Annotated in this window: 54 protein-coding genes (1 of these 54 only partly in view); 26 read left to right on the forward strand and 28 right to left on the reverse strand. The window is 63.3% G+C overall.

What is annotated here, in order from left to right; genetic code table 11:
• Nucleotides 1-272 precede the first annotated feature (272 nt).
• Both AB4Y97_RS14195 and pxpB read right to left on the reverse strand, forming a co-directional pair.
• Nucleotides 273-1307: a biotin-dependent carboxyltransferase family protein gene (locus AB4Y97_RS14195; RefSeq protein ID WP_441999700.1), complete on the reverse strand. Its 1035-nt coding sequence runs from the start codon at nucleotides 1305-1307 to the stop codon at nucleotides 273-275.
• Nucleotides 1304-2023, reverse strand: coding sequence for a 5-oxoprolinase subunit PxpB (gene pxpB, locus AB4Y97_RS14200; protein WP_441999701.1), 720 nt, complete (start codon nucleotides 2021-2023; stop codon nucleotides 1304-1306). The genes AB4Y97_RS14195 and pxpB overlap by 4 nt, the downstream gene beginning before the upstream one ends.
• A gap of 235 nt (nucleotides 2024-2258) precedes the next feature.
• Between pxpB and AB4Y97_RS14205 the strand changes: the two genes are divergently transcribed.
• A complete protein-coding gene (locus AB4Y97_RS14205) occupies nucleotides 2259-3044 on the forward strand; it encodes a 3-hydroxybutyrate dehydrogenase (protein WP_441999702.1) in 786 nt (261 codons plus the stop codon).
• A 25-nt stretch (nucleotides 3045-3069) separates the two neighbouring features.
• Here the strand turns inward: AB4Y97_RS14205 and pip are convergent, their stop codons facing one another.
• On the reverse strand, nucleotides 3070-4014 hold the full coding sequence (gene pip, locus AB4Y97_RS14210; RefSeq protein WP_441999703.1) for a prolyl aminopeptidase: 945 nt from the start codon (nucleotides 4012-4014) through the stop codon (nucleotides 3070-3072).
• Nucleotides 4015-4205: 191 nt separating this feature from the next.
• On the opposite strand from pip, the gene AB4Y97_RS14215 reads away from it, so the two are divergent.
• Genes AB4Y97_RS14215 through AB4Y97_RS14230 form a run of 4 tightly spaced genes read left to right on the forward strand, consistent with a single transcriptional unit; the run spans nucleotide 4206 to nucleotide 8136 of the window.
• Nucleotides 4206-5279, forward strand: a complete 1074-nt coding sequence (locus tag AB4Y97_RS14215) for an extracellular solute-binding protein (RefSeq protein WP_441999704.1) — start codon at nucleotides 4206-4208, stop codon at nucleotides 5277-5279.
• A 53-nt stretch (nucleotides 5280-5332) separates the two neighbouring features.
• A complete protein-coding gene (locus AB4Y97_RS14220; protein WP_441999705.1) occupies nucleotides 5333-6433 on the forward strand; it encodes an ABC transporter ATP-binding protein in 1101 nt (366 codons plus the stop codon).
• A complete protein-coding gene (locus AB4Y97_RS14225) occupies nucleotides 6430-7293 on the forward strand; it encodes an ABC transporter permease (protein ID WP_441999706.1) in 864 nt (287 codons plus the stop codon). The genes AB4Y97_RS14220 and AB4Y97_RS14225 overlap by 4 nt, the downstream gene beginning before the upstream one ends.
• Before the next feature lie 3 nt (nucleotides 7294-7296).
• On the forward strand, nucleotides 7297-8136 hold the full coding sequence (locus tag AB4Y97_RS14230; RefSeq protein WP_441999707.1) for an ABC transporter permease: 840 nt from the start codon (nucleotides 7297-7299) through the stop codon (nucleotides 8134-8136).
• Between the two features lie 89 nt (nucleotides 8137-8225).
• Here the strand turns inward: AB4Y97_RS14230 and AB4Y97_RS14235 are convergent, their stop codons facing one another.
• The 6 genes from AB4Y97_RS14235 to AB4Y97_RS14260 are packed head-to-tail and all read right to left on the reverse strand — an operon-like array spanning nucleotide 8226 to nucleotide 14541.
• Nucleotides 8226-9293: a dipeptidase gene (locus AB4Y97_RS14235; protein ID WP_441999708.1), complete on the reverse strand. Its 1068-nt coding sequence runs from the start codon at nucleotides 9291-9293 to the stop codon at nucleotides 8226-8228.
• Between the two features lie 36 nt (nucleotides 9294-9329).
• Nucleotides 9330-10109 carry an ABC transporter ATP-binding protein gene (locus AB4Y97_RS14240; RefSeq protein ID WP_441999709.1) on the reverse strand — a complete coding sequence of 260 codons (780 nt, stop codon included), beginning with the start codon at nucleotides 10107-10109 and terminating at the stop codon, nucleotides 9330-9332.
• Nucleotides 10110-10117: 8 nt separating this feature from the next.
• Nucleotides 10118-10954, reverse strand: a complete 837-nt coding sequence (locus AB4Y97_RS14245; protein WP_441999710.1) for an ABC transporter ATP-binding protein — start codon at nucleotides 10952-10954, stop codon at nucleotides 10118-10120.
• On the reverse strand, nucleotides 10951-11883 hold the full coding sequence (locus tag AB4Y97_RS14250; protein ID WP_441999711.1) for an ABC transporter permease: 933 nt from the start codon (nucleotides 11881-11883) through the stop codon (nucleotides 10951-10953). The genes AB4Y97_RS14245 and AB4Y97_RS14250 overlap by 4 nt, the downstream gene beginning before the upstream one ends.
• Nucleotides 11883-12938, reverse strand: coding sequence for an ABC transporter permease (locus tag AB4Y97_RS14255; protein WP_441999712.1), 1056 nt, complete (start codon nucleotides 12936-12938; stop codon nucleotides 11883-11885). The genes AB4Y97_RS14250 and AB4Y97_RS14255 overlap by 1 nt, the downstream gene beginning before the upstream one ends.
• Nucleotides 12939-12945: 7 nt before the next feature.
• Entirely contained in the window at nucleotides 12946-14541 is a 1596-nt protein-coding gene (locus AB4Y97_RS14260) for an ABC transporter substrate-binding protein (RefSeq protein WP_441999713.1), read from the reverse strand.
• 207 nt (nucleotides 14542-14748) lie between these two features.
• On the opposite strand from AB4Y97_RS14260, the gene argH reads away from it, so the two are divergent.
• The 3 genes from argH to AB4Y97_RS14275 all read left to right on the forward strand — a co-directional run bounded on the left by argH (nucleotide 14749) and on the right by AB4Y97_RS14275 (nucleotide 17060).
• Entirely contained in the window at nucleotides 14749-16149 is a 1401-nt protein-coding gene (argH, locus tag AB4Y97_RS14265; protein WP_441999714.1) for an argininosuccinate lyase, read from the forward strand.
• A gap of 184 nt (nucleotides 16150-16333) precedes the next feature.
• Entirely contained in the window at nucleotides 16334-16768 is a 435-nt protein-coding gene (locus AB4Y97_RS14270; protein WP_441999715.1) for an Hsp20 family protein, read from the forward strand.
• Between the two features lie 25 nt (nucleotides 16769-16793).
• A complete protein-coding gene (locus tag AB4Y97_RS14275) occupies nucleotides 16794-17060 on the forward strand; it encodes a DUF1150 family protein (protein ID WP_441999716.1) in 267 nt (88 codons plus the stop codon).
• Here the strand turns inward: AB4Y97_RS14275 and AB4Y97_RS14280 are convergent.
• Nucleotides 17057-17839 (reverse strand): alpha/beta hydrolase, encoded by a 783-nt coding sequence (locus AB4Y97_RS14280; protein WP_441999717.1) that lies wholly within the window; start codon nucleotides 17837-17839, stop codon nucleotides 17057-17059. The genes AB4Y97_RS14275 and AB4Y97_RS14280 overlap by 4 nt on opposite strands.
• A gap of 68 nt (nucleotides 17840-17907) precedes the next feature.
• Between AB4Y97_RS14280 and AB4Y97_RS14285 the strand changes: the two genes are divergently transcribed.
• The 6 genes from AB4Y97_RS14285 to pheT all read left to right on the forward strand — a co-directional run bounded on the left by AB4Y97_RS14285 (nucleotide 17908) and on the right by pheT (nucleotide 24332).
• Nucleotides 17908-19152 (forward strand): glycosyltransferase family 4 protein, encoded by a 1245-nt coding sequence (locus AB4Y97_RS14285; RefSeq protein WP_441999718.1) that lies wholly within the window; start codon nucleotides 17908-17910, stop codon nucleotides 19150-19152.
• Between the two features lie 132 nt (nucleotides 19153-19284).
• A complete protein-coding gene (infC, locus tag AB4Y97_RS14290; RefSeq protein ID WP_441999719.1) occupies nucleotides 19285-19806 on the forward strand; it encodes a translation initiation factor IF-3 in 522 nt (173 codons plus the stop codon).
• Nucleotides 19807-20026: 220 nt separating this feature from the next.
• Nucleotides 20027-20227: a 50S ribosomal protein L35 gene (gene rpmI, locus AB4Y97_RS14295; RefSeq protein ID WP_152587093.1), complete on the forward strand. Its 201-nt coding sequence runs from the start codon at nucleotides 20027-20029 to the stop codon at nucleotides 20225-20227.
• Between the two features lie 39 nt (nucleotides 20228-20266).
• Nucleotides 20267-20638, forward strand: a complete 372-nt coding sequence (rplT, locus tag AB4Y97_RS14300; RefSeq protein ID WP_152587092.1) for a 50S ribosomal protein L20 — start codon at nucleotides 20267-20269, stop codon at nucleotides 20636-20638.
• Nucleotides 20639-20812: 174 nt separating this feature from the next.
• On the forward strand, nucleotides 20813-21895 hold the full coding sequence (pheS, locus tag AB4Y97_RS14305) for a phenylalanine--tRNA ligase subunit alpha (RefSeq protein WP_441999720.1): 1083 nt from the start codon (nucleotides 20813-20815) through the stop codon (nucleotides 21893-21895).
• A gap of 13 nt (nucleotides 21896-21908) precedes the next feature.
• Nucleotides 21909-24332, forward strand: coding sequence for a phenylalanine--tRNA ligase subunit beta (pheT, locus tag AB4Y97_RS14310; protein WP_441999721.1), 2424 nt, complete (start codon nucleotides 21909-21911; stop codon nucleotides 24330-24332).
• Nucleotides 24333-24451: 119 nt separating this feature from the next.
• Here the strand turns inward: pheT and AB4Y97_RS14315 are convergent, their stop codons facing one another.
• Nucleotides 24452-25231, reverse strand: coding sequence for a HesA/MoeB/ThiF family protein (locus AB4Y97_RS14315; RefSeq protein ID WP_441999722.1), 780 nt, complete (start codon nucleotides 25229-25231; stop codon nucleotides 24452-24454).
• Between the two features lie 154 nt (nucleotides 25232-25385).
• On the opposite strand from AB4Y97_RS14315, the gene AB4Y97_RS14320 reads away from it, so the two are divergent.
• The 10 genes from AB4Y97_RS14320 (at nucleotide 25386) to AB4Y97_RS14365 (ending at nucleotide 34771) form a co-directional block, all read left to right on the forward strand.
• Complete coding sequence (locus AB4Y97_RS14320) at nucleotides 25386-26387, forward strand: BMP family lipoprotein (protein ID WP_441999723.1); 1002 nt, start codon at nucleotides 25386-25388, stop codon at nucleotides 26385-26387.
• 171 nt (nucleotides 26388-26558) lie between these two features.
• Complete coding sequence (locus tag AB4Y97_RS14325) at nucleotides 26559-28082, forward strand: ABC transporter ATP-binding protein (protein WP_441999724.1); 1524 nt, start codon at nucleotides 26559-26561, stop codon at nucleotides 28080-28082.
• Nucleotides 28082-28516: a VOC family protein gene (locus AB4Y97_RS14330; protein WP_441999725.1), complete on the forward strand. Its 435-nt coding sequence runs from the start codon at nucleotides 28082-28084 to the stop codon at nucleotides 28514-28516. Before AB4Y97_RS14325 ends, AB4Y97_RS14330 begins: the two co-directional genes overlap by 1 nt.
• The gene (locus tag AB4Y97_RS14335) at nucleotides 28513-29616 is read left to right on the forward strand and encodes an ABC transporter permease (RefSeq protein ID WP_441999726.1); all 1104 of its coding nucleotides are present in this window, start codon (nucleotides 28513-28515) and stop codon (nucleotides 29614-29616) included. The genes AB4Y97_RS14330 and AB4Y97_RS14335 overlap by 4 nt, the downstream gene beginning before the upstream one ends.
• 2 nt (nucleotides 29617-29618) lie before the next feature.
• Nucleotides 29619-30524 carry an ABC transporter permease gene (locus AB4Y97_RS14340; RefSeq protein WP_441999727.1) on the forward strand — a complete coding sequence of 302 codons (906 nt, stop codon included), beginning with the start codon at nucleotides 29619-29621 and terminating at the stop codon, nucleotides 30522-30524.
• Between the two features lies 1 nt (nucleotide 30525).
• Entirely contained in the window at nucleotides 30526-30930 is a 405-nt protein-coding gene (locus AB4Y97_RS14345; RefSeq protein WP_441999728.1) for a cytidine deaminase, read from the forward strand.
• Nucleotides 30931-30936: 6 nt separating this feature from the next.
• Entirely contained in the window at nucleotides 30937-31755 is an 819-nt protein-coding gene (locus AB4Y97_RS14350) for a purine-nucleoside phosphorylase (RefSeq protein ID WP_441999729.1), read from the forward strand.
• The gene (gene deoC, locus AB4Y97_RS14355; protein WP_441999730.1) at nucleotides 31748-32509 is read left to right on the forward strand and encodes a deoxyribose-phosphate aldolase; all 762 of its coding nucleotides are present in this window, start codon (nucleotides 31748-31750) and stop codon (nucleotides 32507-32509) included. Before AB4Y97_RS14350 ends, deoC begins: the two co-directional genes overlap by 8 nt.
• 1 nt (nucleotide 32510) lies before the next feature.
• Nucleotides 32511-33833 carry a thymidine phosphorylase gene (gene deoA, locus AB4Y97_RS14360; protein WP_441999731.1) on the forward strand — a complete coding sequence of 441 codons (1323 nt, stop codon included), beginning with the start codon at nucleotides 32511-32513 and terminating at the stop codon, nucleotides 33831-33833.
• The gene (locus tag AB4Y97_RS14365) at nucleotides 33830-34771 is read left to right on the forward strand and encodes a 2-hydroxyacid dehydrogenase (RefSeq protein WP_441999732.1); all 942 of its coding nucleotides are present in this window, start codon (nucleotides 33830-33832) and stop codon (nucleotides 34769-34771) included. Before deoA ends, AB4Y97_RS14365 begins: the two co-directional genes overlap by 4 nt.
• On the opposite strand, the gene AB4Y97_RS14370 is transcribed toward AB4Y97_RS14365, so the two are convergent.
• The 17 genes from AB4Y97_RS14370 to AB4Y97_RS14450 all read right to left on the reverse strand — a co-directional run bounded on the left by AB4Y97_RS14370 (nucleotide 34768) and on the right by AB4Y97_RS14450 (nucleotide 54611).
• A complete protein-coding gene (locus tag AB4Y97_RS14370) occupies nucleotides 34768-35619 on the reverse strand; it encodes a C40 family peptidase (RefSeq protein WP_441999733.1) in 852 nt (283 codons plus the stop codon). The two genes, AB4Y97_RS14365 and AB4Y97_RS14370, sit on opposite strands and share 4 nt — an antisense overlap.
• Nucleotides 35616-35963 carry a MarR family transcriptional regulator gene (locus AB4Y97_RS14375; protein WP_441999814.1) on the reverse strand — a complete coding sequence of 116 codons (348 nt, stop codon included), beginning with the start codon at nucleotides 35961-35963 and terminating at the stop codon, nucleotides 35616-35618. Before AB4Y97_RS14375 ends, AB4Y97_RS14370 begins: the two co-directional genes overlap by 4 nt.
• A gap of 75 nt (nucleotides 35964-36038) precedes the next feature.
• Complete coding sequence (locus tag AB4Y97_RS14380) at nucleotides 36039-37421, reverse strand: leucyl aminopeptidase family protein (protein WP_441999734.1); 1383 nt, start codon at nucleotides 37419-37421, stop codon at nucleotides 36039-36041.
• Nucleotides 37422-37483: 62 nt separating this feature from the next.
• Entirely contained in the window at nucleotides 37484-38983 is a 1500-nt protein-coding gene (locus AB4Y97_RS14385) for a phosphomannomutase/phosphoglucomutase (RefSeq protein WP_441999735.1), read from the reverse strand.
• Nucleotides 38984-39089: 106 nt separating this feature from the next.
• The gene (locus AB4Y97_RS14390; RefSeq protein ID WP_441999736.1) at nucleotides 39090-39998 is read right to left on the reverse strand and encodes a 2-dehydro-3-deoxygalactonokinase; all 909 of its coding nucleotides are present in this window, start codon (nucleotides 39996-39998) and stop codon (nucleotides 39090-39092) included.
• Nucleotides 39999-40151: 153 nt separating this feature from the next.
• Nucleotides 40152-40781 carry a uracil phosphoribosyltransferase gene (gene upp, locus AB4Y97_RS14395; protein WP_441999815.1) on the reverse strand — a complete coding sequence of 210 codons (630 nt, stop codon included), beginning with the start codon at nucleotides 40779-40781 and terminating at the stop codon, nucleotides 40152-40154.
• Nucleotides 40782-40817: 36 nt separating this feature from the next.
• Entirely contained in the window at nucleotides 40818-42074 is a 1257-nt protein-coding gene (locus AB4Y97_RS14400; RefSeq protein ID WP_441999737.1) for a URC4/urg3 family protein, read from the reverse strand.
• Between the two features lie 158 nt (nucleotides 42075-42232).
• The gene (locus AB4Y97_RS14405) at nucleotides 42233-43495 is read right to left on the reverse strand and encodes a GTP cyclohydrolase II (protein ID WP_441999738.1); all 1263 of its coding nucleotides are present in this window, start codon (nucleotides 43493-43495) and stop codon (nucleotides 42233-42235) included.
• 147 nt (nucleotides 43496-43642) lie between these two features.
• On the reverse strand, nucleotides 43643-44863 hold the full coding sequence (locus tag AB4Y97_RS14410; protein WP_441999739.1) for a phosphopentomutase: 1221 nt from the start codon (nucleotides 44861-44863) through the stop codon (nucleotides 43643-43645).
• A 65-nt stretch (nucleotides 44864-44928) separates the two neighbouring features.
• The gene (locus AB4Y97_RS14415; protein ID WP_441999740.1) at nucleotides 44929-45912 is read right to left on the reverse strand and encodes a cation diffusion facilitator family transporter; all 984 of its coding nucleotides are present in this window, start codon (nucleotides 45910-45912) and stop codon (nucleotides 44929-44931) included.
• A gap of 5 nt (nucleotides 45913-45917) precedes the next feature.
• Nucleotides 45918-47546 (reverse strand): ABC transporter ATP-binding protein, encoded by a 1629-nt coding sequence (locus tag AB4Y97_RS14420; RefSeq protein WP_441999741.1) that lies wholly within the window; start codon nucleotides 47544-47546, stop codon nucleotides 45918-45920.
• Complete coding sequence (locus AB4Y97_RS14425) at nucleotides 47543-48706, reverse strand: ABC transporter permease (RefSeq protein ID WP_441999742.1); 1164 nt, start codon at nucleotides 48704-48706, stop codon at nucleotides 47543-47545. The genes AB4Y97_RS14420 and AB4Y97_RS14425 overlap by 4 nt, the downstream gene beginning before the upstream one ends.
• Before the next feature lies 1 nt (nucleotide 48707).
• Nucleotides 48708-49820: a microcin C ABC transporter permease YejB gene (locus tag AB4Y97_RS14430; RefSeq protein ID WP_441999743.1), complete on the reverse strand. Its 1113-nt coding sequence runs from the start codon at nucleotides 49818-49820 to the stop codon at nucleotides 48708-48710.
• Nucleotides 49820-50224: a DUF4260 domain-containing protein gene (locus AB4Y97_RS14435; protein ID WP_441999744.1), complete on the reverse strand. Its 405-nt coding sequence runs from the start codon at nucleotides 50222-50224 to the stop codon at nucleotides 49820-49822. The genes AB4Y97_RS14430 and AB4Y97_RS14435 overlap by 1 nt, the downstream gene beginning before the upstream one ends.
• 2 nt (nucleotides 50225-50226) lie before the next feature.
• Nucleotides 50227-52092 carry an extracellular solute-binding protein gene (locus tag AB4Y97_RS14440; RefSeq protein ID WP_441999745.1) on the reverse strand — a complete coding sequence of 622 codons (1866 nt, stop codon included), beginning with the start codon at nucleotides 52090-52092 and terminating at the stop codon, nucleotides 50227-50229.
• The gene (locus AB4Y97_RS14445; RefSeq protein WP_441999746.1) at nucleotides 52089-53930 is read right to left on the reverse strand and encodes an extracellular solute-binding protein; all 1842 of its coding nucleotides are present in this window, start codon (nucleotides 53928-53930) and stop codon (nucleotides 52089-52091) included. The genes AB4Y97_RS14440 and AB4Y97_RS14445 overlap by 4 nt, the downstream gene beginning before the upstream one ends.
• Before the next feature lie 141 nt (nucleotides 53931-54071).
• Nucleotides 54072-54611 carry a c-type cytochrome gene (locus tag AB4Y97_RS14450; protein ID WP_441999747.1) on the reverse strand — a complete coding sequence of 180 codons (540 nt, stop codon included), beginning with the start codon at nucleotides 54609-54611 and terminating at the stop codon, nucleotides 54072-54074.
• Between the two features lie 268 nt (nucleotides 54612-54879).
• Between AB4Y97_RS14450 and AB4Y97_RS14455 the strand changes: the two genes are divergently transcribed.
• Together AB4Y97_RS14455 and AB4Y97_RS14460 are read left to right on the forward strand one after the other, a co-directional pair.
• Nucleotides 54880-55623: a 3-deoxy-manno-octulosonate cytidylyltransferase gene (locus AB4Y97_RS14455; RefSeq protein ID WP_441999748.1), complete on the forward strand. Its 744-nt coding sequence runs from the start codon at nucleotides 54880-54882 to the stop codon at nucleotides 55621-55623.
• Nucleotides 55620-56382, forward strand: the 5' portion of a protein-coding gene (locus AB4Y97_RS14460) for a prephenate dehydratase (RefSeq protein ID WP_441999749.1). The gene runs 92 nt beyond the window's last position; 763 of the gene's 855 nt are visible here — the first part of the coding sequence; it begins with the start codon at nucleotides 55620-55622; the stop codon falls past the right edge of the window. Before AB4Y97_RS14455 ends, AB4Y97_RS14460 begins: the two co-directional genes overlap by 4 nt.

Genomic DNA, 56382 nt, shown 5'->3' on the forward strand with positions numbered 1-56382 from the left:
CCTTTGCCAAGATCAAAGCGCGCCTGCGCAAGGCCGAGGCCCGAACGTTCGACGCGCTCTGGCGCGCCCTCGGCGACATCTGCGATTTGTTTGAGTCGCACGAGTGTTGGAACTTCCTCAGGGCTGCCGGATATGCGTCCGTTTAACCGCCCGATGCTCTAGAGCATCGTGCGGAAAAGTGGACTCGGTTTTCCGCAAAGAACGATGCGCTCATCCAACGAGAGAGCATCGGATTGATCCCAGAAGTGGAATCCACTTTTGGGTCCGATACTCTAGGAAATCGACTCGGAAATCTTCGGGGCCAACGCGTTCACGGCGCCCCCGATCAAGTTCGTACTCAGAAGATGCTCGGTCGTCAGGCTGAAACGGATGGGTTCGAGCGCTTGAGGGAGGGAGGCGATCCAGTCCTTCATGTCCTGCGCCGCCGCCACCGCATCGGACCGGCCTACGGCCTTGAAGCGTACGAGCGAGCCCGGGCGCAACTGCGCGAACCGGTCGAGATCGGCGCTGATCACAGTGGCGATCTTCGGGTAACCGCCTGCGGTCTGCCGGTCGCGCATCAGCACGATGGGCTGGCCGCTGCCCGGCACCTGGATATGGCCATCCACGATGCCGTCCGAGACGATGTTGAAACCCTTGGCATGTTCGAGAACGGGCCCCGTGAGCTGGAAGCCCATGCGGTCGGCCTGGGAGCTGATGGTGAAATCGCTCTCCAGGAATGTGCGGATGGCTTCCGGGGTGAAGTAATCGTCCTGTGGGCCGAGCATCACCCGGATCGGCTCGTCGCCTCCCGGCAGGTCGCGTGAGAGACGCATCAGGGGACCTTCCTGCGCCTCCGGCTTGCAGGGCAGGCGATCGCCTGCCTGAAGAGGCCTGCCGCTCAGGCCGCCGAGGCGGGATCTGAGATGGAAGGACAGGCTGCCGAGCTGAGGCGCGATCTCGAAACCGCCCGCGACGGCGAGATAGGCGAAGGAGCCGGTTTTGGCATGGCCGATCTCGGCCGTCTGGCCCTCCTTCAGGAGGGCGGCGGTCTGAGGAGCGACCGGTTTGCCGTCAATGCTCAAGGTGCAGCCCGCACCCGCCAGGGCCAGGCGGATATCGCCGCCCTCGTTGGTGAAAGCCCCGCCGAGATGCATGAACTCGATGGCTGCCGTTCCCGGCGGATTGCCGACGAGGACGTTCGCGACGGCGAGGGCACGCAGATCCATCGCACCGGAGGGAGAGACCCCGAAGCGCTGATAGCCGAAGCGCCCGCGATCCTGAAGGGTCGTCATCGGGCCACAGGTCTTCACCACGAGTCCGGTCATGACTTCACCCGTTCGGCCAGAGGTTCTCCGGCCAGGGCGGCGCGTTCGAGGGCCTCCCAGCGGGGGGAATCGACGGGTTCGAACACGACCTCGTCGCCTGCCGCCAGCAGAAAGGCGGGGTCGCGCTCCGGAGCGTAGCTGCGCACCGGGGTGCGGCCCAGAAGATGCCAGCCGCTCGGGCATTCGATGGATGCGACGGCGGCCTGAACGCCGCCGATGATGATCGAGCCGCTGGGAATCTTGGCCCGCGGCTGCGTCCGGCGCGGCGTTGCAAGCCGTGGATCGAGGCCGCCGAGATAGGCGAAGCCGGGCATGAAGCCGATCATGTAGATGCGATAGACGGCGCCCGCGTGAAGATCGATGACCTGCTTCGGCTCCAGCCCATGACGCTGCGCCACTTCGTCCAGATCTGCCCCGAAAGCGTCGCCATAGACGACCGGTATCTTCCATCGCTGGCCGACCGTATTGCGCGGCGCCAACGCCTCGGTCTCGGAAGCCAGAAGCTTGGTCAGGGACTCGTAATCGACCAGGGTCGGGTCGAAATGCACCAGAAGCGAGCGGTAGGTCGGCACGGTTTCCAGCACGCCCGCCGGCGCCTTGGCCCGCAGGATTTCGTCGAGCGCAAGAACCTTGCCGTTCAGGTCCGGATCGATGCTGTCTCCGAACTCCACGGACAAGGCGCTATCGCCACAAGGCAGAATTTTCGGTGCCTGCACGACAAACCCGCTGAAACATGCCGAAGTTATAAGCTGCCCCCATCTCACATCAGGGCCCGTCATTCAACGGTGTTCTGCGAATCGATAGCATGCGCGGGAAGCATGTCGGGAGAGTGGCGAAGCTCATCGTTGGGCAAGTTGGGCCCCGCAAGTTGGCCCGATGGACACCCATCTGCCGGTTGCTTCATAGTGATCCGACCTTACTTGATGCCGAACTTCATATGCGGAGCATTCCATGACCCTGAAATCCAAGACCGCCGTCGTTACGGGATCGACCAGCGGCATCGGCCTCGCCATTGCCCGGGCTCTTGCCAAGGAAGGAGCTTCCATCGTCCTCAATGGGTTCGGACCGGCGGAGGAGATCGAGAGGGAGCGCGCAGGCATCGAGAGCGAGTTCGGCGTCAAGGCCATCTATTCGCCTGCGGACATGACGAAGCCGGAAGACATCGCGGGGATGATCCGCCTCGCGGAAGAGACCTTCGGGAGCGTCGACATCCTCGTGAACAATGCGGGCATTCAATTCGTTTCGCCGATCGAGGATTTTCCCGTCGAGAAATGGAACCAGATCATCGCCATCAACCTGTCCTCCGCCTTCCACGCCATCCGTGCCGCCGTTCCGGGCATGAAGGCCCGCAAATGGGGGCGCATCATCAACACGGCATCGGCCCATTCCCTCGTCGCGTCACCCTTCAAGTCGGCCTATGTGGCTGCCAAGCACGGCATTGCAGGCCTGACCAAGACGGTGGCGCTGGAGACGGCGACCCATGGCGTTACGGTCAACTGCATCAGCCCGGGCTATGTCTGGACACCCCTGGTCGAGAAGCAGATCCCCGACACCATGAAGGCGCGGGGACTGACCAAGGAGCAGGTTATCAATGACGTCCTGCTCGAGGCGCAGCCGACCAAACAGTTCGTGACGCCCGATCAGGTGGCGGCGCTTGCCGTCTTCCTGTGCTCGGATGCGGCGAGCCAGATCACCGGCGCCAACCTCTCGATGGATGGCGGCTGGACGGCCGAGTGACCGCTGTTTCTTCTTTCGCGAAGGCTCAAGCCCTCGCGAAAGCATCCGTCGTCTCGATGAGATGGTGGGTGATGCCCGGCTCGGTGAAGGCATGGCCGGCATTGGGCACCATGATGAAGCGCGCCTCGGGCCAAGCCTTGTGCAGTTCCCAGGCCGTGGCCGGGGGCGTGGCGATATCGTAGCGGCCCTGGACGATGACGCCCGGAATGTTTTTCAGGCGATGGGCATCGCGGATGAGCTGTCCTTCCTCGAAGAACCCCTCATTCACGAAATAGTGGTTCTCGATCCGTGCGAAGGCGAGGGCATAATGGTCGTCGCCGAACTGGTCGGAGTAATCCTGGTTCGGCAGAAGGGTGATCGTTTCGCCTTCCCACAGGCTCCAGGCACTGGCGGCTGCCATCTGGACGGTGGGGTCGGGATGGATGAGGCGCTTGCGATAGGCCGCCATCAGGTCGCCACGCTCCTCGACCGGGATCGGGGCGAGGAAGCGCTCCCACTTGTCCGGGAACATCCAGGAAGCTCCTTCCTGATAGTACCAAAGGAGCTCTGAGCGACGTAGCGTAAAGATCCCCCGGAGCACGAGTTCGCTGACGCGCTCGGGATGCGTCTCCGCATAGGCCAGCGCCAGCGTGCTACCCCAGGATCCTCCGAAGACCATCCACTTCTCGGCGCCGATCATCGTCCGGAGGCGCTCGATATCGGCGACCAGATGCCAGGTCGTATTGGCCTCGAGGCTGGCATAGGGCGTCGAACGCCCGCAACCGCGCTGGTCGAACAACAGGATCTGATACTTTGCCGGATCGAAAAGCCTGCGCTGGGACGGCGAGCACCCTCCACCAGGGCCCCCATGGAGAAACACGACGGGCTTGCCCTTCGGATTGCCGCAAAGCTCCCAATACACCCGATGCCCCCCGTCGACATCGAGCCAGCCATGGTCGTAGGGTTCTATCTCGGGATAAAGGGTGCGCATGACTTTAGGCTCCAGGAATGAGTGCTTTTCATAGCCGGGCGCAAAGGCGCTGTCAGCCTACCCCAACGTTAAATTGAGCCGGCTCAGGGATGGCGGTATAACTTGTTTAAAACACTAGCGCGTCGTCCGAGTGTCATATAATTTTGCAACTTGGGAACACGGGTTGAACCCGGACCACATTGGAGGATGACATGTTGACCAAGCGCGCCAGCCTGAAGCTGGCTACGGCTTTCGCCGCTCTCATGGTCGCAGGTGCGGCGCAGGCCGCAGAGAAGCTACGGCTTCTGACCTGGGCTGATTACGCTCCGGCAGATGTCGTGCAGCAATTCACGAAAGAGACGGGCATCGAGGTCGAGATTACGCTCTCGAACAACGAAGAGATGATCTCGAAGCTGCGCGCCACGCAAGGTTCCGGCTTCGATCTCGTCCAGCCGAGCCAGGACCGCATCGCCGGCCCGCAGCAGGAATTCGGCATCTACAAGCCGCTGGACATGTCGAAGCTGAAGTCGGATCTCTTCATCGCCTCGATGCTCGAGGCGACCAAGAAGAACACGACGGTTGACGGCAAGGTCTATGGCGTCCCGCATATCTGGGGCACGGACGGCCTCGTCGTGAACACCAAAGCCGCTCCTGCCGTTGCCGATTATCCTGATCTGTGCAGCCAGGCTGTCGCCGGCAAGTCGAGCTTCCGTGCCAAGCGCCCGACGCTCATCGCCTTCGCTTTCGCCAACGGCATGGATCCCTTCGCAGCCTACAAGGACCAGAAGGAATATGCCGCGCTGATGGAGAAGGTCGGCGCCAAGCTCGCCGAGTGCAAGAAGAACGTGAAGTTCTTCTGGGATGGCAAGGACCAGCTCCTGAACGCCCTTCGTTCCGGTGAAGTCGTTGCCGCCATGGCCTGGGATACGGGTGGCTGGAAGCTGAATTCCGAGAACCCGGACATCAAGTTCATCGCGCCGAAATCGGGCGCGCTGGGCTGGGTCGATACGTTCGCGATTCCCTCCAAGGGCCGCAATGACGACGCCGCCTACAAGTGGATCAACTTCAACATGCGCCCTGAGATCGCCGCCAAGGTCGCCGCGTCCGCCGGCAACTTCACGGCCTCGAACGGTGCCGACAAGCTGATGCAGGGCAAGCTGAAGGATCAGTTCGCCGAGAGCTTCCCGAAGGCCGCAATCGACAACATCAAGTGGTATCCGGCGGTGCCTGCCGGCATCGAGGAGATCGAGGGCAAGGTGCTCGACCGCCTGAAGGCCGGTTCGTAATCTCACCCTTGGCTGATCGTCATCCCCCGGCCTCGTCCGGGGGATGACTCTTTATGTTTGCACCATCCATGTCACAATCCACCGATCTCGACCTCGTCAACGTCACCAAGCAGTTCGGCGCGCATGCGGCCGTCAACGATGTGACTTTCAGTGTCGCCCGCGGCGAGTTCTTCTCGATTCTCGGACCCTCTGGCTGCGGCAAGACCACCTTGATGCGCATGATCGCGGGGTTCGAGAACCCGACCTCCGGCGACATCCGTATTCGTGACAAGTCCATGATCGGCGTTCCGGCCAATCGCCGCCCGGTCAACATGGTGTTCCAGAGCCTCGCGCTCTTTCCCATGATGAGCGTGGGCGAGAATGTCGCCTATGGCCTGACCTGCCGCGGCGTCGGTCGCGCGGAGGCCGACGAGCGTGCCGCGCGCATGCTGGAGCGCGTCGGTCTCAAAGGTTTCGGGGAGCGCCGCGTTACGGCTTTGTCCGGAGGCCAGCGCCAGCGCGTGGCCATTGCCCGCTGTCTCGTGCTCGAGCCGACCCTTGTCCTTCTCGACGAGCCGCTGGGCGCGCTCGATCTCAAGCTGCGCGAGCATATGAAGATCGAACTGAAACAGCTCCAGGGCACCTTCAACACCACTTTCGCTTATATCACGCACGATCAATCCGAAGCGCTCGTCATGTCGGATCGGATCGCCGTAATGAATCAAGGCCGCTTCGAACAAGTGGGAAGCCCACGCGAACTTTATCACAACCCCATGACACCCTTTGTCGCGAGCTTTGTCGGCGAGACCAATCGCTGGGCAGGCGAGGGGGTATCGAGCGGGAGTGATGCAGCAAGTATCCGTCTTGCGTCCGGTACCGTCGTTCAAGGAACGGGGGCGACGTCTCCGAAATCCGCTCTCGGCTTCGTCAGACCGGAAGCGATCGCCCTGGCGCAAAGTGCCGAGAGCTTGGGGGCGCTGCCGAACCGCTTCGAGGGCCGCGTGTCCGCAGTTCTGTTCGATGGGGCGAATTCGAGCCTGCTCGTCGAAACGTCAGGCTTCGATCAGCCGGTCCGCGCCGTGCTGCCACAGGCCGGACCGCTTGCGGGGATCGAGGTCGGGGCACCGATCCATGTGGGCTGGACGGCGGATGCGATGAAGGTTTTCGCCGCATGAAATCGGCACGGAATCTCACTCTGTTTCTGCTGCTGGCCCCGGCGATCCTGTGGCTTGGCCTTCTCATCGTCCTGCCGCATGTGGAGATCCTCATTCTCTCTTTCAGCGAGAGGGTGGGCCCGCGTGTCTATGCCTTCGGCTTCGGGAATTATCTCGAGTTCTTCACCGAGCCGCTCTATTGGCGGACTTTCGCCCGCACGGCGGTGATGTCGATTCTCGTGACGGCGCTGACCCTCGTGCTTGCCTTTCCCATTGCGCTCTACATCGCCCGCGTGGCGCAAGGGCGCCTGAAGGCGATGCTTTTGTTGTTGTGTCTTCTGCCGTTCTGGGTGTCCGAACTCGTGCGGACCTTGGGCTGGATGATGCTGTTGCGGGAGACCGGCCTCATCTCCTACCTGCTCCAGATGACGGGCCTCGCAGGCCAGCCGGTCGAAATGCTCTACAATGACGGCGCCGTGATCCTCGGTTTGGTCTATGGCGGGCTTCTGTTCATGATCGTGCCGCTCGCCAATGCGCTGGAGAGCCTGGATCAGTCCGTCGTCGAGGCGGGTTACGATCTCGGTGGGAGCCGCTGGACCGTCCTTCGCCGCATCGTCATCCCCCATGCGATGCCGGGCATCGTCGCCGGTTCTATCATCGTCTTCATGCTCACAGTCGGCAATTTCGCGACGCCGGTGCTGCTCGGCGGCAAGAACGGGCTGTGGTTCACCGAGCAGATCTATGCCCAGTTCATCACGCGCTTCAACTGGCCTCAAGGCGCCGCCTTCGGCATGCTCCTCCTCGTGCTTTCCTCGGCCATCGTCTGGGCGGGCCTGCGTCTCAGCGGGCAGAGCCTCGGCACGACATTGCGGCAGGCTTGAGCCATGAACCGTCCCTCGATCGTCTGGAAACTCTACATCGCGGCGTTCTACATCTTCCTGTTCGCGCCGCTTCTGGTCGTGGCGATTTTCGCCTTCAATGCCAGCCCGTTCCCATCGCCGCCATGGAAGGGTTTTACGCTCGAATGGTTTACCGGCAACGGTGCGGTCTTCGGAAAGCCGGGCGTGCTGATGGATCCGATCTGGCTCACTAGCATCGGCAACAGCCTGAAAGTAGCGTTGCCGGTGGCACTCCTCGCCGTGCTCATCGGCACGGTGAATGCCTGGGTTCTGGAACGAGCAGAGTTTCGCGGCAAGACACTGTTCGCCATGATGATGCTCTGGCCCCTCGTCATTCCGGGGGTCATCCTTGGCATTTCGATCCTGGCCTTCTTCTCCCGCGTGGCGAATGGGCTCGAAGACGTGTTTCAGACGGATCTCGATCCGCTTCGGCCAGGGCTGCCGCTCGTCATTCTCGGACAACTCTCCTTCATTCTCACCATTGCGACGCTCATCATCGCGGCCCGCCTGCGCAAATTCGATCGTGCGCTTGAAGAAGCTGCCCTCGATCTCGGCGCCAGCCGTGCGCGCGTGCTGAGGACAGTCACTTTGCCGTTCCTGCGCCCCGCGCTTATCGGCGCGGGCCTCGTCGCGCTTCTGATGTCGTTCGAGAATTTCAACACGACCCTGATGCTCGTCGGCTCCGATCCGCCGCTGCCGATCACCATGTATGGGCAGATGCGCGAAGGCGCGACTCCGGCCATCAACGCGGTCAGCCTTATGCTGATGCTGGCCGTCGGAGGCATTGCGAGCCTGTTCGCCCTGACAGCGAAGGCTGAAAGATAAGGCGAGGGATCGCCAGCCGCCATCTCTAGCTGCGGCATGACAAGAAATTGAAGCCCGTTCCGGTTTATGAACCGGGACGGGCTTGTTTCTTATTTCCCCCAGGTCCGCTCCAGGACGTTGACCCAGTTCTCGTAGCAGAGCTTGCGCAGCGTCACTTCATCATAGCCGTGCTTGCGCATGGCCTCGACCAGTCGCGGCAGGCCGCGGGCATCGCCGATCTCGGCGGGGATCGTCGCGCCATCGAAGTCCGAGCCGAAGCCGACGCCATCGACCCCCACATGCTCGATCAGATGGTCCATGTGACGGATCATCTCGTCCAGAGACGTGTCCTCGCTGCGCTGACCGTCCGGGCGGATGAAGGAGGTGGCGAAGTTCACGCCGACCATGCCGCCGCTCTCACGGATCGCGGCGAGCTGCTTGTCGGTGAGGTTGCGCGAATGAGGGCTGATGGCGTGGACATTGGAATGCGTCGCGACGAGCGGCGCATCGCTCATCTTTGCCACATCCCAGAAGCCTTTTTCGTTCAGATGCGAGAGGTCGATCATGATCTTGAGGCGGTTGCACGCCTTGATCAGCTCGCGCCCGCGCTCGGTCAGGCCGGGGCCCGTATCGGGACTGGAGGGATAGCGGAACGGCACGCCGTGGCCGAAGATGTTGGAGCGGCTCCAGACCGGTCCGATCGAGCGCAGGCCGCTGCCATAGAGCACGTCGAGCATGTAGAGGTCCGGATCGATCCCTTCCGCGCCCTCGATGTGCAGGATCGCCGCAAGCGACCCGGTCTTCAGGCATTCACGGATATCGGCCGCTGTGCGGCAAACCTTCACTTCACCTTTCGAGGCCCGCTCGATGCGCAGGAGCAGGGCCGCCATATGGACGGTCACCTGCTGGCTCGGTGCAAGAGTGAGCGGTTCGGGGAGGGGAATGTCGTATTGCGGCTTCGTCATCAGATCGTCGATGTCGAGAGAGCCGCCTTCGGACGGAACATAGACCGCGAAGAAGCCACCCGCGAAGCCGCCTTCCTTCATCCGGGGCCAGTCGAGGTGACCGATATTGTCGCCATCGAGAAAGGCGCGCTCCGGCTCCAACTTGCCGCGCATCAGGCGAAGAAGAACGTCATTGTGACCATCGAAGATAGGCATCAGGGAGGAACGGGACATGGGTTCACGCACAGTTTGGAAAACGGATGAAGCGGTTCAGGCGGATAGGGCAGTGACAGGATCCACAGGATCCCTCGAGAAGCCTTGGCTCGCCTGAATCAGAGATTGCGTATAGCTGTTCGAGGCCTGACCCGAACGCAGGGCCGCGGCACTGGTTTCTTCGACGGCTTCGCCGTGACGCATCACCAGAAGCCGGTCGCACAGATGCGCGACGACGGCGAGATCGTGACTGACCAGAATGTAGGTCAGACCCAGTTTGCGGCGAAGCTCGTCGAGCAGGTTCAGGATTTCGGCCTGCACCGAAGCATCGAGGGCGGAGGTCGGCTCGTCGAGGAGCAGAACTTTCGGGCGCAGGATCAGCGCCCGGGCGATGGCGATGCGCTGGCGCTGCCCGCCCGAGAGCTGGTGCGGGTAGCGGAAGCGGAAGGAGGGGCCCAGGCCCACCTCGCGCAGAGCCTGCAGGATGCGCGCCTCGGCATCCTTCTCGCCGTGGATGGCGAGAGGCTCGGACAGCGTGCGGTCGACTGTGTGGCGCGGGTGGAGCGACGCATAGGGGTCCTGGAACACCATCTGCACCGTGCGGTAGAACGCCTTGTCGCGCGGATTCTTCACCTCTTTCCCATCGACGCGCACATGCCCGCCGGAGATGGGGGCGAGGCCGCAGATGGCCCGCAGGACGGTCGACTTGCCGGAGCCTGACTCGCCGACAAGTCCGTAGGACGCGCCCGTCTCCACGTGGAAACTGACGTTCTTGACCGCGTCGACGCGGAGGCGGCCCATTCCATAGACGACTTGAAGATTCTGAATATCGAGCATTGGATCTGTCACTGCGCCCAGGCAGGATCGCGGTTGAGGGTGGGGAGCGGACGAACGTCGTCCGTCAGCGTCGGCAGGCAGCGCATGAGCCCCTGCGTATAAGGGTGTTTCGCTTCCCGCAGATGCTTTGCTTCCAATTCCTCGACGATACGGCCCGCATACATCACGAGAACCCGATCGCAGAACGACGAGACCAGCTTCAGGTCATGCGAGATGAAGATGAGGCTCATGCCGCGCTCGGAGACGAGCTCGTCGAGGATGCGCAGAACCTCCATCGAAACCGTCACGTCGAGGGCGGATGTGGGCTCGTCGGCGATGAGGAGATCCGGGTCGGTGACCAGCATCATGGCAATCATGGCGCGCTGCCCCATGCCGCCCGAGACCTCGTGCGGATAGAGCGCGAAGACGCGGGCCGGATCGCGCATCTTCACCGCCTCCAGCATTGCGAGAGCCTTATCGCGAGCCTCAGCGCGGCCGGCCTTGGCATGGGCCTGATAGGCTTCGATGATCTGCTCGCCGATGGTCATGACCGGGTTCAGTGAATATTTCGGATCCTGCATCACCATGGAGATGCGTCCGCCGCGCAAGGTGCGCAGCGTCCGCTTCGAGGCGGTGAGGAGGTCGATCCCGTCGAAGGTCAGGCGCTTGGCCGTGACCTCGCCCGGCGGCGGCGTCAGGCCGAGAATGGCGCGGCCCGTCTGCGATTTTCCGGAGCCGGATTCGCCGACGATGCCAAGCCGCTCGCGGCCGAGCTGGAAGGATACGCCCCGCACCGCTTCCACGGTGCCGGTGCGCAGATGAAAGCGGACACGCAGGTCTTCTACTTCGAGAAGCGGCTTCGTCATTTCGCAGCCTTCGGATCGAGCACGTCGCGCAAGCCGTCGCCGAGTAGGTTGAAGCCAAGGCTCACCACGAAGATGGCCAATCCCGGCATGGCGGCGACCCACCATTGGTCGATGAGATAGTTCCGTCCCGTCGCGACCATCGCGCCCCATTCGGGCATGGGCGGCTGCGCGCCGAGACCGAGGAAGCCGAGGCCGGCGGCGGTGAGAATGATGCCCGCCATATCGAGGGTAACGCGCACGATGAGCGATGAAATGCACAACGGCACCACATGTCCTATGATGATGCGCGGCGTCGAAGCGCCTTGCAGCTTCACAGCGGCGATGAAATCGCTGTTGCGGATCATCAGCGTCTCGGCCCGCGCGATGCGCGCATAAGGCGGCCATGAGGTTATCGCGATGGCGATGACGGCATTCTCGATGCCGGGCCCGAGCGCCGCCACGAAGGCAAGCGCCAGAACCAGACGCGGGAAGGCGAGAAAGATGTCGGTAATGCGCATCAGCACCGTATCGACCCAGCCGCCGAGATAGCCGGCGATGGTGCCGACCATAAGTCCGATGGGCGTTGCGATGATCGACACCAGCAGGACCACGAAGAGGGTGACCCGCGAGCCGTAGATGATGCGTGAGAAGATGTCGCGTGCCTGGTCGTCCGTGCCGAGCCAGAACGTCTCGCTCGGCGGCAGGAGACGCTGCGTGCGCAGGTCGCCGCCGGCGATCGGCGAATAAGGCGCGAGAAAATCGGCGAACAGGGCCACGAGGATCAGGAGCAGCACGATACAAAGGCCGAAAACGGCTAGCGGATTCTTCGTGAACGAGCGCCAGCCGAGATAGGCGCGGCCGAGCCGCGCCTGTGAGCGGGAGCCGGGTTCGGACGAGAGAAGCCATGCCCGCAGGCTGGTGGGTTGGGAGAGAGCAGGGGAGCCGGCCATCAGCGGGTCCTCGGATCGAGCAGACGATAGAGCAGATCGGACACGAGATTGAGCAGCACAAAGACGGTGCCGATCACCAGCGTTCCGCCCAGCACCGCGTTCATGTCTGCATTCTGCAGCGAATTTGTGATGTATTGGCCGAGGCCCGGCCACGCGAACACGGTCTCGGTGAGCACGGAGCCTTCGAGCAGGTTCGCATAGGACAAGGCGATCACGGTCACCAGCGGCACAGCGGCGTTGCGAAGGGCGTGGCACCAGATGACGCGAAACTCGGACAATCCCTTCACTCGCGCCGCGATCACGTATTCCTGCGCCAATTCATTGAGCATGAAGGAGCGTGTCATGCGGCTGATATAGGCGAGCGAAAAATAGCCGAGCAGGCACGCGGGGAGGATGATGTGTGAGACCGCATCCCAGAACGCATCCCACTGGCCCTGCATTGCCGTGTCGAGCAGCACGATGTTCGTGACCGGAGTATAGAGATAGGAATAGGCCACATCGATGCGTCCCGGACCCGGAACCCAGCCGAGCTTGGCATAGAACAGCAGCAGGCTCATGAGGCCGAGCCAGAAGATCGGAATGGAGTAGCCGGCAAGGCCGATGAAACGGACGAACTGGTCGAGCAGGCTGCCGCGCTTCACGGCGGCGAGAACGCCGAGCGGAATGCCGACGAGCGTGCCGATCAGTGTGCCCAATGTCGCGAGCTCGAAGGTGGCCGGAAAGGCGTTCCTGATATCCGTCATCACCGGGTTCGTGGTGAGGACCGAATTGCCGAAATCGCCGACGACGGCTTTCTTCAAGTAGATCCAGAACTGCTCGATGAGCGGCAGGTCGAGGCCGAGTTCCTGGCGCACGCGGGCATAAACCTGCGGCGGAGCCCTGTCGCCGACAATGGCGAGCACCGGATCGATGGGCACCACGCGGCCGATGAAGAAGGTGACGGCAACCAGCCCAAGAAGGGTCGTCGCCAGCACGAGAATGAATTGAGCGGTCTTCGTAAGGTAGAAGCGGAGGGCATCGTGCCCTCCGCTTCCTTTTGCGATCGATGATGCCATTGCAGGTTTAGTTCTTCTTCGCCTGCGAGATGTCGTTGTCGCTGAAGGACGGGCCGAGGATGAAGTTGTCCACGTTCTTGCGCACGGCCGCTACTTCCGTCTGCTGCAGGAAGATCACGAACGGACCATCGTCGAGAACTGACTTCTGCAGCTCCTTGTACATCTGCGCGCGCTTCTCGCCGTCACGCTCCATCACGGCGGCGCGGGTCTTGGCGGTCAGCGGGCCCGGATCCCAGGCATTGCGCCATGCGAGCGGCTTCGCCTTGGCGCCGTCCGAGTTGTCGTCGTTCGCAGCGAAGGTATCCGCATTGGAGTTCGGGTCCTGATAGTCCGAGCCCCAGTTGCCGATATAGATATCGTGCTGGCGAGCGCGGTACTTGGTCAGGGCCTGCTTGGAGTCCATCGGCAGGATTTCGAGCTTCACGCCGGCCTGCGCGAAGGTGCTCTGCATGGCCTGGGCGACGCCCATAATCTCAGGCGTGGAGCGGGTGTCCATGGTGACCGAGAAGCCGTCCTTCAGGCCGGCCTTGGCGAGGAGTTCCTTCGCCTTAGCAACGTCGAGCTTGTAGGGGTTGTTGGTCTCGGCGCCGAGGAAGCCCTTGGGCAGGAAGTTCTGATGAACGTCGCCCTTATACTTCATGATCGTGTCGGCGATCGCCGAATAATCCACGAGGTACTTGAGTGCCTGGCGAACTTCGGGCTTCGACAGGTTCGGGTTCTTCTGGTTCAGGCCGAGATAGTAGACCGTGCCCTTCGGAGCGCTCTGGATCTGGACGTCCGCGTTCTTCGAGACGGCGGTGATCTCTTCCGGATTCAAGCTGCGCGCCACGTCGATGTCGCCTTTTTCGAGCAGAAGGCGCTGGTTCGCGGTTTCCTTGATGTGGCGATAGATCACGCGGGCAAGCGGGGTCTTCTTCTCGTAGTTCGGGTTGCGCTCGAGAACGAGAACCTCGTTTGCCTTCCAGTCGCGCATGATATACGGGCCCGAACCGGCATAATGCGTCTTCAGCCAGTTATAACCGAAATCGCCGTCCTTCTCGTTCTGCGTCAGCAGCTTCTTGTCGACGATGGAGGCGACCGAGTTGCCGAGGCAGTACAGGACCAGGGTCGGAGCGTAACCCTTGTCGACCTCGAACGTCATTTCGAGCGGGCCGGTCTGCTTGATCTTGTCCTTGACGTTGTTCTTGTCGAGGCCGAACTGGCCCAGGATGAAAGCCGGCGACTTGTCGAGGATGACGGCGCGCTGCAGCGAGTAGACCACGTCCTCGGCGGTGAGCGGGTTGCCGGAGGCGAACTTGCGGTTCGGCTTGATCTTGAAGGTATAGGTCTTGCCGTCCGGCGAGACCGTCCAGGACTCGGCGACCTGACCGGAGATCTTCGAGACGTCCTTGATGTCGTAGGTGATCAGGCGCTCATAGGTGTTGCCGTTGATCTCGGAGGCGCTCATCTCGAAGATCTCAGCGGGATCGAGCGAGATGATGTCGTCCATTTGCCAAGCCTCGACCAGCGTGTCCGGCGGCGTGGCCGCCTGGACGGCGGAGAACGAGGTTGCCATCGCGGCAGCCATGGCTGTCGACATGATGAATTTAGGTAGTCGTTTCATTGGCCAATTCCCTTACGGCGCTACGCGCGCCTGTTGTACGCAGTTATGAAAGGCAGATCGGACAGGCTCTGTCGAGTCTATCAACTGGTTTCGAACTGGTAAACGCTACGCACCATGCTTAATCGTCGGGCGGCCTGTCAATGCGGCTTGGCCTTGAGGGTTAACCTGTGGCAAAGGCTGTGGGCCTTGAAATCTGGATGAAACAAAGTGTCGGAAGAAGCCAAGAAACCCGGTGCCAATACCATGTGGGGCGGTCGGTTCTCGTCCTCGCCCAGCGCGCTCATGGAAGCCATCAATGCCTCCATCGGCTTCGACCGACGTCTGGCGTCGCAGGACATCCAGGGATCTCTCGCCCACAGCAACATGCTGGCGAAGCAGGGGATCATTTCCGAGGGCGACCGGGATGCGATCCACCAAGGCCTGCAAAGAGTTCTGGGCGAGATCGAGGCAGGTACGTTCAGTTTCTCCACGGCGCTTGAAGATATTCACATGAATGTGGAGAGCAGGCTCCGCGAGATCGTGGGCGATCCCGCAGCACGCGTTCACACGGCCCGCAGCCGCAACGATCAGGTCGCCCTCGACATCCGGCTATGGGTGCGGGATGCGCACGACCGGACGGACGAGCAGCTGACCAGGCTCATCAAGGCTCTTCTCGACAAGGCCGAGCCTCATGCCGCCACGGTCATGCCCGGTTTCACCCATCTGCAGAGCGCCCAGCCTGTGACGTTCGGTCATCACCTGATGGCCTATGTGGAGATGTTCGGTCGCGACCGCAGCCGGATCCGCGACTCCCGCAAGCGCCTGAATGAAAGTCCGCTTGGCGCGGGCGCTCTCGCGGGAACGTCCTTTCCCATCGACAGGCATATGACGGCCAAGGCGCTCGGCTTCGACGGGCCGACCCGCAACTCCCTCGATTCCGTATCGGACCGGGACAGCCTCATCGAGTTCATGTCCGCCGCCGCGATCTGCGCCATGCACCTGTCCCGTCTGGCGGAAGAGATCATCATCTGGATGTCGGCGCCCTTCGGCTTCGTGCGCCTGCCCGACCGCTGGACCACCGGCTCCAGCATGATGCCGCAGAAGCGTAATCCCGACGCGGCGGAGCTCGTGCGCGGCAAGACCGGGCGGGTCATCGGCTCCCTGGTGGCCGTGCTCACCATGATGAAGGGGCTGCCGCTCACCTATTCCAAGGATATGCAGGAGGATAAGGAGCAGCTCTTCGACACCGCCGATACGATCGAGATCGTGCTCGCGGCCATGACCGGCATGATCCAGGACCTTGAGCCCGTGCCGGAGCGCATGGCGGCCGTCGCCGGGGCCGGCTACTCCACGGCGACGGATCTCGCCGACTGGCTTGTGCGCAGCCTCAACATTCCCTTCCGGGATGCGCATCACATCACGGGGCGCATCGTCTCCGAGGCCGAGAAACGTGGCTGTACGCTGGAGGAACTCTCTCTCGATATTATGCAGGCGGTCGAGCCGCGCATCCATCAGGGGATCTATGGCGTCCTCAGCGTCGAGAACTCGGTCCGCTCGCGGACGAGCTTCGGCGGCACGTCGCCCGCCAATGTGGCCGAGCAGGTTGCTTGGTGGCGGGGCCGAGTTTGAGGCAGATTAACTTTTGAAGTGAATTTTATCAATGCCTTAGCTTGTCGGTTTGCGCCCACAAGCCAAGGTCTTGATAGGAGCGGAGTCAACCTCCATATTCCTGTCAGCGCCCGGCAACGGGTGCCTGAGTGCCGCATGAGCGGGCTCAAACCAACCGAAGTGCCTCTAACCTTGGGCTTCGAATATGTCGCGTCAGTCGCCCTTCGGGCATCCGTTCCTGTTAGGCTTCGATGAGATCGAGCAGGCGCTCGATCGGGTCGCAAAGGCCGCGGGGGATGGATACCCTCCCTATAATATCGAGCGTCTGGCGCGGACCGCGCAGGATCCCGAGCGCCTTCGAATCACCCTGGCTGTCGCCGGATTCACCCGGGATCAGCTCGAGGTGACCTTGGAGGAGAACCAGCTCGTCATCCGGGGGCGGCAGGTCGAAGATAAGGCAAGACACTTCCTGCATCGCGGTATCGCCGCCCGTCAGTTCCAGCGCGCCTTTCTCCTTGTCGACGGCATGGAGGTGCTGGGCGCTGACCTGTCCAACGGCCTGCTTTCGATCGATCTGGCCCGGCCTGAGCCGGAACGGATCATCCGCAAGATCGACATCGCCGCCCCGGACAAGGTGTGACGGCATTCGCGAAGGAGAGGTCCTGATGAACAACAATGCCAAGTTTCATGACGACGGGCCCTTGAACAAGGCTGAATTGGCCGCTCTCGGCGAGGGCCAGATGGCCTATGTGAAGCCCCTGTTGTCCGACGACATCGCCCGTCTTTTCCCGCAGGCGCCGGAGATCAAGCCCGGTCTGCGGCTTTTCGCCCTTCTGTCCGCCAGCGGCGAACCGATCGTGCTGACCGATTCCCACGATGCGGCGGTAGCCAATGCCTGGGCGCATGATCTCGAGACGGTGAGCCTTCATTAAGGCTCACCCTGCTTCCCTCGACTGATCGCTTCGATCGCGCCGATCAGGCGCTCCAGGTCTTCGGGCCGGGACAGGCGATGGTCGCCGTCCTTGATCAACGTCAAGGAGGCGCTGTCGCCCGGCAGGTGCTCCACAAGCTGAAGCGCGTGGCTCCACGGCACGTCCGGATCCTCCATCCCCTGCAGGATATGGACCGGGCAGCCGGTCTGGATCGGCGCGCCGAAGAGCAGGTGGCGCCGGCCATCCTCGATCAGCCTCTTCGTGATGGGGTAGGGATCGGGGGAATAGGTCGAGGGGCGGTGATAGACGCCGCTCTCCTCGATGGCGCGCTTGATGTCCTCGGGAAAACGGTCCCACATCAATCGTTCCGTGAAATCGACGGCAGGCGCGATGAGGATGAGCCCGAGAGGGGCGCGGTCGGGGCTCGTCTGCAGAAGATGCCGCGCGACGAGGAGCGCGATCCATCCTCCCATGGACGAGCCGACGAGAATGGGGCGGCTCGTCACGTGGCTCTCGATCACGGAAAGGCTGTCGTCCAGCCATTGCGAGATGGTGCCATCCTCGAAGGCGCCACCGGATTCGCCATGGCCGCTGTAATCGAACCTGAGAAAGGCGCGTCCGGCCTTTTCGGCCCAGGCATCCAGCGCTTCCGCCTTGGTGGAGCGCATGTCGGACTTGAACCCTCCGAGCCAGATGACCGGCGGACCTTTGCCCTCGCGGGAGAGAACGGCGATGTGACGCGCGTCTGGGGCCTGACCAAGGGCGACGGGTTGCGGCATGGTTAACTGATCCTCAACTGCTTTACAGCAACGTAAAGAAACGATTCTCGGACAGGGCTCTTACATCGGTGAGTTTTTCAAAGCGACCCAGCGGGGGAGCGCCGTTTCCTTCATCCAGCGTCCATCCGCTGGCGGGTCGGACCATCCTTCAGATCATTCCGGAACTCGAGGCCGGCGGCGCCGAGCGTACGGCGGTCGACGTGGCCGAAGGCCTTGCCCATGTCGGCGCCCGCGCTCTCGTGGCGACGGGGGGCGGCCGGTTGGTCGGCGAGCTTCAGGCCAAGGGAGGCATCTGGCTTCCTTTCCCGGCCGCGACGAAAAACCCTTTCTCCATGCTCCTCAATGTGAGGCGCCTCGCCAAGATCTGCCATCATGAACGGGTGGCTCTCGTCCATGCCCGCTCGCGCGCGCCGGCCTGGGTGGCGTTGGGCTCGGCGCGATCTCTCAATATTCCGTTCGTGACGACGTATCACGGCAGTTATTCCGGGCGCTCGTCGGTGAAGGTGCTCTACAACTCGGTCATGGCCCGGGGCGATGCGGTGATCGCCAACTCCGAATATACAGGCGATCTCATTCGCTCTCTCTATCCGCAGGCGACGGACCGGATTCGGGTGATCCACCGAGGCACCGATTTCTCGACATTCTCGCCTTCAGCCGTGTCGCCGGAACGGGTCGAGAGCCTGAGAAAGGCCTGGAACGTGGCGCCCCATGAACGGGTCGTTCTTCTGGCCGCGCGCCTCACGGGCTGGAAGGGGCAGAAGGTTCTGATCGAGGCTGCGGCCAAGCTGCGCGACAATGGCATCGCCGATGTCGCTTATATCCTCGCCGGCGACCCGCAGGGCCGGGATTCCTATGTGAAGGAGCTCGATAATCTGATCGAAGCGCGCAAACTGCAAGGCATCGTCCGCCGTGTCGGCCATTGCACCGACATGCCGGCGGCCTTCCTGGCGGCTTCGGTCGTGACCGTGCCTTCCACCGAACCGGAGGCTTTCGGCCGCTCGGCGGTGGAAGCCCAGGCCATGGGGACGCCGGTGGTCGTGTCCGATCTCGGCGCCGTGCCGGAGACGGTGCTCGCTCCGCCGGCCGTCCTGCCTTATGAGCGGACGGGCTGGCGGATCGCGCCCGGCGATGCCGATGCGCTGGCGGAGGCAGTCGGCGCGGCCTTGTCCCTCGGGGCGAGCGCCAGGGTCGCGCTCGGAGCCCGGGCGAGGGCCCATGTGGAACGCCACTTTTCGCTCGAGCGCATGGTATCGAGCACGCTTGATGTTTATTCTGCCTTGCTGGAAGGACATTTCCCGCGCAGAACAAGTTGACTTCCCGCGCGTTTGCGCGAAATGTCGAAACATTCGTGGTACCGTTACGGAGTCGGGGAGGGCTGAAAGTCCTATGGCTTCGGTCGGGCCACATAACAGGAGATACGAGCCATTCGCAGACCAATGAGACCTATGCCGGTGCCGCAAAAGGACGGACCGCGCGCCAACCGGGACATTCGCGGCGTTCGCGAAGTGCAGCTGATCGACGATACCGGCCAGAATCGCGGCGTCATGGCATTCTTCGATGCCTTGCGCATCGCCGAGGATGCAGGCCTCGACCTTGTCGAGATCGCGCCGAATTCAGCCCCACCCGTCTGCAAAATCCTCGATTACGGCAAATACCGCTTCCTTGAACAGAAGAAGGCCGCCGAGGCCCGCAAGAAGCAGAAGACTGTCGAAGTCAAGGAAATCAAGCTTCGCCCGGGCATCGACGATCACGACTACGACGTCAAGATGAAGGCCATGAAGGGCTTCTTCGAGGAAGGCAACAAGGTCAAGATCACCCTGCGCTTCCGCGGCCGCGAGATGGCCCACCAGGATCTCGGCCTGAAGGTTCTCGATCGCGTCAAGGCCGATGTGGGCGAAATCGCCAAGGTCGAGATGGAGCCGAACTTCGAGGGTCGTCAGGTCGTTATGGTGCTGGCACCCCGTTAAGGCTTAAGGTCTTTCGAGGCGGAAAGTCTCAATCCATCGCATTCCTGGCCGTCGGGATCCCGGCGGCCATTGCTTTTTCTGCGACCCTCTGCCATAAGCCGCCCTTCATCGAACCGCCCGGCTGATTAGGGCTGCCGTGGCGGTTCGTTTTTGCTCAGTGCAGCAATGAAAAGGCCAAGAGGCGGTCCGCCGCATCGAGGCTTGTCCAAAGGAGAGCCAAATGCCCAAGCTGAAGACGAAATCGGGCGCGAAAAAGCGCTTCAAGATCACCGGGACCGGCAAGGTCGTTTACGCCCAGTCCGGCAAGCGCCACGGCATGATCAAGCGGACCAACAAGCAGATCCGCAACCTGCGCGGCACCACCACCCTGTTCGCGGGTGATGCTTACAACGTGAAGAAGTACTTCCTGCCTAACGGCTAAGGCGGTCTCTCACATCCCGGATTTTGAAGGAGTTTTTCCATGGCCCGCGTCAAACGGGGCGTTACCGCCCACGCCAAGCACAAGAAGGTTCTGAAGGCCGCCAAGGGTTTCTACGGCCGCCGCAAGAACACCATCCGCATCGCCAAGCAGGCGGTCGAGAAGAGCATGCAATATGCTTATCGCGACCGTAAGAACAAGAAGCGCACGTTCCGCGCTCTCTGGATCCAGCGTCTCAACGCGGCGGTCCGCGAGCATGGCTTGACCTATTCCCGATTTATCGACGGTCTCGGCAAGGCTGGGATCGAGGTCGATCGCAAGGTTCTGTCCGAAATGGCCATCCACGAGCCGGCGGCCTTCGCCGCTTACGTGGAGCGCGCCAAGGCTTCGCTGCCGCAGCAGCAGGCCGCTTAAGCGACAACCTGGCTCCGGCGCGGCTGAAAATGTCAGCCGCGCCGCCTATATCCCGCCTCCGAGACCATCCGCACCGACGCCTTTGGGCTGTCGAAACGTCATTTTGCGGCTCGGACGGCTTGACGGTTCCCGCGCCGCGCATCACTCAAGCGCTTGCATTCTGGCAAGGGACCGATGACCGATCTCAACCAACTTGAACGCGACCTGCTTTCCCAGGTCGAAGCCGCTGGCGACGAAGCTTCCGTCGAGGCCGTGCGCGTGGCTGCGCTCGGCAAGAAGGGCTCCGTTTCCGAACTGCTGAAGACCCTCGGCGCCATGACGCAGGAGGAGCGCAAGGAGCGGGGCCCTCTCATTAATGGCCTGCGCGACAAGGTGCAGGGTGCGATTCTTGCCCGGAAGGAAACGCTCGCCGAATCCGCCCTCGATGCCCGCCTCGCTGCCGAGCGCGTCGACGTGACCCTGCCCGTGCAGGAGGGGCCGGAGACCCGAGGCCGCATTCACCCCATCAGCCAGGTGATCGAGGAACTGACGGCGATCTTCGCCGATATGGGCTTCTCGGTGGCCGAGGGGCCGGATATCGAGACCGACTACCTCAACTTCACGGCGCTGAACTTCCCCGAGGGGCATCCGGCCCGCGAGATGCACGACACCTTCTTCCTCGCCGCCGACGAGAAGGGCGAGCGCAAGGTGCTGCGCACGCATACCTCGCCGGTACAGATCCGCACCATGAAGTCGCAGCAGCCGCCGATCCGGGTCATCATCCCGGGCCGGACCTATCGCCACGACTCGGACCAGACCCACACGCCGATGTTCCACCAGGTGGAAGGCCTCGTCATCGATAGCGAGGCCAATATCGCGCATATGAAGTGGGTGCTGGAGGAGTTCTGCAAGGCGTTCTTCGAGGTCGATCAGGTGAAGATGCGGTTCCGCCCGTCCTTCTTCCCGTTCACCGAACCGTCTGCCGAGGTCGATATCCAGTGTTCCCGCAAGGGCGGCGAAATCCGCTTCGGCGAGGGCGAGGATTGGCTCGAAATCCTCGGCTGCGGCATGGTCCACCCGAATGTGCTGCGCAATTGCGGCCTCGATCCCGACAAGGTCCAGGGCTTCGCCTGGGGCATGGGAATCGACCGCATCGCCATGCTGAAATACGGCATGCCCGACCTGCGCCCCTTCTTCGACGCGGATGTGCGCTGGCTGAACCATTACGGCTTCCGCCCGCTCGACATTCCGTCCCTCGTCAGCGGCCTGACGGCGTAAAGGAGAGAAGAAAATGAAATTCACCCTCTCCTGGTTAAAAGACCACCTCGACACCCCGGCTTCCCTCGACGAGATCGTGGAAACGCTCACCCGTATCGGCCTCGAGGTCGAGGGTGTGGAGGACAAGGCGAAGACGCTGGCGCCCTACAGGATCGCCCACGTCGTTTCCGCTGAGCAGCACCCCAATGCCGACCGCCTGCGCGTCTGCGTGGTCGATACGGGCGAGGGGGCGCCGATCCAGGTCGTCTGCGGCGCGCCCAATGCCCGCGCGGGCATGAAGAGCGTCTTCGCGCCGCCCGGCACCTACATCCCGGGCAAGAACATCACGCTCGGCGTGGGCACGATTCGCGGCGTCGAGAGCCGGGGCATGCTGTGCTCGGCGGCGGAGCTCGAAATCTCCGACGATCACGACGGCATCATCGACCTGCCTGCGGATGCACCCGTGGGCCAGGCTTACGCGGCCTATGCCGGGCTCGACGATCCGGTGATCGAGATCAACCTGACGCCGAACCGGCCCGACTGCACCTCGGTCCACGGCATCGCCCGCGATCTCGCAGCAGCGGGCCTCGGGACGCTGAAGGGAGATGCGGTGCCGCCGGTCGCGGCCAAGGGCGCCAGCCCGGTCTCGGTAAAGCTGGATTTCGCTTCCGGCGACGAGAAACTCTGCCCGGTCTTCGCCCTTCGCCTCGTGCGCGGCGTCAAGAATGGTCCTTCGCCCGAATGGATGCAGCGCCGGCTCCTCTCCATCGGCCTGCGCCCGATCAACGCGCTCGTGGACATCACCAACTACGTGACCTTCGACCGGGGGCGTCCGCTTCACGTGTTCGACGCCAAGAAGGTGAAGGGCAACCTCACCATCCGCCGCGCCAAGGACGGTGAGGAGGTGCTGGCTCTGGACGGACGCACCTACAAGCTCGATCACGGCACGGTGGTCATCGCCGACGAGAACGGCGTCGAATCCATCGCCGGCATCATGGGCGGCGAGCATTCGGGCGTCGACGAGAACACCACCGACGTGCTGATCGAATCCGCGCTCTGGGATCCGCTCAACATCGCGCAATCCGGCCGCAAGCTCGGCATCATCACCGATGCCCGCTATCGCTTCGAGCGCGGCATCGATCCGGCGTTCACCCTGCCGGGGCTGGACTTCGCCAGCACGATGGTCATGGACCTCTGCGGCGGCGAGGTGAGCGAGGCCGTCGTGGCAGGCAAGGTCCCGGAAGATGATCGTGTCATCGCCTTTCCCTGGTCGGAAGTGCCGCGTCTGTCCGGCCTTGAGATCGAGCCCTCCGAATCCCGAGGGATTCTGGAGAGGCTCGGCTTCCGGATCGAAGGGACCGGCGAGAAGGTGAATGTCAGGCCGCCGTCCTGGCGTCCCGATATCGAAGGCAAAGCCGATCTGGTCGAGGAAGTCATTCGCATCGCGGGCATCGACCGAATTCTGCCCAAGCCCCTGCCGCGCCTCGAGGCGACGGTTGCCAAGCCGATCCTGACCCTGATCCAGAAGCGCACGCGCCTCGCCCGGCGCTCGCTCGGGGTGCGCGGGCTGGTGGAGGCCGTGACCTGGTCCTTCATCGCGAAGCGCGAAGCGGAATTGTTCGGCGGCGGCGGCGAGCGCCTGGCTCTGGCCAATCCCATCGCGTCCGATCTCTCGGACATGCGCCCGAGCCTGCTTCCCGGCCTGTTGAAGGCCGCGCAGCGCAATGCGGATCGCGGCTTCGGCGACGTGGCCCTGTTCGAGGTCGGCCAGACCTTCGCCTCGGACGAGCCGGAAGGGCAGGCCATCAAGGCTGCCGCCGTGCGGCGCGGAACGGCGCGGGCCGAGGGTGTCGGGCGGCACTGGAATGGAGGCGCGCAATCCGTCGATGTTTTCGACGCCAAGGCCGATGCCCTCTCGCTTCTCGCTTCGCTCGGCATCCAGGCCGGTGGCCTCCAGGTCGTTCCCGGCGGTCCTTCCTGGCTCCATCCGGGGCGCTCGGGAACCCTGCAGTTCGGGCCGAGGAACGTGGTTGGCGCGTTCGGTGAAATCCACCCGAAGGTGCTGAAGGCGCTCGACCTGAAGGGACCGCTGGTCGCCTTCGAGGTCAATCTCGATGCGCTGCCGCCGCCGAAGGCGAAGCCGACCAAGATGAAGCCGAAGCTGACCCTGCCCGACTTCCAGCCCATCAGTCGGGATTTCGCCTTCGTGGTCGGTCGCGACGTGGCCGCCGGCGACATCGTCAAGGCGGCGCAGGGAGCCGAACGTCAGCTGATCGTGGGTGTCGACGTGTTCGACATCTACGAGGGCACCGGCATCGACCCGGACAAGAAGTCCGTCGCCATCGCCGTCACTCTCCAGCCGACGGAAAAGACGCTGACCGATACCGAGATCGAGGCCGTGTCGGCCAAGATCGTCGGCGAGGTCGCCAAGAAGACCGGCGCGGTGTTGCGGGGGTAAAACGACGCTCAACCCTCCCCCTCTGCGGGGGAGGGTGGCGAGCGGAGCGAGCCGGGAGAGGTGGCGTCGATCATCGAGCATCTCCCCTCTCCCGACCCTCTTCCGCTGCGGGGAGAGGGCTATCGGGCACTACGTCCGCTCAACCGATTGCTCTCATCCCACCCATACCGAACCGTATCGAACCGCATCCCCCGCGCGTCGACCATCAGCAAACGGCCGACGAGGCTTTCGCCGAAGCCGACGATTTCGCGGATCACCTCCATCGCCATGAGGCTGCCCACCACGCCGGCCAGCGCGCCGAGAATGCCGGCTTCCGCGCAGGTCGGGATCGTGCCCGGCGGAGGTGGGGAGGGGAACAGGCAGCGATAGGTCGGGTTCGGCCGGCCGTCCGGCCCGGTTTCGTGAGCCCTGATCGTGGTCAGCGATCCGTCGAACTGTCCGAGTGCTGCCGTAACGAGAGGCTTCTTCTCGAAAAAGCAGGCATCCGAGACCGCGTAACGGGTCTCGAAATTGTCAGATCCGTCGGCCACGAGATCGTAACCCCGGACGAGGGCTCTCGCATTTTCCTGCGTCAGCCTGACGGCATGAGTCTCGACCGTGACGTGGGGATTGAGTCGCCGCACGGCCTCCGCCGCGCTCCTGACCTTGGGTGAGCCGATATCGGGGGTGCCGTGGATCACCTGCCGCTGCAGGTTGGACAGGGACACCGCATCGTCATCCACAAGGCCGATCGTGCCGATGCCCGCGGCTGCGAGATACTGGATCAGCGGCGCACCCAACCCCCCGGCGCCGATAACCAGCACGCGGGCCGCCTTAATTTTCAGCTGTCCGGGGCCGCCCACATCGCGGAGCACGAGGTGGCGGGCATAGCGGTCGATCTCGTCGGGCGTCAGAGGCATGGCTGCGACCTTATCGCCATCCTCCAAGCTATCAACCATTCCTTGTAGGAAATAACATGCACTGCTTGACAGGGTGCTTGGCGGCATGGCCCTTCCCGTGCCATCGTCAACAGGCAACCGGGTAACAACCGGAGTGACACAGGGAACTTTGCCGATGAAAGCAACCAAATTCGGCCTCGCTCTTGCGGGCCTCGCTCTTTCCGCCACGGCGGCCTTCGCACAGGATGCGTTCAAGCCCGCCATCGTCTACGATCTCGGCGGCAAGTTCGATAAGTCCTTCAACGAGGGCGTCCATATGGGCGCGGATAAGTACAAGAAGGACACGGGCACCGATTATCGTGATTTCGAGCCGCAGAACGACGCACAGCGCGAGCAGGCTCTCCGCCGCTTCGCCCGCGACGGTTTTTCGCCGATCGTGGCGGTGGGCTTCAGCCAGGAATCGGCCCTGAAGAAGGTTGCCGAGGAATTCCCCAAGACGAAATTCGCCATCATCGACGCGGTCGTCGAGAAGCCGAATGTGGAATCCATCGTGTTCAAGGAGCATGAAGGCTCGTTCCTGGTCGGCCTTCTGGCTGCCCAGGCCTCCAAGACCGGCAAGGTCGGCTTCGTCGGCGGCATGGATATCCCGCTGATCCGCAAATTCGCCTGCGGCTATGTCCAGGGCGTCAAATACGCCAAGAAGGATGCCGAGGTGTTCCAGAACATGACCGGCACCACGGGCGCGGCCTGGGCCGACCCGGTGAAGGGCGGCGAGCTCGCCAAGAGCCAGATCGACCGCGGCGCCGACGTAGTCTATCACGCGGCCGGCGGCACCGGCATCGGCGTCATGCGCGCCACGGCGGATGCGGGCAAGCTCGGTATCGGCGTCGACTCGAACCAGAACGGCCTGCATCCCGGCAAGATCCTGACCTCGATGGTCAAGCGCGTTGATGTCGCCACCTACAACGTGTTCGATCAGGCCAAGAAGAACACCTTCAAGGCCGGCCTCGCCGTGCTCGGCCTCAAGGAAGACGGCGTGGCCTGGGCGCTGGACGACAACAACAAGTCGCTCATCACCCCGGAGATGAAGGCCGCCGCCGACAAGGCCGCGGAAGGCATCAAGTCCGGCGCCATCAAGGTGCACGACTACATGTCGGACTCGAAGTGCCCGATGTGACAAGCCGCTAGTGCATCGTGCGGAAAAGTGGACCCAGTTTTCCGCACAAACGATGCTCTGGACTTCTCATTCCCGGAGCGCCATAGGCGGGGGAGGGATCCGCATCGGACGATGTCGGAACCGGATCCCTTCCCTCACTTCGTTCTGCCGGAATGACATGTGAGCTTGCATATGACCTCTGCCATTCAGCTATCCGCCATCAACAAGCGCTTCGGAGCCGTTCACGCCAATAAGGATGTGAGCCTGACCGTCGAGCGCGGCACGATTCATGGCATCGTCGGTGAGAACGGTGCGGGCAAGTCGACGCTCATGTCGATCCTGTACGGATTCTACGAGGCCGATTCCGGTGAGATCAGGGTCGGCGGAAAACCGGTCGCCATCCGCTCTCCCGCCGATGCGATCCATGTGGGCATCGGCATGGTTCATCAGCACTTCATGCTGGTCGAGCCGCTCTCCGTGGTCGAGAACGTGATGCTCGGCGCAGAAGGCGGGGCGCTTCTCCGCAGGGGCGAAGCGAAGGTGCGGGCCGAGCTGGCGCGACTTTCGCGAGATTACGGACTTGAGATCGATGTGGACGCGACGGTCGGCGATCTCTCGGTTGGCCTCCAGCAACGGGTGGAGATTCTCAAGGCGCTCTATCGCGGCGCGGATATCCTCATCCTCGACGAGCCCACTGCCGTACTCACGCCTCCCGAGGCGGATGCCCTCTTCGATCTGCTCAAGGCGCTGAAAGAACAGGGCAAGACGGTCATTCTCATCACCCACAAGCTGCGCGAGATCATGGCCGTGACGGATCGCGTCTCGGTAATGCGCCGCGGCGAGATGGTGGCGACGGTTGAAACGGCTCGAACATCGCCGCCTGAACTCGCCGAACTCATGGTCGGCCGCCGCGTGCTGCTGCGGGTGGAAAAGGCGGAGCGCAAGCGCGGCGCACCGCTGCTCGAAATCGAGAACCTGTCGGTGATCGACTCGCGCGGCGTGCTGCGCGTCGCCAATGCATCCCTGACCGTTCATGCGGGCGAGATCGTCGGCATCGCGGGCGTGTCGGGCAACGGCCAGAGCGAGCTGCTGGAAGCGCTCGCCGGTATGCGCCAGCCGGTTCTCGGGACTATGCAGCTCGACGGGCAGGAGATCGCATTCGCCGATCACAATCCGCATCGCATGCGCCAGCTCGGGCTGCTGCACGTGCCGGAAGATCGCCTGCGCATGGGGCTCGTTCCCGCATTTCAGGCTTTCGAGAGCGCCGTGCTCGGTTTCTCGGACGATCCGCATCTGGGGCACGGCCCAATCCTCGATCATGATCGCATGATTGCGGATCTCGCCGCCAAGATGGAGCAATACGACGTGCGCCCGCCCGCGCCGCGGCTGAAGACGTCGAAATTCTCGGGCGGCAACCAGCAGAAGATCGTGCTGGCGCGGGAGATCGAGCGCAAGCCGAAGGTGCTTCTCGTCGGCCAGCCGACGCGCGGCGTCGATATCGGCGCCATCGAGTTCATCCACCGCCGCCTAATTTCCTTGCGCGATGCGGGCGTCGGCATCCTTCTGGTCTCGGTCGAGCTCGACGAGATCATGAATCTCTCGGACCGCATCCTCACCATGTGCGGCGGACAGATCACCGGCGAACGCAAGGCGTCGGAGACGAACGAGCAGGATCTCGGCCTTCTCATGGCCGGCGTGACCGACGAGGCAGCCTGATGCAACCCCGCCTGACCCTTGTGACGCTCGGCGTCTCCGATCTCGCGAAATCCCGCGCCTTCTACGAGGCCTGGGGTTGGAAAGCCTCCTCGGCCAGCCAGCCGAGTGTCGCGTTCTTCCAGGCCAACGGCCTCGCGCTAGGTCTCTTCGGCCGCGCGGATCTTGCCAAGGATGCCGGGGTCGAGGACAAGCCGACGGGCTTTGCAGCCATCACGCTAGCCTACAATGCGCGCTCGAAGGCCGAGGCCTACGAGGTCTATGCCCGTGCCGTTGCGGCCGGAGCGCGCCCGGTCAAACCGCTGCAGGATGTTTTCTGGGGCGGATATTCAGGCTATTTCGCCGATCCTGACGGCCATCTCTGGGAAGTGGCCTGGAACCCCTCCTTTCCTCTCGATGAGCAGGGCCACATGTTCCTGCCGGATAGCCTGACGTGAGTGCTCCCATCGACCTGCCCAAATGGGCCGATACGATCCTGGTGCCGGCCGTCTCGGTGGTGGCGGCCTTTCTCGTGGCGGGCCTCGTTGTCGTCGCCATCGGCGAAAACCCGCTGACCGCGACGCGCCTTCTGATTCAGGGGAGCCTGGGAACGGGAGAGGGGCTGGGCTTCACCCTGTTCTACATGACCGATTTCATCTTCGTCGGCCTTGCCGTCGGGGTCGCCTACCATGCGGGCCTGTTCAACATTGGCGGTGAAGGTCAGGCGACTTTAGCCGGGCTCGGCATCGCTCTCGTCCTCAACAACTTAAGCTTCCTGCCGGGTTTTCTGCTGATCCCGCTCGGCATTCTGGGCGCCGCCGCATTCGGTGCGGCCTGGGCCGCCATTCCGGGCTATCTCCAGGCCAAGCGAGGCAGCCACATCGTGATCACGACGATCATGTTCAACTGGCTCGCCAGCGTGCTGATCGTCTATCTGCTGGTCAATGTTCTGCGAGCGCCGCAGAACATGAACCCGGAGACGCCGGCTTTCCCGCCGCAATCCCATATTCCTTTCATGCATGAGGCGCTGGCCGCCTTCGGCATCGAGATCCCCGCGTCACAGCTCAACCTGACGCTGCTTCTGGCGCTCGCCGCGTCCTATGGAGTCTGGCTCCTGATCTATCGCTCGCGGCTCGGCTACGCGATCCGTGTCGTCGGCTCGAACCCGCTGGCGGCGGTCTATGCGGGCATCTCTCCTGCCCGCATCATCATCATCGCCATGGTGCTGTCGGGCGCGCTCGCAGGCGGTCTCGCCGTCAACGAGCTGATGGGCTACCAGCATCGCCTGCTTCTGGAATTCACGTCCGGCTACGGCTTCGTCGGTATCGCGGTCGCGCTCATGGGCCGCGCGCATCCGGTCGGCATCATCCTGGCATCGCTTCTGTTCGGCATTCTCTATCAGGGCGGAGCGGAGCTGGCCTTCGAGCAACCCGCCATCACCCGCGATATGGTGGTGGTCATCGGCGGCATCATCATCCTGTTCGCCGGCGCGCTCGATGGGCTCTTCCGGCGTCTCGTGGCCCGCGTGCTGCTGCGGCCGGCCTTGGCGAGGGCATGAGCATGAATCCCGCTGATATCATTACGCTGCTCGATTCCTCCTTACGCCTCTCCATCCCGCTTCTTGCCGCCTGCCTCGCGGGGCTTTGGTCCGAGAAATCGGGCGTGGTCGATATCGGGCTCGAGGGCAAGATGCTGGTTGCGGCATTCGCTGCCGCGGCGGCGGCCTACGCGTTCGACTCAGCCTGGATCGGTCTTGTCGCCGGCATCGGCGCATCGGTCGCCTTCGCCCTTATCCATGGCTTCGCCGCCATCAGCCAGCGCGGCAACCAGATCGTGTCCGGCGTCGCTATCAATATGCTGGCGGCGGGCCTCACCGCCATCGTCGGCAATGCCTGGTACGGGCAGGGCGGACGCACGCCGCCGCTTGAAGGTGCGCAGCGGTTCGGAGACTTCTTCCTCGGCCATTCGGCTCTTGTTTATCTTGCGCTGCTTGCCGTGCCGGTGACGTGGTTCGTGCTCGCCAGGACGCGCTTCGGCCTGCGTCTGCGTGCCGTCGGCGAGAATCCGGCCGCAGTCGATACAGCCGGCATTTCGGTGACGGGCCTGCGCTACACCGCCGTCATCATCGGCGGTGTGCTGTGCGGGCTCGGGGGAACCTACCTGGCCGTCAGCCAGTCGGCGGGCTTCCTGCCCAACATGACGGCGGGCAAGGGCTTCATCGCGCTTGCCGCCCTGATCTTCGCCAAATGGCGGGCCTGGCCAGCGCTCGGCACCTGCTTCCTGTTCGGGATGCTGGATGCCATCTCCATCCGTTTGCAGGGCATTTCCCTTCCGGGGATCGGCGAGGTGCCGGTGCAGGCGATCCAGGCCCTGCCTTATCTCATGACCGTGATCCTGCTCGCGGGCGTCATCGGAACGGCCATTCCGCCTCGCGCCTCGGGCGTTCCTTACGTGAAGGAGCGTTGACATGGCCTCGCTCGATGAACTTTTCGCTGCGGCGAAATCGGTTCAGCAGAGGGCCTACGCGCCCTATTCCCGCTTCAAGGTGGGAGCGGCGATCGCGACGCCGGACGGCAAGATCTTCACCGGCTGCAACGTGGAGAATGCCGCCTATCCCGTCGGCTCCTGCGCCGAAGCGGGCGCCATCGCCGCCATGATCGCCACAGGCGAGAAACAGATCGCAGCCATCGTGGTGATGGGCGAGGGCGAGAATCTCGTCACGCCTTGCGGCGGATGCCGTCAGCGCATCCGCGAATTCGCTACGCCCGCCACGCCGATCCATGTTGCGGGGCCGGAAGGAATCCGCAGGAGCTTCACGCTCGACGAATTGCTGCCGTTCTCGTTCGGCCCCGACAACTTAAGCGCACGATAGAAGACGATGATACATTTGAACGTTCAGGAAGCCGCCGAATTCGTGCGCGCGAATGGCCTCGATGGTTCCTTCGATGCCGCTTTCGTGCTCGGCACGGGCTTGGGCCCGCTGGTCGACGAGTTGACCGATGCGGTGAGCTTGCCCTATGCCGAGATTCCGTACTTTCCGAATAGCGGCGTCTCCGGCCATGCGGGCCGACTCGTCGCCGGCATGCTGGAGGGCAAGCGCGTTCTCCTGTTCCAGGGCCGCGCGCATTACTACGAGACAGGCGATGCGGGCGCGATGCGCGTGCCCGTGGCGCTCGTGAAGGAGCTCGGAATTCCGGTTCTAGTGCTCACCAACGCCGCCGGATCCGTGCGCGCGCATATCCGCCCCGGCAGCCTCGTCGCCATCAACGATCATCTCAATCTGTCGGGTGCCAATCCCCTGCTGCGAGATCATACGGAGGGGCGTTTCGTCTCGCTCACGGGCGCTTACGACGAGGACTTGCGCAAGATATTGCAGGCTGCCGCAAGGAAGGCGGGCATCGATCTTCCGGAGGGCGTCTATGCCTGGCTCTCGGGGCCGAGTTTTGAGACGCCCGCTGAAATCCGCATGACGCAGATTCTCGGCGGCGATCTCGTCGGCATGTCCACGGTGCCCGAGGTCATTCTTGCGCGTTATTACGGCCTCAAGGTCGCTGCCGTTTCCGTCGTCACCAACCTGGCTGCCGGCATCGAGGGCGCGTCGCCCTCGCATCAGGAAACGAAGGACACGGCGGCCGAGGCATCCGACAGGTTCAAGCGTCTCATTCGCTCATTCGTTGCGGAGCTTTCCCATGTCTGATGCCGAAATCGCTCAACGCGCCCTGCGCTGCCTCGATTTGACAGACCTTACGGACAACTGCACCGATCAGGCCATCGATACTCTCTGCCAGAAGGCGCGGGATCCGCGCGGTCCCGTTGCCGCCGTCTGCGTCTGGCCGCAATTCGTGGTCCGCGCGCGCGAGACGCTCAGAGGAGCTCCAGTGCGGATTGCGACCGTCGTCAACTTCCCCGCCGGCGGCGAGGATGTGGAGCGCGTTACGGACGATGTTCGCGAGGCTCTTAGCGACGGCGCCAACGAGATCGATCTCGTTCTGCCCTATGAAGCTTTGCGCCGTGGCGACACCACCCTCGTGTCCGAAATGATCGAGGCCGTGCGCGAAGTGGTCGATCAGGGCCGCCTGCTCAAGGTGATCCTGGAAACGGGTCAACTTGACGACCCGGCCCTGATCGAGATGGCAAGCCGTCTCGCTATCGATGCGGGCGCGGATTTCATCAAGACCTCGACGGGCAAGACGCCGGTTTCCGCTACGCCGGAAGCGGCCGAGATCATCCTTCATGCGATCAAGGCATCCGGCCGTCCCGTTGGTCTGAAGCCCTCAGGCGACATCCGCACCCTGGCGGATGTGAAGACCTATCTCGATCTCGCCGAACGCATCATGGGGCCGGGCTGGGCCACGCCGAAGACGTTCCGCCTCGGTGCCAGCAGCGTCTATGATGAACTTATCGCCGCCATCGAAGGGCGGGCCGGCACGGCTCCCGCCGGGACTTACTGACATGACTCTTCTTCCGCAAGAAATCATCCGCCGCAAACGCGATGGCGGCAGGCTCGAGGCAGAGCATATTCACAGCTTCATCGAGGGCATGACATCGGGTCGCGTTTCGGAAGGGCAGGCTGCTTCCTTCGCCATGGCCGTGTTCTTTCGCGGCCTCTCCGTTCAGGAGCGCGTGGCGCTGACGCGGGCCATGACCCAGTCCGGCGAGGTCCTGAAATGGGATCTGCCCGGACCGGTGCTCGACAAGCATTCCACGGGCGGCGTGGGCGACACGGTCAGCCTCGCGCTTGCGCCTGCGGTCGCGGCCTGCGGCGGTTATGTGCCGATGATTTCCGGCCGTGGCCTCGGCCATACGGGGGGAACTCTCGACAAGCTCGATTCCATTCCCGGCTATGTCTCGCAGCCTGATATCGAAACCTTCCGGCGCGTGACGCGGGAGATCGGCTGCGCCATCATCGGCCAGACGGCGGATCTCGCGCCGGCGGATAAGCGCCTCTATTCCATCCGCGATGTGACGGCGACGGTCGAATCCATCGATCTGATTACCGCGTCCATCCTCTCGAAGAAGCTTGCCGCCGGCCTCCAGGGCCTCGTCATGGACGTGAAATTCGGCTCTGGCGCCTTCATGGACAACGCCGCTGATGCACGCGCCCTGGCGGAAAGCCTCGTGCTCGTCGCCAACGGCGCCGGCCTGCCGACGAGCGCGCTTCTCACGGACATGAACGAACCGCTCGCCTCCGCTGCCGGAAACGCTGTCGAGGTGGCCTACATCGCTGATTATCTGACTGGCCGTCGTCGTGAAAAGCGTTTCCACGACGTGAATGTGGAGCTCAGCGCCGAGATGCTGGTGCTGGGCAAGCTGGCTCATGACATCACCGAGGCGCGCGCCAGGATCGAAGATGCCATCGCTTCGGGCAAGGCCGCCGAAATCTTCCAGCGCATGGTCGTGACCCTCGGCGGTCCGAAGGATCTGCTGGAGCGTCCGACGCATCATCTCAAGGCTGCGCCCGTGATCCGCGCGATCCATGCGGAGCGGGCCGGAATCGTGCAGAAAGTCGCAACCCGCGAGGTCGGCGTTGCCGTGGTGGCATTGGGTGGAGGCCGCACGCGTCCGCAGGATCCGGTCGATCACGCGGTCGGCCTCACCGAGCTTGCGGGCATCGGCGCACATGTCGACGGCGAGCGCCCGCTTGCGATCGTTCATGCGCAGAGCGAGGACGCGGCAGAGGCTGCGGCTCGCGCCGTTCGCGCGTCTTATATCATCGGCGCGGGGCCCGCCCGGTCCGGGCCGCTCATTCTCGAACGCATCGGAGTTGCCTCGTGACCCTTCTCGTTGCCCTGACCTGGGACCCGAAGCCATGGGTCGAGCGTTTCAGGCTGCATCTGCCCGAACATCCCATCGCCGTTCTCGGCGAGGATTTCGACAGGAGCAGAGTCCGCTATGTGGCGACCTGGGGACCGAAGCCCGGAAGCCTGTCGGATCTGCCTGCGCTCGAAGCCATCTTCTCGCTCGGCGCCGGCGTCGATCACCTGATGGGTTATCCCAACCTGCCTAATGTGCCCATCGTGCGCGTGTCGCAGGACGATCTCACGCATCGCATGAGCGAATATGTGGTGATGCACTGCCTGATTCATCTGCGCGATCAGCGCCGCTACGATGCCGACCAGCGCGCCAAGCGCTGGGATTCGGACCGCGCTCCGCCGATTGCGGGTGATGTGCGTGTCGGTGTGATGGGCTTCGGCGCGCTGGGGCAGGATGCTGCCTACAAGTTGAAGGTCATGGGATTCGACGTGGCGGGCTGGAGCCGCACGCCGAAATCCGTCGAAGGTTTCGAGATCTTTTCGGGAGAGGCCGGTCTCGATGCGTTCCTGGCCCGCACGGATATTCTGGTGAGCCTTCTTCCTCTGACGCCGGAAACGCGCGGCATCCTCAACCTCTCCCTGTTCAGGAAGCTCGCCCGGAATGGACGGCTTGGCGGGCCGATCCTCATCAATGCCGGGCGGGGCGGATCGCAGGTGGAGGCGGATATTCTCGCCTGCCTCGACGACGGCACGTTGAAGGCGGCGACGCTCGACGTGTTCGAAGTCGAGCCGCTGCCGCAGGAATCGCCGCTCTGGACGCATCCGCGCGTCACGGTCTCCCCGCACAATTCGGCGGTCAGCGACCCGGAGATGACCGCGCGTTACATCGCAGGCCAGATCCGCCGGCACGAGGCGGGAGAGCCGTTCCAGAATGTGGTCGATCAGGCGCGGGGGTATTAACGAAGGCGCTTGACCGAACTGATCGGGCCGTAGCTCGTCTCGCGGATGCGCTTTTCGGCCACGGCCAGAGGCTCGACATAGACGGTCATGCTGTGGCCGGTGGCGTGGATGAGGCTCGCCCCATCCCGCATCAGGCCCACATGTCCTTTCCAGAACACCAGATCGCCGCGCCGCAGGCCGCTGAGATCGGGCTTCACCTCGACGGCTGCGCCAAGCAGCTTTTCCTGCATGTCGCTGTCGCGAGGGGACTTGATACCCGCCGCCGTCAGCACGGTCTGCGCGAGGCCCGAGCAGTCGAGGCCGACGCTGGACTTGCCGCCCCAGAGATAGGGCGTGTGCTCGAGCCGTTCGGCGATGCTCACATAGTCCGTTTCGGCGAAATCGAGGTCGGTGAGATGCGCGGCGAAAACATAGCCGCCACCGGCAAGACGCGCATATTCGCCCTCGATGCCGGTAACGGCGAGTTTCGTATTGAGGGTCAGAAAACCTTCGTTCGGGAGCTTCAGGTTCGGGCCGGGATAGATGAAAGTACGAATGGCGCCGACCCGGTGCGTCGGCTCCGGGCCCGGCTCGCTCAGGGCCGCGCCGGGGAGGTAGCCGACATAGCCGTCGTCATGCAGTTGAACCCAGGCCCAGCCTTCGTGCTCGTCGTAGACGGTCACGCTCTCGCCCCGGATCGCCTGCGTGTCGACCGGCGCCTCGCGGGAGGGGTGGCGATGCAACGACGCGACGGAGGCGGTGACACGCTTCTTCGTGCCTGTTGAGAAACGCTCGGCCTCGACGTGCCCGCGCAGCTTCTCGTCGGCCAGATCGGCACGAAAGGGCGTGATGCGGCGGTCGAAGGTCATAGGGGCAGCTCCTTGGCACGGGCAGTGACGATATCTCCTAGCCGCTCGACGGCCAATGCGCCAGCGACCGTGCGCTGAATGATGACATTGCGCCGATCGGTCTCATCCCGGCGGCGGGAGACGAGATCGAGCTTTCCCATGGTATCGAGCGCCCGGGTAATGACCGGCTTGGTCACCCGAAGCTTGCTGGCGAGCCCGCGCACCGTATGCGGAGGCGATTCCAGATAGATCGTCAGGAGGATGGCGATCTGCCGCGAGGAGAGATCGCCGCCCTGGTGCACGAGGTCGAGATGCACATCGTGCCAAAGCTTGAGGGACTGAAAAGCTCGCAACTCGACAGGCATGGCCGCACCGTTCATTTCGGAGCCGTATTATTCGGCTCCGAAATGAAGCGTGCAATCGCTGTCTGCCGCTATGCTTTAGGAACCGTAGCGATCCTTGAGCAGCGCATACATCAGCCGCGCCGCCTGGACCTCGCCGCCTTCGGGGCGACCGGGCTTCGTTGAATTGTTCCAGGCGAAAATGTCGAAATGGACCCAGGCCTTCGCGGCCGAGACGAAGCGGCTCAGGAAAAGGGCCGCCGTGACGGAGCCTGCCATGGGGCCGCCCGTATTGTTCACATCGGCATATTTGGAATCGAGCTGGCTCTGATAGGAGTGCCAGAGGGGCATGCGCCATACGGGGTCGTTGACCGCTTCGCCGTAACGCGCGATCTCGGCGGCGAGCGCATCGTCTTCGGTGTAGAAGGGCGGCAGTTCGGGGCCGAGCGCCACGCGGGCCGCGCCCGTCAGGGTGGCGAAATCGACCACGAGATCCGGCTGATCCTCATCCGCCAGCGCCAGCGCATCGCCGAGGATGAGGCGACCTTCCGCATCCGTGTTGCCGATCTCGACGGTGAGGCCCTTGCGGCTCTGGAGAATGTCTCCCGGACGGAAGGCGTTGGCGGAGATCGAATTCTCGACCGCCGGAATCAATACGCGCAGCCGCACGGGCAGCTCCGCGCCCATGATCATGTCGGCGAGCGCCAGCGCCGCCGCCGAACCGCCCATGTCCTTGCGCATCATCAGCATGGACGAGGCGGGCTTGATGTCGAGGCCGCCGGTATCGAAGGCCACGCCCTTGCCGATCAGCGTGACGCGCGGCGCATCCTTCTTGCCCCATGTGATATCGATGAGGCGCGGAGCGGTGGCCGAGGCGCGTCCGACTGCGTGGATCATCGGAAAGTTCTTCTTGAGAAGATCGTCGCCGATTGTGCTGTCGAATGTCGCGCCATGCTTCTCCGCCAGCTTGCGTGCGGCCGCTTCGATGCCATCGGGACCGAGATCGCTGGTCGGCGTATTGACGAGATCCCGGCTCGTCGTCACGGCCTCGGCGATGCGCGACACCTCTTCCGCATCGACGCCCTTCGGCACCACGAGGCGAACCGATTTTTCGGAACGCTTGCGATAGCGGTTGAAGGAATAGGAGCCGAGAAGCCAGGCAAGGGTTGCAAGCGCGGGATCGGGCGCGTCCGTCTCGAAACGATAGGTTCCGTCCGGCAGCAGCGACGAGAGCTTGCCGGCGAGGAAGGGATCGATGCGCTTCGCATCATCGCCATCGAGCCCGAACGCAACGCCGAGGAGATTGCCATCCGTATCCGGTAGCAGGCAATGGCTGCCCGCTTTCGCTTCGAATTTCTGCGCCTTCGCGAAGGCTTGCGCGTTCTGGGGCAGCTTCGCGGCGATGCCGGGCCAGGTTTTTTCGTTGGCAAGCCAGATCGGCAGAGCCTTGTTGTCGGAGGAAACGAGAAGAGGATGAGGCATGGGTGATACCCTAGAGGAAAGAAACATTCCGGCAGGATTGCTCCCGCCGGATCGGGAATGGATCAGATCGTCTGATTGTACACGCCGACCTCCGGGTTTTCACGCAAGATATCGTCGACGGCTTTGAACATCTCGCGCATGCGCATTTCCGAAACCGGGCTCTCGACGACGACGACCAGTTCGGGCTTGTTCGATGAGGCGCGCACCAGCCCCCAGGTTCCGTCATCGGTGACCACTCGGACACCGTTGACGGTGACGAGTTCGCGGATTGCATGACCCCCGATTTTTTGTTCGGCGCCGCGCATCGCCGTGAAGCGTTGCACGACGCGTTCGGCAACCTCGTATTTCACCTCGTCGGCACACTTTGCCGCCATGGTGGGGGAGCCCCATGTCTTCGGCAGTTCCCGGTAAAGGTCGGCCATGGACTTGTCGAGGTTCCTGTCGAGCATGTCGCATACGGCTATCGCCGTGAGGATGCCGTCGTCGTAGCCGCGCCCGATCGGTGCGTTGAAGAAGAAGTGACCAGACTTCTCGAAACCCGCGAGCGCCGAAAGCTCGGTGACGCGGCGCTTGATGTAGGAATGGCCGGTCTTCCAGTAATCGGTTTTCGCACCATACGCCTGAAGCGCGGCATCGCTTGCGAAGAGGCCCGTCGATTTCACGTCCACCACGAAGGTGGCGTTAGGATGCAATTTCGACAGATCGCGCGCGAGCATCACGCCGATCTTGTCTGCGAAAATCTCCTCGCCATCGTTGTCGACGACACCGCAACGATCGCCGTCGCCATCGAAGCCGAGGCCGATATCGGCGCCGGTTTCACGCACCTTGTCCGCGATGGCGTGAAGCATCTTCATGTCTTCGGGATTCGGATTGTAACGCGGGAAGGTATGATCGAGATCCGCGTCGAGCGGGATCACGTCGCAGCCGAGCTTTGTCAGCACATGAGGCGCGAAGGCACCTGCCGTGCCGTTGCCGCAGGCGGCGACAACCTTCAGCCTGCGCTTGATCCGCGGACGGTCGGTCAGATCCGCGATATAGCGCGCGGGGAAATTCTCGACAAATGCGTAGGAGCCGCCCTCGCGCAGCCGGAAGGCCGCGTTCATGACGATGTCCTTGAGCCGTCCCATCTCTTCGGGGCCGAAGGTGAGGGGGCGGTTCGCGCCCATCTTCACGCCCGTCCAGCCATTGTCGTTGTGGGACGCCGTGACCATCGCCACCGCTGGGCAATCGAGTGCGAACTGGCCGAAATAGGCCATGGGCGAGAGGGCAAGGCCGATATCCTTCACCCGCAGACCCGCCGCCATCATGCCCGAGACGAGGGCGTATTTGATGGATGAGGAATAGCCGCGAAAATCATGGCCCGTCACGAGATCGGGGCGGACGCCCATCTCGTGGATCAGGGTGCCGATGCCCATGCCGAGCGCCTGCACACCCATGAGGTTGATCTCTTGCTCGAACAGCCATCGCGCATCGTATTCGCGAAACCCCGTCGGCTTCACGAGGGGGAAGGATTCATACTCGTAGGTGTTGGGCGAGAGAGCGACTTGCGGCTTGGGGAACATGATCCGTTCCGGAGGTGAGGATGCTGGAAGCGTTCCTTACGATATAGCGATAGATGGCGGCTGACCATCATGCGAAGGCATGGCTGCGCTCCGGCTCATTCCGACATCAATTCGCCGGGACATGCCGAACGATCCTGGCCAGACCGGCAATGAGCGCATTCCGTGACGCCTTGACCTCCGTTGCGATGCCGTGCCGGGCCAGCGCGCGGACATAGAGGTCCGCGCGCGGGGCATCCGCCAGGATGGTCACCTTGGAGGGGCGGCGGAACTGGGACAGGGCGCCGTTGATCTCGTCGCCGGTGAGAAGGCCGGAAAGATAGGGACCGAGCAAGCCCGTCTCCATCCGTCCGGAGACGACGGCGGCGCGGGCGCCGAACAGCAGGTGCAGCAGTCCGGCCCGTTCGCCCTTTTTGCCGTTGTTGCGTTCCGCTGCATCGAGACCGAGGTCGAACCCCTTCGGGTCCTCCGGCTCGGTTGCGGGCCGACCGATCATGGAGTGCTCGCGCAGGAGGGCATACATTTCGCCCGTCATATAGGTGGCGAAGCGCTCGATACGCCCGTCGCGCATCTCGATCCATTTCGGATGGGTGCCGGGGGCGCAGACGAGCCCGTCCGCGACGCCCGAGCCGAGAGCCAGCGTTTCCTCGCCGCGCATGACATCCGAGGCGCCGGGCGCCGGCTCGCAGAAAAGTCCCGGAACGATATGGGCCCTGCGCCCATTGCCCAGATCGACCGGGATCATGGCTTTCGCGATCTCGGCCGGGCCGGCGGGGCAGGAGGCATAGGGCGCCATGACCCAGCCTTCTCGGCTCCCGACCATGCCGACGAGAAGAACGGGCGCGTTCGGCTCCGCCTCCAGCCATCGCCCGCCATGCCGCATGAAGACATCGCGGTGCTGCCCTGGTTTCAGGGCGGAAACGCCCTCTCCGGAGGAAACCTCATCGAGAACCATTTCACTCTCGATGAGATAAGCCCGAAATCGGGTCGTTCCCCAATCGGCGACGATGAAACGCAAGGCTGACGATCCGCGGGTTCGAGGGAGAGAGTCCTAGAGCCAGTTCCATGAGCCGGAGTTCAGGGAACTGGCTCTATCTCTTTTGAAAAGACGCATTTTCTATCACAAAACCGGTAGCCACTTTTGCGGAAAATGCTCTAACCGGCCAGAGCCTCAGCGTGTTCCATACATGCGGTCGCCCGCATCGCCGAGGCCTGGAATGATGTAGCCGTGTTCGTTGAGGCGCTCATCGACGGCGGCGGTCCAGATCGGCACGTCGGGATGCGCGCCGCGCAGCTTCTCGATTCCCTCGGGCGCTGCCAGCAGACAGACGAAGCGCAGATCCTTCGCGCCGCGCTCCTTCAGGCGGTCGATGGCGGCGACGGCAGAATTGGCGGTTGCCAGCATCGGGTCTAGCACCAGCACCATGCGGTCGGCGAGATCCGACGGAGCCTTGAAGTAATATTCCACGGCCTGGAGCGATTCCGGATCGCGGTAGAGGCCGATATGGGCGACCCGGGCGGCGGGAACGAGGGTCAGCATTCCGTCAAGGAAACCGACGCCGGCGCGCAGGATGGGGGCTAAAACCAACTTCTTGCCGGCGATCTGCGCGCCTTCCATGGTGGTCAGCGGCGTCTCGACCTTAATCCGCTCGATCGGCAGATCGCGGGTGACCTCATAGCAGAGGAGCATGCCGATCTCGTTCAGAAGCTGGCGGAAGCCCTTCGTCGAGCGCTCCTTTTCCCGCATCAGCGTCAGCTTGTGCTGAACGAGCGGATGATCGACCACGGTGACGCCCTGCATGCTTGCTTCGCCCTTTATGGTGTTGTGCTGGTTCATTTAAAATACCGTCCCGTCGCTGATGATGGTCAGAGGGGGCGAACCGTCGCCTCGCTGTTCCTTAGCCAATCTGCGCCCCGTCGCCCAGGTGCCGCCTTCGAGCACCTTCGCGAGGGGAAAGTCTTCTGCCTTCAACCCTAGCTTCCGACGGATGGGTTCGGCAATGCGGTCGAGCAGGGCCACGGTGAGCGCGCGCCATTCCACCACAAGCGTGGATTCGACATTGTGCGGGCGCCCCGCTTCCGCCGGATCCTTCAGGGCGAGAACGCCCGAATCGAGAAAAAGGCCGCCGTTGCGGTATTCCGGCAGGCCGGTGAGCCCGTCGATTTCCACCACCGTGTAGCCGGCCCATTCGAGCGGCTCGATCAGGGAATAGGACAGCCATTGCGACAGCTTGTGAAACGGCACCAGACCCTTCGTGGCATCCGGCGCGTCGACGAGAGGATGCCGCCAGGTATCGCCGAGATCGATGCCGCCCAGCGTGATGCGCCCGGGCCAGATTGCGCCGAGATGGGTGAGGAGCGCTTCCAGGATGGAGGTCGCCCTGATCCGGCCCTCATCGTCGGCGGTCGCCGCGATGACATCGAAGAGGCCGCCGGGACGGGGATCGTCGTGCTGGCCGAAAATATCCGGGTTCGTCGCGACGGTTCGGCCGAGACGGTTGAGAAGGGAGGCCCGACCCTCCAGCCCGACAAGCGGATTGTCCGCGGAGACCTGGAAGCCCGCTGCCAGATCCTCCGGCGTGAGAGCGAGCAGCACGTCCGCATCGACGCGGAACGGATCCTCAGGGCGGCTCGAAAACGCGCCGCTCAGGAACATGTCGAAGCTGGCCACTGCCAGCCCCTCGGACCGGGCAAAGGTCTCGCCCGTGCGGCCTTCCTCGTAGCGCCATTGCGGCCCGGCACCCGCATCGAGCAGGACCGACACGATGGCGAGATCGAAAGCGGCGCGGGCCATCTGTCCGGCATCCGTCCATGGCGCGCCATGCATCACGGCATCCCACCGGTCATAGCCGCCGGCCGAGAAGTGCCGCCAGCGGGCATGGAAGGGAATGTCGAGGGAGGGATAGGCCTCGCGGATCGTGGTCACGACCTCGTCCGCGCAGGCATCGAGCCGGCCGAGGTCGACCGTGAAATGCTGAAGTCTCCCTTCGAGACCGTGCTGGAGAAGCTGGCGCGACCGCTCGCGCACCGCTGCGGCGTTCAAAAGGCTTCTGGCGGCTTCTGTATCTGAAGACAAATTGGGCTGGTCCGTCACGCAGGGCTCCGGTGCTCTCCGGGGGAGAAGCGATAGCACAAGTCAGAGCTTGTCGACGCCTGGTCGCAAGGCTGATTGAGGAGAAGGTTAAGAGCTAGAGTTTCCGATGAGACGCATTTTCTTTCGCAAAACCGGAAGCCGCTTTTGCGGCAACTGCTTCAGAAACGCTCAAGGTCGCGTCCCTTGACCCGTTCGAGCTCCGATGCTTCCGGAGCGCCGTCCGGCGTGTAATAGCCGGCGGCCTTCTTTGCCTCCAGCTCCACCTGGGCGTCAGGAGGCACCAGTTCCGCGGGGATGGGCACGCGCTCCACCACCTCGATGCCGGAACCGGTGATGGCATCGTACTTCATGTTGGACATGGACATCAGCCGGTCGATACGGCGGATGCCGAGCCAGTGCAGCACATCGGGCATGAGCTGCTGGAAACGCGCATCCTGCACGCCCGCCACGCATTCCGTACGCTCGAAATAGGTCGATGCGGAATCGCCGCCCTCCTGTCGCTTGCGCGCATTGTAGACGAGGAACTTCGTGACCTCGCCGAGCGCGCGGCCTTCCTTGCGGTTATAGGCGATGACGCCGACGCCGCCCGTTTGCGCCTCGCGCACGCATTCTTCGATGCCATGCACGAGATAGGGGCGGCAGGTGCAGATGTCGGAGCCGAACACGTCCGATCCGTTGCACTCGTCGTGGACGCGGCAGGAGATCCGGCGCTTGGGATCGCTCAACCCCGCCACGTCGCCGATCACATAGACGGTGATGTTGCCGATCGGCGGCAGGAAGATCCTCATGTCGGGACGCGTCACGAGTTCAGGGAACATGCCGCCGGTCTGCTCGAACAGGGTGCGGCGCAACTCGCCCTCCGAACAGCCGAACCGCGCGGCGACGCCGGGTAGATACCACACCGGATCGACGGCGATCTTCGTCACCGAGATATCGCCCGATGCGTGCAGCACGCCGCCATCGGCCTCGAGCCTCTTCGCTCCCATGGCGGAGAGGATTTCCGGCATGTTGAGGCGTGCCTTGGTGATGGCGATGGTGGGGCGGATATCGACGCCGCCGGCAATCTCATCCCGGAAAACCTGCCCCGCCATGTGGCCGAAAGGATCGAGGGAGACGATCTTGTCCGGATCGAACCATTGCGGATGCGGGCCGATTTCGGCGGTCGGATGGGTGTTATGCAGGTCGGGCCGCGCCAGGGGGTTGAGGGCGCGGGCGGAGATCGCAAGCGCCCGGTAGAGCGAATAGGAGCCGCCATGGGCGCCGATCACGTTGCGGTCGGCTGGGTTGGTCACGGAACCGATGACCGGGCCGCGCTCGCCGGGATTCGCCGCTCCCCATTTGATCGGATGACGGATTGTGGCTGCCGACGGCTCGGGATGGGAGGTGAGCCGGATATGGGTCGAGCGGTTGGGCGAGTTCATTGATGTCTTCCACGCCTGAAACGGGAAGACCCCCCAAGGATCTTTCAAGGATCGCGCGGAGAGCCTCCTTACGATCCATGGAAGACTGATCCAAAGTTACGACGCCGTCAACGGCCTAGAGTGTTGCTTGCCACACGATGTCGTCATTCAGAGCCAGGAAGCGCCCTTACCGACATGGCTGACCCCGAGATGGGTCAGGACGCTTGCGCCGATATCGGCGAAACTCTCCCGCCTTCCGATGGAGCCGGTTTCCAGTCCTGGCCCGAAGGCAAGGACCGGAATATGCTCGCGGGTGTGATCGGTACCCTGCCATGTGGGGTCGTTGCCGTGGTCGGCGGTGATCACGACGATGTCGCCCGGCTTCAGGATGGCCTCGATTTCCGGCACGCGCCGGTCGAAGGCTTCCAGGGCGGCGGCATAACCCGGGATATCGCGGCGATGGCCGAATTCGCTGTCGAAATCGACGAGATTGGCGAAGACGAAGCCGCCATCCGGCAGATGTTTCAAGGCATCGATGGCTGCGGAAAGGCAGGCGTCGTTGCCGTGCGGCTTGATTTCCTCGCCGGTGTTGCGATGGGCGAAGATGTCGCCGATCTTGCCCACCGTCACGACCGTGCGGCCCGCTTTCGTCAGGGTGTCGAGGATGGTGTCGGAAGGCGGCGGCGTCGCGAAATCCTTGCGGTTGCCCGTGCGCTTGAAGCCGGTTTCCGTCGTTCCGACGAAGGGGCGGGCAATCACGCGGCCGATCTGGTAGGGATCGCAGAGCTCGCGCACGATGTGGCACAGATCGTAGAGCCGCTGGAGCCCGAAGGTCTCTTCATGAGCGGCGATCTGCAGCACGCTGTCGACCGAGGTGTAGCAGATGGGCTTTCCCGTCCGCACATGCTCGGCGCCGTATTCATCGATGATGGCCGTGCCCGAGGCATGCTTGTCGCCGAGAATGCCCGGAAGGTTGCCCTTTGCAATGATCGCACCCGTCAATTCTTTCGGAAACGACGGCGCGGTGTTCGGGAAATAGCCCCAGTCGAAGACGACAGGCACGCCCGCGATCTCCCAATGGCCCGATGGCGTATCCTTTCCCTTGGAAGTCTCCACGCCGTAGCCCCAGGCGCCCTTCACTGCACCCTGCGGTGCGAGGTTGGGCGGCATACGCCCGGTCGAGGCCTCGCAGGCGAGACCCAGCCCAAGGGACGCCATGTTCGGCACGCGCAGGGGACCGCTGCGCAATCCCGCTTTGTCTCCCTGGCCCTTGGTGCAGGCCTCGGCGATATGCCCGACCGTGTCCGCTCCCGCATCGCCATAGGCATGCGCATCCTCCGCGCCGCCGATGCCGACGGAATCGAGCACGATGACAAGAGCACGAGGCATGATCATATCCTTCCAGCCGAGAGAATCACGACCGATACGTCATAACGGCAGAATATGCGATATTCCTAATGGCGATGATGCTCATGCCCGTCGTGCGCATGGTCATGATCGTGGGCATGTCCATCGAGGGGGCATTCCGGAGCGTGATGGCCGCCTTCCGGCATGTCGATTTCGATCTGCAGCGTTGCGTGGCCGATGCCGAAATCGGCCTTCAGGGCCTTCTGCGTCTCGGCAAGGAAACGGTCGCCCGGATGCCCCTGGGGCATGACCAGATGAACCGTGAGTGCCGTTTCCGTCGTGCTCATGGCCCAGACGTGCAGGTGGTGGACGCAGGCGACGCCCGGCAGGGCTTCCAGGGCCTTCTGCACTTTTGGCACGGCGATTCCGCTCGGCACGCCCTGGAGGGACAGCGTCAGGGATTGCCGCAGAAGATCCCATGTGGTCCAAACGATGACAGCCGCGATCACGAGGCTGATGAGCGGGTCGACCCAGGTCGCCCCGGTCCAGAGAATGATCGCGCCGGCAATCACCACGCCAAGCGACACGGCTGCGTCCGCGACCATGTGAAGGAATGCGCCGCGAATGTTGAGATCGTCATGGCTGCCGCGCATGAAGAGGAAGGCGGTGAAGCCGTTCACGATGATGCCGATTCCGGCCACGATCATCACGGTACCCGCGGCGACGGGCGCTGGCTCGATCAGGCGCTGGACGGATTCCCAGACGATGCCACCGACGGCGATCAGCAGCAGAAGCGCGTTGAACAGGGCGGCGAGAATGGAGCTGGATCGCAGGCCGTAGGTGAATTTTTCCGTGCGGCTGCGTTTGGCGAGCAGGGCTGCTCCCCAGGCGATGGCGAGGCCGAGAACGTCGCTTAAGTTATGGCCCGCATCCGACAGGAGCGCCATCGAATCCGCAAGGAAACCGTAACCGGCTTCAATGGCGACGAAGCCGAGATTGAGCACGATGCCGATGACGAAGGCGCGGCCATAGCCCGCTTCATGCGCGTGCCCGTGATGGGAATGGCCGCTCGAATGATGATGCGAATGCATGTGTCTCACTCCCGGACGGCACTGAGGCTGTCCGCCTCCAGATTGAAGGCGGCGGCGAACAGCGCGCGGGTGTAATCCGTCTGCGGCTTCGAGAAAATGTGCTCCGCCGATCCTTCCTCGACAACCTTGCCGTTCTGCATGACGATCACATGGTTCGCCAGGGCGCGCACGACCTTGAGATCGTGGCTGATGAACATATAGGCGAGGTCCCGTCGTTTCTGGAGGTCTCGCAGCAGTTCAACGATCTGCGCCTGCACGGACATGTCGAGGGCCGAAGTCGGCTCGTCGAGCACGATGAATTGCGGCTCGAGCGCCATGGCGCGGGCAATGGCGATGCGCTGGCGCTGGCCGCCCGAGAATTCGTGCGGATAACGGTCCATGGTGGTGGGATCCAGTCCGACATCGTGCAGGGCGCGGGCCACGATATTGCGGCGCTCGGCATAGGAAAGGCTCTTGTTCTGAACGAGCAGGCCCTCCTCCACGATTTCCGCCACCGACATGCGGGGGGACAGGGAGCCGTAAGGATCCTGGAACACGACCTGGAGATCCTTGCGCATGGGACGGATCTCGCGCGAGCCGAGCGTATCGATGCGGTTGCCGAGGAACACGACCGGCCCCTCCGACGCGACAAGCCGCAGGATCGCGAGCCCGAGCGTCGTCTTACCCGATCCGGATTCGCCGACGACGCCCACCGTCTCGCCCTTGCGGACCCGCACCGAAACGCCGTCCACCGCCTTCACATGCCCGACCGTCTTGCGGAGGAAACCGCGTTTGATCGGGAACCAGACCTTGATCGGGCCGGCTTCCACGATCGTCGGCGCATGGCTCGCGACAGGATTGGCGCGGCCCCTCGGCTCCGCCGCCAGAAGCTTCTGCGTGTAGGAATGCTTCGGGTTGCCGAAGACTTCCGCGACCGTGCCCTGCTCGACGATCTGGCCTTTGAGCATGACGCAGACCCGATCCGCCACCTTCCGCACGATGCCGAGATCGTGCGTGATGAACAACATCGACATGTTGAGCCTGCTCTTCAATTCCGCGAGCAGTTTCAGAATCTGCGCCTGAACCGTCACGTCGAGCGCCGTCGTCGGCTCGTCGGCGATGAGCAGGTCCGGCTCGTTGGCGAGGCTCATGGCGATCATCACGCGCTGACGCTGGCCGCCCGAAAGCTGGTGCGGATAGGCGTTCAGGCGGCTTTCCGCATCGCGGATGCCAACGAGCGTGAGAAGCTCGAGCGTGCGGGCACGGGCCGCGCGGTCGGAGAGGCCGCGATGAAGCTTGAGGATCTCGCCGACCTGCCGCTCGATGGTGTGGAGCGGGTTGAGCGAGGTCATCGGCTCCTGGAACACCATGGTGATATCGTCGCCGCGCACGCGGCGGATTTCGTTTTCGCCCGCCGCGATCAGATCCTTCCCCTTGAAGAGAATACGGCCCGACGGATGATGGGCGGATGGATAGGGCAGGAGCTTGAGGACCGACAGGGCCGAGACGGATTTGCCTGACCCGGACTCGCCCACGAGCGCCACGGTCTCGCCGGACCTGATGTCGAAGGAAATCCGGTCGACGGCGAGCATGTCGCGCTCGCCCTGGCGGAAGGCGACGGAGAGATCCTGCACGGAGAGAAGCGGCTCTGTCATTGGAACGTCTTCCGCGGGTCGAAGGCATCGCGCACCGCTTCGCCGACGAAGATGAGCAGGCTCAGCATGAGCGCGATCACGAAAAAGCCCGTGAGGCCGAGCCACGGTGCCTGAAGGTTGGCCTTGCCCTGCGCGAGCATCTCGCCGAGGGACGGCGAGCCGGGCGGCAGGCCGAAGCCGAGGAAGTCGAGGGATGTCAGGGTCGAGATCGAGCCGTTGAGGATGAAGGGCAGGAAGGTCAGTGTCGCGACCATTGCGTTGGGCAGAAGGTGCTTGAACATGATGGTGGCGTTCGAAAGCCCCAGGGCCCGCGCGGCGCGGACATATTCGAAGTTTCTGGCCCGCAGGAATTCGGCGCGCACGACGCCGACGAGAGATACCCAGGAGAACAGCAGCAGGATGCCGAGCAGCACGAAGAAACTCGGCGTGATGATCGCCGAGATGATGATGAGAAGATAAAGCGCTGGGATCGCGGTCCAGACCTCGATGAAGCGTTGGAACAACAGATCGGTCCAGCCGCCGAAATAGCCCTGCACGGCGCCGGCCAGCACGCCGATGACGGATGAGATGCCCGCCAGGATCAGGCCGAACAGAACCGAGATGCGGAAACCGTAGATCAGCCGCGCGACCACGTCGCGCCCCTGGTCGTCGGTGCCGAGCCAGTTCCATTCGATGTTCTTGCATCCGGTGCCGCCATTGCGCTCCGCGATGGGGCGGCATTGCGCGTCGGTGAGCATCCAGGTCGGAGGCGCGGGAGCGGGAACGGGCAGGTCGAGATTGTGCGTGTTGTAGGAGAAGCGAATCGGCGCCCAGAGCAGCCAGCCATTCTGCTCGATCTCCTTCGATATCACGGGATCGCGATAATCGGTCTGTGCCAGGAAGCCGCCGAACTTCTCTTCCGGGTAATCGACAAGCACGGGATACAGCAACTCGCCCTTGTAATAGGCGAGGATCGGCTTGTCGTTGGCGATGAGTTCCGCGAACAGGCTCAGGACGAAGAGGACGAGGAAGATCCAGAACGACCAATAGCCGCGCTTGTTCGCTTTGAAGTTCTGCAGGCGGCGCCGGTTGAGCGGCGAAAGGCGGATGAAGCCCTCCTTCGGCAGCGGCGGCGCGACAGGAGAGGAGGCGGGCGAGACGACGGGAACGTTCTCGTTCATCTCACACCTCCCGCGTTTCGAAGTCGATGCGGGGGTCGATCCAGGTATAGGTGAGATCCGAGATCAGGTTCACCGCGAGGCCGAGGAGCGAGAAGATGTAGAGATTGGCGAACACTACCGGATAGTCGCGGTTCACGATCGACTCGAAGGAGAGCAATCCCAATCCGTCGAGGGAGAAGATGGTCTCGATGAGGAGGGCGCCTGCGAAGAAAGCGCCGATGAACGCGCCGGGAAAGCCGGCGATGACGATCAGCATCGCATTGCGGAAGACATGGCCGTAAAGCACTTGGCCTTCCGATAATCCCTTCATGCGCGCGGTGAGCACGTATTGCTTGCGGATCTCATCGAGGAAGGAGTTCTTGGTCAGAAGCGTCGAAGTGGCGAAGGCCCCGAGCGCCATGGCCGTGATCGGCAGCGCGATGTGCCAGAAATAATCGAGGATCTTGCCGACGAGCGACAGCTGAGCCCAGTTCTCGGAGGTCAGGCCTCGCAAGGGGAAGATCTGCCAGAACGAGCCGCCCGCGAAGAGAACGATCAGCAGGATCGCGAAGAGAAAACCCGGGATCGCATAGCCGACGATGACCACGCCCGAAGTCCAGATGTCGAAGGACGAGCCGTCCTTCACCGCCTTCCTGATGCCGAGCGGAATCGAGATGGCGTAGGAGAGCAGCATCATCCAGAGGCCTAAGCTGATCGAAACCGGCAGCTTCTCCTTGATGAGCTGCAGCACGGAAATGTCGCGGAAATAGCTCTTGCCGAAATCGAAACGGGCATAATTCCACAGCATGATGGCGAAACGCTCGGGAGCGGGCTTGTCGAAGCCGAACTGGATTTCCAGCTGCTTGATGAATTGTGGGTCGAGACCCTGCGCACCGCGATAGCGGGACGAGGAGGCATCCCCGGCGCTGCCGCCCGCCGCGCTCTGGCCGCCGGAGAAGTCGCTCCCGCCGCCGGAGATCCGCGCCGTCGCGCTCGAATCCTGTCCCTGCAACTGGGCGATGATGCGCTCCACCGGGCCACCCGGTGCGAATTGCACGATGGTGAAGGAAATCAGCATGATGCCGAACAGGGTCGGGATCATGAGAAGGATGCGGCGCGCGATATAGGCGAGCATCAGGCGCCTTCGGACTGCCGGCCGATGCGGCCGAGATGGATGTCAGAAAAGCCGGTCGCGTATTTCAATCCGTACTCCAACATGCGGTCAAATCCGATATGCGCGGCCCAGATCGCGGCCAGTCCCATGAGGACGGGGCTGCTCGAAAACAGCCCGATCCCTGCCGGAAGCGCGGGCCCGATGGTCGTGTGAAGGATATTGTAGATCATAGCTCCGGGCCTGGGGCCAGCCCCATCGGCCACGAAGCCCAGATCGGGAACGAGGAAGAGTGCCGCAGAGGGCCACCAGGACAGGTCGATATGAGCATAGGCGGCGGTGGCGAGGGCGAGCAGTGCAAGGCCCTCCAGACGCAGGATCGTCCGGGGAGCCCCCGTGGCCGACGATAATTTGGTGCTTTCGCTCACGCTCAGCCTCGACCGATCAGCTTGGCCTTCTCGGCGTCGTACCACCAGGTATCCGGTGCGCCCGTGCCGAAGCGCGGCTTTGTCCGGGGATGCGAGAACTGGTCCCAATAGGCGAGCCAGTTGCTGCCCTTCCACCACATCGGAACCCAGTATTGGCCCGCGCGCAGCACCCGGTCGAGGGCGCGGCAGGCGATGGTGAGCTCGGCGCGGCTCTTCGCATCCGCGATGCGCTGGACCAGCGCATCCACGGCGGGGTCCGCGATGCCGGCGATGTTCTGGCTGCCCGGCGTCCGCGCGGCTTCCGAACCATAGACGATCCGCAGGCTGTCGCCGGGCGTTGGCGAGCCGCCGAGCGCGCGGCTCGTCATGTCGAAATCGTACTCGTTCAGGCGCCGCTGATACTGCGCCGCGTCCACGATGCGCGAAATGGCGTCGATGCCAAGCTTCTTGAGGTTGGCCTGGAACGGCTCGGTATGCGGCTGGAGCGCCGCGGAAAAATCGAGAAACTCGATGCGGAAGGGCTGGCCGTTGGGCAGCTTCAGCACGCTGCCCTCCCGCTTGCATCCGGCCGCGCGCAAAAGCTCGTCGGCGCGGCGCAGCAACTTGCGGTCCTGGCCCGAACCGTCGGAAACCGGCGGCAGATAGGGCTCGCCGAAGACCGCGTCCGGCACCTTGCCGCGGAAGGGTTCGAGCAGCGCCAGTTCCTCCGACGAGGGTGGGCCCGCCGCCTTCATGTCGGAGTTCTCGAAAAACGATGTCAGCCGGCGGTAGGAGCCGAACATGATGTTCGTGTTCGTCCATTCGAAATCGAAGGCGAGGCCGATGGCCTCGCGGATGCGCGAGTCCTTGAAGGCGTCCCGGCGGGTGTTGAAATACCAGCCTTGGATCGGCGAAGGCGCCTCGTTCGGGATTTCGTCCTTCTTCACGCGGCCTTCGCGGATGGCGGGAAAGTCGTAGCCCGTCGCCCAGATGCGGGAGGTGTATTCCTCCTGAAAGTTCAGAACGCCGCTCTTGAAAGCCTCGAAGGCCACCGTGCGGTCGCGGAAATATTCGTAGCGGACACGGTCGAAATTGTTGAGGCCGACATTCACGGCCAAATCCTTCGCCCAGTAATCCGGCACGCGCTCGAATTCGATGAAACGGCCCTGCTCGAACTTTCCGACCTTGTAGGCGCCCGAACCGAGCGGCGGTTCCAGCGTCGAAGCCTCGAAGTCGCGGCCTTGCCAGTAGCGTTCCGAGAAGATCGGCAGGGAAGAAACGACGAGGTGAATGTCGCGACTGCGCTTTGGGGAGAATCGAACGCGCAGCACATCCTCCGCCTCGGCCTCGGCGGATGCCATCTGCGGCAGGACCGCGCGATAGATGGGATGGCCTTTTTCCTTGAGGATGTTGAGCGAGAAAGCAGCGTCTCGCGCGGTGAGCCTCGAGCCGTCGTGAAAACGCGCCTCGGGCCGCAGCAGGAAGCGATAGGTCAATTTGTCGGCGGAGACGTCGACACTCTTTGCGACGAGGCCGTAGAGCGCATCCGGCTCGTCCGCCGCCGCAGCCATCAGGCTGTCGAAGGTGCTGCCCATTCCGGCCGCGCCGTCGCCTTGCAGCACGAAGATGTTGAGCGTGTTGAAAGTGTCGAAATTCTGGTTGCCCGTGCTTTGCTTGATCTGGATCGCCAGCGTGCCACCCTTCGGGGCATCAGGATTCACATAATCGAAATGCTTGAAGTCGGGCGCGTATTTGAGGTCGCCGAAACTGGACAGGCCATGCACGCCGACCCCTTCCGCCAGCTGGGCGAAGACGCTTCCGGATCGGGAAGCGACGAACGCCGCCGCGGCGCTGCCGAGAAGAACGCTTCGGCGGGTAGGTCGTCTCATCGCGGCGCTCCGGTCTTGGCGGCTTTCGCTTCATCGTACCACCAGATGGTCGGGAAGCCGGATGCGCCGTAGCGCGGCAAGGTCTCGGGATGGCTGAAGCGATCCCAGCGGGCGGTGCGCTGCTTCCGGTAGGTCCATTGCGGCACCATGTAGTCATGCGCCAGCAGGACCCGGTCGAGGGCTTTCGTCGCCGCCACGAGCTCTTCGCGATCCTTGGCGAAGATCACCCGGTCGATCAACGCATCGACGCCCGGATCGCTGATGCCGGCGAGGTTGCGCGAGCCCTCCCTGTTAGCGGCTCGCGAGCCCCAGAATTCGCGCTGCTCGTTGCCGGGCGACAGGGACTGGCCCCAGATGTCGGAGATGATGTCGAAGTCGAAAGAGCGCGTCCTGTTCACATGCTGCACGTCGTCGACGATGCGCACCGTCGTGACGATGCCGAGGCGGTCGAGGGCGGCCTTGTAGGGCAGGAAGACACGCTCGTCGTTCGGTGTGTCGCCCAGAAGCTCCACGGTGAAGATTTCGCCCTTGGCATTGACACGGCGCCTGTCCTTCAGCTCCCAACCCGCTTCGCGCAGGAGACGATCCGCCTCGCGCAGATTGTTGCGGACCGCCTCGGGCGTATCGCCGACCGGGTTCTTGTAGGGGGTCGTGAAGACTTCCGGGGGCACCTTGTCACGCACCGATTCCAGGATCGCCAGTTCCTGGCCCTGGGGCAGGCCCGAGGATGCGAGTTCCAGGCCGTAGAAATAGCTCGAGATGCGTTCATACTGGCCGGAGAAGATCGTCCGGTTGATCTCCTCGAAGGGGAAGGCGAGGTTGAAGGCGCGCCTGACGCGCGGGTCCTTGAACTTGTCACGCCGTAGGTTGAGGACGAAGGCCTGCATCACGCCGGAGGCCCGCATCGGAAATTCTTCCAGGATGACCTTGCCTTCCTGACGGGCGGGGAAGTCGTAGCCGGTCGCCCAGTTGCGGGCGCTGTTCTCGGTTCGGAAATCGATCCGGTCGCCCTTGAAGGCTTCGAGCAGCACCGTCGCGTCGCGGTAATATTCGTAGCGGACCTGATCGAAATTGTTCTTGCCGACATTCACGTTGAGATTGGCGCCCCAATAATCCTTCACCCGCTCATAGGTCGTGCTGCGGCCGGCATCGAAGCTTTTGATCCGGTACGGTCCCGAGCCGAGGGGCGGCTCGAGGCTGGTCTGGGTCACGTCGCGCTTGCGGCCGTCGGGGGCGGTGCCCTCCCACCAATGCTTGGGGAGAACGATGAGCTGCCCCATGATCTGCGGCAATTCCCGATTGCCCTTCTGGTCGAAGGTGAACTTCACCTCGCGCTCGCCGACCTTCTCGGCCTTCTCCACATCGTTGTAATAGAACGCATAGGTCGGGCTGTTCGCCTTCAAAACCCCGAAGGAATAGATCACATCCTCCACCGTCACCGGCTTTCCGTCGTTCCAGCGTGCTTCGGGACGGAGGCGGAAAGTGACCGAGGAATAATCCTCCGGGTAGGAAAAAGCCTCTGCCAGAAGCCCGTAGGAAGCGCTCGGCTCGTCGAGGGAAGGGGTGACCAGAGTCTCGTAGATCAGGCCAAGCCCCTGTTCGGGAGCGCCTTTCACCCCTGCGACGACGATGTTGAAGCTGTCGAAGGTGCCCTGAGCGCCGAAGCGAACCAGGCCGCCTTTCGGGGCATTCGGGTTCACATAATCGAAATGCTTGAAGCCGGCCGGATACTTCGGCTCGCCGAGCAGGGCCGAGCCGTGCCGCCAGGGCGCTTCCTGCGCTGTAACGGGGGTGAAGGCAAGACAGGCCAGAAAGCTCAGCAGAATGGGGCGGATCACAAGGCGCTCCTGCGGGTGAGGCGTCTTTTCTCAAGTCGGTTACATTTTTGTCCGGAATGGGACGAGCGCAAGGGCGAAGACGCAAAACAAAAGCCGGGCGCAGGGCCCGGCTTTGAAAAATACGGAGATGGTCCGCGTCTCTTACTGAGCAGCTGGAAGCGGCACGGGGTTGTCGGAGAGCGTCCGCAGATAGGCCAGGATATCGGCCCGTTCCTCAGGCTTGGCGACGCCGGCGAAGGCCATGATGGTGCCGGGGACATAGCCCTTGGGGTTGTTGATGAAGTGATCGATCTCTTCATACGTCCAGTTGCCGCCCTTGGCCTTCAGGGCTCCGGAATAGTTGAAGCCCTCGTGCGAGGCGACGGGACGGCTGACGACACCGTAGAGGTCCGGACCGACCTTATTGGGGCCGCCCTTCTCGAAGCTGTGGCAGGCCATGCACTTCTTGGCGGCGGCCTGACCCTTCGCCGGATCGGCCTTGGCCAGGAGCACGGGCAGGGGCTCCGCCGGAGCCGCCTTGGCGCTTTCGCCACCCACGGTCTCTTCGGGTGCCGGAAGATCGTAGCCCGGAACGGCGGGCTTCTTCGGCGCGAACAGGCCGCTCGCGATGACGTTGACGCCGACCACGAAGAGCAGCGTCCCAAACACGGCGCCCGCGATCTTATTGGTCTCGATATTCATGAATCAGGCTCTCCTCGCCTCAGGATGGCGGAACCAGCGCAACGGATGGGTGATGCGCGGACAGGCGCCCGCGACCGTGGCGTTGCTTAGCCGCACAGATGGGGGTTTGCAATGGGGGCGGTGGCTTTTAGCCGGGGCTTTTAGCCGGTCCCTTGGTCGCAGAGGCTTCCGTCAAGGAGCAAAAGGCAGGCCTGCCTTGCCAAAACCCGCCCATGACAAACCCGCTCCACCTTGGTAAGGACGCGCAGCCTTCCTTTAAGCACCCGTCATGTCCGATCCTCTTGTCCTGATTCCCGCCCGCCTCGCCGCAACCCGCTTGCCGAACAAGCCCTTGGCCGACATCGCGGGCGATCCGATGATCGTCCATGTCTGGCGCCGGGCGGTCGAGGCCGGCATCGGGCCGGTCGCCATCGCGACCGATTCCGAGGCCATCGCCGAGGCCGTGATCCGGGCCGGAGGCAAGGCCGTCATGACCCGAGCCGATCATGCTTCCGGTTCGGACCGCATCTTCGAGGCTGTGGAAAAACTCGATCCGGAGGGGCGGTACGATGTGGTCGTGAACGTGCAGGGCGACCTGCCGACCATCGACCCGGCCGCCATCGCGGCATCTGTCGCACCGCTTGCCGATGTCTCCGTCGATATCGCGACCCTTGTCGCCGCCATCGAGCGGGACGAGGAGCGGACCAATCCCAATGTGGTCAAGATGGTGGGGAGCGAGGTCTCTCCCGGGCGCTTCCGCGCCCTCTACTTTACCCGCGCCACCGCCCCTTATGGCGAAGGGCCGCTCTATCATCACATCGGCCTCTATGCTTACCGCCGTAAGGCGCTGCAACGGTTCGTCGGTCTTGCTCCGTCGCCCCTGGAAACCCGCGAAAAGCTGGAGCAGCTTCGCGCCATCGAAGCCGGCATGCGCATCGATGCCGTCGTCGTGGACGACGTGCCGCTCGGTGTCGATACCCCTCACGATCTCGAACGAGCGCGCGACATGATCGCCGCCCGGAGGAAGCCATGAACAAGATCATTTCGTTCCAGGGCGAGCCGGGAGCCAATTCCCATATCGCCTGCGAAGAGGTTCATCCCAATTGGGAGGTCCTGCCGTGCCCGACCTTCGAGGACGCCTTCGCCGCCGTGAACGAAGGACAGGCCGGTTTGGCCATGATCCCGATCGAGAATTCGATCGCGGGCCGCGTGGCGGATATCCACCATCTCCTGCCCACGTCCGGCCTGCACATCATCGGCGAGCATTTCCTGCCGATTCATTTCCAGCTCATGGGCGTGCCCGAAGCCAATCTCGGCACCATCAAGAGCGTGCACAGCCATGTCCATGCGCTCGGCCAGTGCCGCAAGATCATCCGCAAGCTCGGGCTGAAAGCCCATGTGGCGGGCGACACGGCGGGTTCCGCGCGCGAAGTCTCCGAGTGGAAGGATCCGGCCAAGGCCTCCCTCGCGCCGCGCATGGCGGCCAAGATCTACGGCCTGAAGATCCTTGCGGAGGATGTCGAGGACGAGGCGCACAACACGACGCGCTTCGTCATTCTGTCCAAGACACCGCAATGGGCCCCGGCGGGACAGGGGCCGACCGTCACGAGTTTCGTCTTCCGCGTCCGCAACCTGCCTGCCGCGCTCTACAAGGCGCTCGGCGGTTTCGCGACGAACGGCATCAACATGACCAAGCTCGAAAGCTACATGCTTGAAGGTGATTTCACGGCCACGCAGTTCTACGCGGAGGTCGACGGACATCCCGACGACATCAACCTGAAGCGCGCGCTCG

Source organism: Microvirga sp. 2TAF3, assembly GCF_052114965.1.
Classification (GTDB): Bacteria; Pseudomonadota; Alphaproteobacteria; order Rhizobiales; family Beijerinckiaceae; genus Microvirga.

Coding starts and splice junctions, on each gene's coding strand:
- AB4Y97_RS14230 (WP_441999707.1), top strand. CDS start 7,297: ATGAACCGTCCCTCGATCGTCTGGAAACTCTACATCGCGGCGTTCTAC.
- AB4Y97_RS14440 (WP_441999745.1), bottom strand. CDS start 52,092: ATGAGACGACCTACCCGCCGAAGCGTTCTTCTCGGCAGCGCCGCGGCG.
- AB4Y97_RS14245 (WP_441999710.1), bottom strand. CDS start 10,954: ATGACGAAGCCGCTTCTCGAAGTAGAAGACCTGCGTGTCCGCTTTCAT.
- AB4Y97_RS14275 (WP_441999716.1), top strand. CDS start 16,794: ATGAACAACAATGCCAAGTTTCATGACGACGGGCCCTTGAACAAGGCT.
- AB4Y97_RS14420 (WP_441999741.1), bottom strand. CDS start 47,546: ATGACAGAGCCGCTTCTCTCCGTGCAGGATCTCTCCGTCGCCTTCCGC.
- AB4Y97_RS14215 (WP_441999704.1), top strand. CDS start 4,206: ATGTTGACCAAGCGCGCCAGCCTGAAGCTGGCTACGGCTTTCGCCGCT.
- AB4Y97_RS14325 (WP_441999724.1), top strand. CDS start 26,559: ATGACCTCTGCCATTCAGCTATCCGCCATCAACAAGCGCTTCGGAGCC.
- AB4Y97_RS14410 (WP_441999739.1), bottom strand. CDS start 44,863: ATGCCTCGTGCTCTTGTCATCGTGCTCGATTCCGTCGGCATCGGCGGC.
- AB4Y97_RS14405 (WP_441999738.1), bottom strand. CDS start 43,495: ATGAACTCGCCCAACCGCTCGACCCATATCCGGCTCACCTCCCATCCC.
- AB4Y97_RS14350 (WP_441999729.1), top strand. CDS start 30,937: ATGATACATTTGAACGTTCAGGAAGCCGCCGAATTCGTGCGCGCGAAT.
- AB4Y97_RS14235 (WP_441999708.1), bottom strand. CDS start 9,293: ATGTCCCGTTCCTCCCTGATGCCTATCTTCGATGGTCACAATGACGTT.
- AB4Y97_RS14320 (WP_441999723.1), top strand. CDS start 25,386: ATGAAAGCAACCAAATTCGGCCTCGCTCTTGCGGGCCTCGCTCTTTCC.
- AB4Y97_RS14385 (WP_441999735.1), bottom strand. CDS start 38,983: ATGTTCCCCAAGCCGCAAGTCGCTCTCTCGCCCAACACCTACGAGTAT.
- infC (WP_441999719.1), top strand. CDS start 19,285: ATGCCGGTGCCGCAAAAGGACGGACCGCGCGCCAACCGGGACATTCGC.
- deoA (WP_441999731.1), top strand. CDS start 32,511: ATGACTCTTCTTCCGCAAGAAATCATCCGCCGCAAACGCGATGGCGGC.
- pheT (WP_441999721.1), top strand. CDS start 21,909: ATGAAATTCACCCTCTCCTGGTTAAAAGACCACCTCGACACCCCGGCT.
- AB4Y97_RS14205 (WP_441999702.1), top strand. CDS start 2,259: ATGACCCTGAAATCCAAGACCGCCGTCGTTACGGGATCGACCAGCGGC.
- AB4Y97_RS14330 (WP_441999725.1), top strand. CDS start 28,082: ATGCAACCCCGCCTGACCCTTGTGACGCTCGGCGTCTCCGATCTCGCG.
- AB4Y97_RS14425 (WP_441999742.1), bottom strand. CDS start 48,706: ATGAACGAGAACGTTCCCGTCGTCTCGCCCGCCTCCTCTCCTGTCGCG.
- rplT (WP_152587092.1), top strand. CDS start 20,267: ATGGCCCGCGTCAAACGGGGCGTTACCGCCCACGCCAAGCACAAGAAG.
- pheS (WP_441999720.1), top strand. CDS start 20,813: ATGACCGATCTCAACCAACTTGAACGCGACCTGCTTTCCCAGGTCGAA.
- AB4Y97_RS14260 (WP_441999713.1), bottom strand. CDS start 14,541: ATGAAACGACTACCTAAATTCATCATGTCGACAGCCATGGCTGCCGCG.
- AB4Y97_RS14195 (WP_441999700.1), bottom strand. CDS start 1,307: ATGACCGGACTCGTGGTGAAGACCTGTGGCCCGATGACGACCCTTCAG.
- AB4Y97_RS14455 (WP_441999748.1), top strand. CDS start 54,880: ATGTCCGATCCTCTTGTCCTGATTCCCGCCCGCCTCGCCGCAACCCGC.
- AB4Y97_RS14345 (WP_441999728.1), top strand. CDS start 30,526: ATGGCCTCGCTCGATGAACTTTTCGCTGCGGCGAAATCGGTTCAGCAG.
- AB4Y97_RS14415 (WP_441999740.1), bottom strand. CDS start 45,912: ATGCATTCGCATCATCATTCGAGCGGCCATTCCCATCACGGGCACGCG.
- deoC (WP_441999730.1), top strand. CDS start 31,748: ATGTCTGATGCCGAAATCGCTCAACGCGCCCTGCGCTGCCTCGATTTG.
- AB4Y97_RS14315 (WP_441999722.1), bottom strand. CDS start 25,231: ATGCCTCTGACGCCCGACGAGATCGACCGCTATGCCCGCCACCTCGTG.
- AB4Y97_RS14375 (WP_441999814.1), bottom strand. CDS start 35,963: ATGCCTGTCGAGTTGCGAGCTTTTCAGTCCCTCAAGCTTTGGCACGAT.
- AB4Y97_RS14280 (WP_441999717.1), bottom strand. CDS start 17,839: ATGCCGCAACCCGTCGCCCTTGGTCAGGCCCCAGACGCGCGTCACATC.
- AB4Y97_RS14220 (WP_441999705.1), top strand. CDS start 5,333: ATGTTTGCACCATCCATGTCACAATCCACCGATCTCGACCTCGTCAAC.
- AB4Y97_RS14380 (WP_441999734.1), bottom strand. CDS start 37,421: ATGCCTCATCCTCTTCTCGTTTCCTCCGACAACAAGGCTCTGCCGATC.
- AB4Y97_RS14240 (WP_441999709.1), bottom strand. CDS start 10,109: ATGCTCGATATTCAGAATCTTCAAGTCGTCTATGGAATGGGCCGCCTC.
- AB4Y97_RS14430 (WP_441999743.1), bottom strand. CDS start 49,820: ATGCTCGCCTATATCGCGCGCCGCATCCTTCTCATGATCCCGACCCTG.
- AB4Y97_RS14270 (WP_441999715.1), top strand. CDS start 16,334: ATGTCGCGTCAGTCGCCCTTCGGGCATCCGTTCCTGTTAGGCTTCGAT.
- rpmI (WP_152587093.1), top strand. CDS start 20,027: ATGCCCAAGCTGAAGACGAAATCGGGCGCGAAAAAGCGCTTCAAGATC.
- upp (WP_441999815.1), bottom strand. CDS start 40,781: ATGCAGGGCGTCACCGTGGTCGATCATCCGCTCGTTCAGCACAAGCTG.
- pip (WP_441999703.1), bottom strand. CDS start 4,014: ATGCGCACCCTTTATCCCGAGATAGAACCCTACGACCATGGCTGGCTC.
- AB4Y97_RS14450 (WP_441999747.1), bottom strand. CDS start 54,611: ATGAATATCGAGACCAATAAGATCGCGGGCGCCGTGTTTGGGACGCTG.
- AB4Y97_RS14340 (WP_441999727.1), top strand. CDS start 29,619: ATGAATCCCGCTGATATCATTACGCTGCTCGATTCCTCCTTACGCCTC.
- AB4Y97_RS14370 (WP_441999733.1), bottom strand. CDS start 35,619: ATGACCTTCGACCGCCGCATCACGCCCTTTCGTGCCGATCTGGCCGAC.
- AB4Y97_RS14250 (WP_441999711.1), bottom strand. CDS start 11,883: ATGGCCGGCTCCCCTGCTCTCTCCCAACCCACCAGCCTGCGGGCATGG.
- AB4Y97_RS14225 (WP_441999706.1), top strand. CDS start 6,430: ATGAAATCGGCACGGAATCTCACTCTGTTTCTGCTGCTGGCCCCGGCG.
- AB4Y97_RS14255 (WP_441999712.1), bottom strand. CDS start 12,938: ATGGCATCATCGATCGCAAAAGGAAGCGGAGGGCACGATGCCCTCCGC.